This window comes from Planctomycetota bacterium (assembly GCA_033763975.1).
Lineage (GTDB): Bacteria > Planctomycetota > Phycisphaerae > Phycisphaerales > UBA1924 > RI-211.
The window spans coordinates 1-57,671 of sequence record JANRJM010000002.1 but is presented as its reverse complement, the minus strand read 5'-3'; the positions used below and the strand labels follow the sequence as shown (position 1 = coordinate 57,671).

The following is a 57,671-nucleotide window of genomic DNA, read 5'->3' as shown; positions in this document are numbered from 1 at the left end:
CGGACCGGTTCCGGGCGGCGGGCGACAGCGTGTTCGCGACGAAGGTGAACGACATCGACGACCTCTCTCTGCGGCTGCAGCGGCACCTGGCGGGGGACCGGGCGCGCCCGCTGCTGGAGGCCGACGAGCGCACGGTGATCGTGGCGCGCGACCTGACGCCCTCGCAGACGGCGTCGTTCGATCGCTCGCGGGTGGTGGGGTTCGCGACGGACCTGGGGGGGATGACAAGCCACACGGCGATCATCGCCAAGGCGCTGGAGATCCCCGCGGTGGTGGGGTGCAAGACGCTGCTTCGTGCGGCGGCGGACGGGATGCAGATCGTGCTCGACGGGGACGAGGGGCTGGTGATCCTGAACCCGGACGCGTCGACGCTGGAGAAGTACGGGCGGCTGATGGAGCAGCGGGCGCTGTTCCGGGTGTCGCTGGCGGTGCTTTCCGACCTGCCCAGCGTCACCACGGACGGGACGGCGGTGGAGATCCTGGGGAACATCGAGCTCCCCGACGAGGCGCAGAAGGTGCTGCAGCACGGGGGCGCCGGGATCGGGCTGTACCGGACGGAGTACCTGTTCCTCACGCGCTCGCGCGAGCCGACGGAGGAGGAGCACTTCGCGGCGTACGCGCGCTGCGTGGAGCTGTGCGCGGGGCGGAGCCTGACGATCCGCACGGTGGACCTGGGGGCGGACAAGTACACGCAGGCGATGGAGGAGATCCCCGAGCGCAACCCGTTTTTGGGCAACCGGAGCATCCGGTACTGCCTCAAGAACCCGGGGATGTTCAAGCGCCAGCTGCGCGCGATCCTGCGGGCGAGCGCGCTGGGCCCGCTGCAAGTGATGTTCCCGCTGATCTCGACGATCGCGGAGCTGCGCCAGGCGAAGTTCCTCGTGCACGAGGTGATGGAGGACCTGACGGAGGAGAACATCGCCTTCGACGCGGGGATCAAGCTCGGGATGATGGTGGAGGTGCCCAGCGCGGCGATCCAGGCGGACTCGTTCGCGCGCGAGGCGGACTTTTTCTCGATCGGAACGAACGACCTCGTGCAGTACACGCTGGCGGTGGACCGGATCAACGAGCGCGTGGCGCACCTGTACACCCCGACGCACCCGGCGGTGCTGCGCCTGATCCGGGACGTGTCGCGGACGGCGCGCCGGCACAAGGTGCCCGTGTCGTGCTGCGGGGAGACGGCCGGCGACCTGGAGTACGCGATGTTGCTGGTCGGGCTGGGGCTGCGTACCCTGTCGGTCAGCAGCTCATCGATCCCGTCGCTCAAGCGGTTCATCCGGTCGGTCAGTGTGCAGCAGTGCGAACGCGCGGCCCGGCAGGCCCTCGCGCTCGATTCAGCGGACCAGGTCGCGCGGCTGCTGCGTGATCGGGCCCGGACATTCGTTCCCGAGGCGTTCGACGGAAGGTCCGTCGAGTAGGCTTTGGGAGAACAGACCAGCGGCTCGCGCGACGGGCGCCGGGCCGGACAGACTCGATTCCGGCGTGTCTTCGCCGGCGGCTTTGATGGATGTGCGCGTCGCGCCTCGGAGGCGCGCCCGCATCCGACGGGGGCGGGCGGTGCGCGGGGGGACAGGTTTCCCGGCGCGGGCCGCTCCCGGGACCGGGCGCCGGCGTCCGGGGCCGTTCGAGCGCTGCTTCGGCCGATGGAATCTTCGTCGTGCGCGCCGGAGCGCCCGCGCCGGGCGTGCACGCGCCCGGGGGGGCGCAGAAAGCGGGGGGCGTGATGCCCGACACGACGAAGATGCTGATCAACTATGTCCCGGGCGAGGAATGCCGCGTCGCCATCGTGGAGGACGACAAGCTCGAGGAACTGCACGTCGAGCGGTTCGCGCAGGCCTCGCGGGTGGGGAACATCTACGCGGGCGTGGTGGTGAACGTGGAGCCGTCGATCCAGGCGGCGTTCGTTGATTTCGGGGTGGGCGAGAACGGGTTTTTGCACGTCACGGACCTGCACCCGCGCTACTTCCCGGGCGAGGACGACGAGACGACCGAGCGCGTGGGGTTCAAGACGCCCCGGCGCGAGCGGCCTCCGATCCAGGCGGCGCTGCGCCGGGGCGACGAGGTGATCGTGCAGGTGCTGAAGGAGGGCGTGGGCACGAAGGGCCCGGCGGTCACGAGCTACCTGTCGATCCCCGGGCGGTTCCTGGTGATGATGCCCGGGATGGACAAGGTGGGGGTGTCGCGCAAGGTGGAGGACGAGGACCAGCGCCGCGCGATGCGCGAGATCCTGGACCAGCTGGAGCTGCCCGAGGGGTTCGGGTTCATCCTGCGAACGGCGGGGATGGACCGGACGAAGGCGGAGCTCAAGCGCGACCTGGCGTACCTGCAGCGGCTGTGGAAGGACATGGAGAAGCGGGAGAAGGCGGGCCCGCGGGGCAAGCCGCGGCTGCTGTACAGCGAGAGCGACCTGCTGGTGCGGGCGCTGCGCGACCTGCTGACGACGGACATCAAGGAAGTGGTGGTCGATCACGAGTCGGCGCTTCGTCGGGCGGGGCGGTTCATGAAGATCGTGGCGCCGCGCGGGACGACGAAGCTGCTGCACGCGCCGGGGCCCACGCCCCTGTTCCACTCGTTCGGGATCGAGCAGCAGATCTCGCTGATCCATGCGCGCGAGGTGCCATTGCCGAGCGGGGGGCGGCTGGTGATCGACCAGACCGAGGCGCTGGTGGCGATCGACGTGAACAGCGGGAAGAGCCGCGAGAGCCGCAACAGCGAGGACAACGCGTTCCAGACGAACCTGGAGGCGGTGGACGAGATCTGCCGCCAGCTGCGTCTGCGCGACATGGGCGGGATCGTGATCAACGACCTGATCGACATGCGTGAGTCGCGTCATCGCAAGGAGATCGAGAACCGGTTCAAGGAGCGGCTGAAGCGCGACCGGGCGAAGTCGACGATCACGAGCATCTCGGAGTTCGGGATCCTGGAGATGACGCGTCAGCGGATGCGACCGAGCCACGAGAGCGTGCACTTCACGGACTGCCCGACGTGCCGCGGACGCGGGATGCTGCAGAAGCCCGACTCGGTGGCGTCGGACGCGCTGCGCGAGCTGTCGGCGGTGCTCGACGTGCCGCGGGTGCACAAGGTGGAGATGGTCGTGGCGCCGCGCGTGGCGGGGGAGCTGCTCTCGACGAAGCGGGCGCTGCTGGGGCGCGTCGAGCGGGCGCACGGGAAGCACGTGGACGTGCGCGTGAGCGAGGCGACGGCGGTCGATCGCGTGACGTTCTACGCGTACGACGCGCAGGGCGCGGACATCGACCTGGGCAACCTGCCCCAGCCGCGCCGGCCCAGGGACCTGCGCGAATGGGTCGACCCGACGCCCGCGGCGGACTGGGCGCTGACGGACGAAGAGTCTGTCGCGCCCCCCGAGCCCGAGCCCGACATCGAGGGCGACACGGGCGAGGACGGGCACCCGATCGAGTTCGATCTTCCCGAGGACGCGGCCCCGGCGGGCGAGGACGAGGGTGCGTCGGGCGAAGAGGGCGGTGGACGCCGTCGTCGGCGTCGTCGTCGGCGGGGCGGGCGCGGTGGAGATCGTGGTGGAGAGCGCGGGCCGGATCGAGCCGCGGAGGGCGCGACCGACGGGCGGGCGCCGCGTCCGCCGGCGATGCCGCCACGGGACGCGCGTGACGACGCGGGCGACGGGGCCGATGCGCCCGGCGAGCAGCGCGGCGGCGACCAGGCGATGACGCCCGGCGAGGCGCGTGCAGAAGGAGAAGGCGGGCGGCGTCGGCGCCGGCGTCGCCGGCGCGGCCGGGGCGGCGGCGGTGGCGGCGGGATGGAGGGCGATGTGCGGCGCGATCAGCCCGATCGCCCGGATCGCCCGGATCGCGGGGATCGCCCGGTGCGGGCCGATCTCTCGGCCGCGACGGGCGGGGAGTGGGGCGATGACGCGGAACTGCCCGCACGCCCGCTCGCGACGGGCGCGGGCGAGCAGCCCGAAGGGCCCGACGAGGACGTGCGCGACGACGCGGTGCCGCCGGACGGCGCGGGGCCGGTGATTGCTCGCGAGAGCGCGGGCGCGGGTGATCGTGGCGAGGATGCTGGTGCGCCCGACGCGGAAGACGAGGGCCCGCCGCACGCCGCGGACGACGCGGACGAGGACGAGGCACGGTCGGATGGCCCGCCGCTGGGCGAACCGGGCGCGCCGGGCGAGGCGGGGGAACCGGGCGAAGGGGGCGTTCGTCGTCGGCGGCGGCGTCGGCGCCGAGGGCGCGGCCGTGGTCAGGGCGACGGGTCCGGCCAGGGTCCCGCGGGCGGCCAGGGTCCCGCGGGCGGCCAGGGTCCCACCGGCGGGCAGGGCCCGTCGGGCGGGCAGGGCGGCGGGCCGGCGAGAGGGGACCGGGGCGGCGGGCGTGAGTCGGGGCGATCGGAGCGCCCGGCGTCGGCACCGCGGCCGGCACCGCCGAGTGTCAGACCCCCGGCATCGTCCAAGCCACCGGCGCCTCCCAAGCCACCGGCGGCGGGCAAGCCGGCGCCGGAGGCGGGCGGGCCGCCGAAGGTGCGAACGCTGTACGGCGCGACGCGCCGGAAGTTGAGCCCGGCGGAACTGAACAAGCGGCCCAAGCCGGAGTAGCGGTCGGGCGCTCAGGGCGCGGGGTGTTCGGGCTTCTCGCCGCGCAGCACGCGCCAGAGGTCCTTGACGACCCAGCTCATGTTGACGTGGGCCGCGGCGGTCGAGGCGGCCAGGTGCGGGAGCAGGGTGGCGTTGGGCAGCCCGAGGAGCGGGTAGTCCGGGCCGAAGGGCTCGGGGTCGTGCACGTCGATGATCGCGCGGGCGCCCGGGTGGGTGCGGAGGAAGTCGGCGAGCGCGGCGGCGTCGACCACGACGCCCCGGCTGGTGTTGAGCAGGATGGCGGTTGGGCGGACGGAGGCGAGGAAGTCGGCGTTGACGAGGCGCGCGTTGGCGGGGCGCGCGTCGACGTGGATGGTGAGGATGTCGGCCCGCCGCAGGAGTTCGTCGCGCGGGACGGGGACGGCCCCGTGGCGCTTGGGCGCCGGGACGCGGGCGATGTCGTGGAAGAGCACTTCCATGCCGAAGCCCGCGCCGATGCGCGCGACGCGCCGGCCGATGCGCCCCAGCCCCAGGATGCCCAGGACGAGCTCGTTGAACTGCGCGGGCGCTTCGTGCGCGCGGCGGAGGGCGTTCCAGCGATCGGTGGGGACGGGCCCGGCGAGCGTCGTGCGCGGGCGCAGCACGTCGGCGAGCAGCGCGAAGACGTACTCGGCGACGGCGGTGGAGTTGGCGTCGGGCGTGTGCACGACCTGCACGCCCCGGCGGCGGCATTCGGCGACGTCGATGCGGTCAAGACCCACGCCCGCCCGCGCGACGCAGCGCAGGCGCGGGGCCCCGTCGAGGAACGCGCCGTCGACGCGGGTGTAGGTGCGGACGATGACGGCGTCGGCCCGCGCGAGCAGCGCGGGGAAGCGGGCGTCGGAGAAGTGGCAGACCTCGAGGTCGCAGGACTCGCGCAGCCACGCCCCGGCGGCGGGATCAAGGTCCTCGCACTGGATCACGAAGGGTCGGGCGTGGTCGGGGGGCACGTGGGGGCATTGTTGGCACGCGGCGAGGCGGCAGGGACTGGGCACTGGGGACCGGGGCAAGGCAGGAAGGCCACAGGGCCGCAGGGCCGCAGGGCCGCAGGCCACAGGGCCGCAGGGCCGCAGAAGAGTCAGAGGATCACACGGGCGCGCGGAGCGTTCTTGCCGCCCTGCCTCGCCGTCTCGCTGTCTCGCTGCCTCGCTGTCCTGAGCAAGCACTGGTCACTGGTGCGGCGGCTGGTTCGGGTCGCCCTGCGCGACCTCGATGATCGCGCTCATGGAGCCGGCGGAGCGGGCGAGCAGCGGGTCCTTGCCGTAGGCGTGGATCTGGTCGCGCTTGAGTTCGGCGTGCTCCTTGTGCGTGGTGAGGAGGATGACGCGGCCGTGCTCGTCGACGGTCTGGGCGGCCTTGAAGGCCCGCTCCAGCGGGAATGCGAAGAGTTCGCCCAGCATGCGCATGACGTACTCGTACGTGTGATCGTCGTCGTCGAGGAGCACGACGTTCCACAGCGGGGGCTGCCTGGTGTCGGGGGCGTCTTTGGGGGCCGCCTTGGGCGGGGGCAGGGTGGCGACGCGTTCGTCGGAGGTTGTCATGCATCCTCCTGTCGGTGAGACTGTAGGGGACAGGGGCCGGGCCAGGGGCGGCGGCGGGACAAGGAGCACGGGATGCGCACTGCGTGGGCGGCGAGTTGGCTGACGGGGATTGCGGCGTTTGCGGGTGGCGGAGTGGTCTCGCTCGCGCAGCCCGCGGACGACGCAACGGCGTGGGTGCGTACGCACGCGCGCGAGGTGCGCACGGTGCACGCGGGCGCGGACCTCGCGGACCTGTCGTTCCTCAAGGACATGATCGGCGATGCGCGGATCGTGGGGCTGGGAGAGAGCACGCACGGCTCGCGCGAGCAGTTCCAGTTCAAGCACCGGGTGTTGGAGTATCTCGCAACCGAGATGGGGTTCACGGTGTTCTCGATCGAGGCGAGCGCTCCGGAGAGCTTCGCGGTGGACGAGTACGTCTCGAAGGGCGAGGGCGATCCGGAGGTGCTCGTCGGCGGGATGCTGTTCTGGACGTGGAACACCGAGGAGGTCGCGGCGATGGTCCGGTGGATGCGCGCGTTCAACGAGCGCGAGGGCGCCGTCGGCTCGGGGAAGCGCGTGCGGTTCACCGGGTTCGACATGCAGAGCCCGGGGTTGCCGCTCAAGATCCTGCGCGACGCGCTGGGCCCGGATGATCCGCTCGCGGGCGAACTCGAGTCGCTCCGGCGCACGGTGCGGGCCATCGGTGAGGGGCCCATGGGGGGCGTGTCGCCGTTCGCGGTGTCGACCGGGACCTTTCCCGCGAAGCAGGCCGCGGGAAAGTCCGTGACGCTGTCCGGGTGGATCCGCACGGAGGACGTGCGGGGACGTGTCGGGTTGTGGTGGCGGGCCGACAAGGCCGACGGGTCGGTGGGTGCGTTCGACAACATGCTGGACCGAGGGCCGACGGGGACGACGGCGTGGCAGCGCTTCGCGCTGACGCTCGACAACCCGCCCGATACGACGAACGTGAACTTCGGCGCGATCATGACGGGCAAGGGGCGCGCGTGGATCGATGATCTCCGCATCGAACTGGACGGCGTGGAGTGGAAGGGCCCGGGGTTCGACCTGTCCTTCGGCGCGCCCGCGATGGAGGGCTTCTCGTCGGGTCAGACGCGCACGTACGAAACCGCGTTCGACGCGGGCGTCGGCCACGACGCGCCGGGGAGCCTGCGGCTGGCGAGCACCGCGGTCGAGCCCGACGGCGTCACGCCCGAAGAGGCACTGGCGGCGGCGGCGCGGTTCGTGGCGTCGCTGCGCCTTGCGGACGAGCGATTCGCCGGTCGCGGGATGTCGCCCGCGCAACGCGCCTGGCTCGGGTTCAACGCGAACCTCCTGCGCCAGTGGGCGATGATGTACGCCGAGGCGAACGGGTACGCGGCACGGGATCGCGCGATGGCCGAGAACGTGCGGTGGATCCTCCAGGGCGATCCCGACGCAAAGATCGTGCTGTGGGCCCACAACGCGCACGTCTCGGCCATGCAGCCCAACATGGGCTGGCACCTGCGCGAGTGGTACGGGAAAGACTACGTGAGCGTGGGGTTCGGCACCGCGCGGGGCACGTACGCGGCGATCCGCCGGGGCGAAGGGCTGCACGCGGGGAATCCGCTGGAGGCGCCGCCCGAGCGGTCGATCGAGTCGGTGCTCGACGCCGCCGCCCCGCCGATCGCGATTCTTGACATCAGGCCCGCGCGCGGCGAGACGGAGTTCGCGACGGCGTGGCTGCGCGAACGCCGCCCGTTCCGGTTCGTCGGTGCGATAGCGACCGAGCAGCAGTTCGGCGACCTGCCGGCGGCGGAGGCGTTCGATCTCCTCGCGTGGGTGCGCGAGACGTCGAGCGCCGTGCAGTTGAAGGGGAGGCGATCACCGGGCGTCGAGCCCTGATTGCCCCCGCGACTGCGCGAACGCCTGCTCCGCGACGCGCAGCGCGCGGGCGAGGGCGGCGGCCTTGTTGACGGTTTCCTGGTATTCGGCGTCGGCGTCGGAATCCGCGACGATGCCGCCCGAGGCCTGCAGGTGGTAGGTCCACGCGTTCGGGGCGTGCGCCGCGCGGGCGGCCAGCGGGACGACGATGGTGCGCAGCGTCAGGGCGATGTCCATCTGCCCGTCGAGCCCGACGTAGCCCAGGCCCCCGCCGTAGGGCCCGCGCCGGACGGGCTCGAGTTCGTCGATGATCTGCATGGCGCGGACCTTGGGGGCGCCGCTGATGGTGCCGACGGGCAGCGCGGCGGCGAGGGCGTCCCAGCAGTCGAGCCCGTCGCGCAGCACGCCGGTGACGGTCGAGCTGATGTGCATGACGTGGCTGTAGCGTTCGACCTCCATCACGCGGGGCAGGTCGATGGTGCCCGGCTCCGCAACGCGCCCGACGTCGTTGCGCCCGAGATCAACGAGCATGATGTGCTCGGCGCGCTCCTTGGGGTCGGCGAGGAGTTCGGCCTCGAGGGCGGCGTCGGCCTGTGGCGTGTTCCCGCGCCGGCGCGTGCCCGCCAGCGGGCGGTTCGTGACGATGAGGCGCGCCGGGCCGGGCGATTGCGGGTTCTCCAGCGCGACGCGGCAGAGGATCTCCGGGCTGCTCGCGACCAGGATGCACGCGCGCCCCTGGAGGTAGACCATGTAGGGCGAGGGGTTCACCGCACGCAGCGCGCGGTAGACATCGAACGGGTCGGCGGTGCTCGTGCGCTCGAAGCGCTGACCCAGCACGACCTGGAAGATGTCGCCCGCGCGGATGTACTCGAGCGCGCGGGCGACCATCGCCCCGTGCTGCGCGCGGGTCATGGTGCTCTCGAGGGGCGGGGCGGCGTCGGGCGGGGGCATCTCGCCGGAGCGCAGCGGCTCGCTGTGACGCTCGAGCAGGGCGAGGCGGTCGTGCAGGCGGGCGAGCGCGTCGTCGTACGCCGCGGCGGGGTCGGCGTGGGGCGCGACCTCGGCGAGTTGCACGACGCAGACGAGCTTGTCCACGTGGTCGAAGACGACCACGCCGTCGTAGTACGCGAAGTCGAGGTCGGGGAGCGCGCGGTCGTCGCGCGGGGCGGCGGCGAAGGGGAGCTTGTCGGGCTCGGCGTAGCGCACGCTGTCGTACGCGGCGTAGCCGACCAGGCCGCCGAGGAAGCACGACGGCGCGCCGGGCGTGCGCACGAGGCGCCGGGCGCGGGCGAAGGCCTTCAGCGGCGCGAAGGGGTCGGGGGGCGTTGTCTGTTCGCTGGCCGAAGGCGACTGCGCGCCCGAAGGCGACTGCGCGCCGGGCGATGCAGGTGGCGCGCCGGGCGCGTGCTGCTCGATGGTGACGGCGCCCTCGCGCGCGATGAACGTGGTGCGCGGGCGGGCGCCGAGGATGGAGTAGCGGCCTTGGCGCTCGCCCCCTTCGACGGACTCGAGGAGGAACGACGGCGCGGTGCGGTCGTCGGGCGAGACGAGGCGGCGGTACGCGACCACCGGCGTGAGGTGGTCGGCGAGCAGGCGGATGCAGATGGGGATGCAGAGGGTGGCGTGGCCGCGTTCACGCGCGACAAGCGCGAGGAACTCCTCGCGTGAAGGGGTGGGCATGGGGAGTAGGGTAGAAGAGAGGTGAGGAGGTGAGGAGGTGAAGAGGTGAGGATGTGAGGGGGTGAAGTGCCCTCCGGCTCGCGAACTCGCAACCTCCCCCGTGGGCGGAGGATGATGCCGAATGCCGAACGCGGAACGCGGAACGCCTGCTCCTACTTGGTCTTCTCCCGCCACGCGGCGATGACGGCGGCTTCGCGCCCCTCGGGCAGCGCGGTGCGCAGGCGCGTCGGGTCGGACATCTTCGGCGGTTCCTTGCCCTCGGCGATGGCGGCGTCGCGCATTTCCTTCGTGACGCGGGTGCGGCGTTCGATCTCGCCGGGCCACCAGCCGAGGATCTCGGCGCACGTGTCGGCGGCGGGGCGCGTGGTGAGCCCGGCCTTCACCGCCTTGTCGATCGAGCGCCGGTGGAACCCGGCGTACTCGCCTTCCGGCGGGATCCAGATCGGCAGAATGCCCGGCCCCAGTTCCTGCGTCGCGAGGAAGTCGGCGGGGATCCAGACCTTCGTTGCACCCTCGCGGTGCATGCGACGCACGCTCTGCTCGCAGGCGTCGATGAGCGCGCCCCAGGTGGTGCCGCCGACCGGCCCGCAGACGTTGATCGGGCCGGTGACCTTCCGCTCGACGGCGTTCAGGATGAACGCGGCGAGGTCGCGGACGTCGATGAACTGCACGGGGTCGTCGGGCGATCCTGGGACGAGCATCTCGCCCCCCTGGCTGGTGCGCACGGGCCAGTAGCTGAAGCGGTCGGTGTCGTCGCGCACGCCGACGATGTACCCGGGGCGGACGTTGAGCGTGCGCCCGGGCATGGCGGCCTCGGCGGCCTGCTCGCACAGGGCCTTCAGCGGGCCGTAGTTCTCGAACTGCGCGCCCATGGTCTCGACGGTGGGGTCGGCGAGCGTGCCGAGCGGGGCGTCTTCGCCCATGCCGGGGGTGTCGTTCTTGGCGTAGACGGAGAGCGTGGAGACGAAGGCGTAGTGCGAAGCGGCGGGGGCGAGGAGTTCGGCGGAGGCCTTGACGATGCGGGGGACGTAGCCGCTGGTGTCGATGACGGCGTCCCACTTCGTGCCGGCTTTGACGGCGGCTTCGATCTGTTCGAGGCCCTTGGGGCCCTCGGGCTTGGGGTCTTCGGCGTGCTTGTTGGGGTCGCGGTTGCCGTAGAGCTTGGTGACGTCGTCGAAGGAGGTGCCCTTGGTCTTCTCGCGCTTGCCGCGGTTGAAGAGCGTGAGTTCGTGCCCGCGCTTGAGGGCGTCCTCGACGATGGCCGGGCCCAGGAAGCCCGTGCCCCCGAGGATGAGGATCCGCAGGCGCTTGCGCCGCTCGACGCCCGCGAGCAGGGTGGGGGTGAGCGCCAGGGCGGCGGACGAGGCGAGCGAGACCTTGATGAACTCACGGCGGGTGTGATGCATGACAGGGCTCGATGGGCGGAACGGGCGAATGGCCCGGACGCCGCCCCGTCCGCGCCGATGGGGCACGTGGATGCGCTTCCCCAGGGCGTCCGTCACGGAAATCGGCGCGGGGCCCGTACGCTCTGGCCATGGCACGACTTCCGCGGCTGCTGGGGGCGGTTGGGCAGGCGATTGTCCAGGGCGCGCTGGCATGGGTTGCGTGCGCGGCGTGGGCGCAGGGGGCTGCACCACCGGCGAGCCCGACGCCGGCGCCGGTGGTGAACCCGATCCCGCTGCCGCCTGTGCCCGGCGGGCAGGCGGCCCCGGCCGACGAGCCCGCGCAGGTGCGCATCGGGCGACGGGTCGACGCCACGCGCCGGGCGGCGACGGTGGGCGACGTGCTGGTGCTGGTGCGCGACGCGGGGTCGTACACGCGGGCGATCGGCGAGTGGTCGCCCACGGCGCGGTTCCCGGTGCTGATCGATGACGGGACGCTGGAGGGGATGGAGAACATCGCGCGGTTCGCGCGTGCGTTCCGCCCGGCGCGCGTGGTGCGGTGGAACGCCGCGGGAGACGCGGGCGGCACGTACGACGGGGCGTCGTTCGCGAAGACGACGATCGCGAGCGTGACCGACGGCGTGGCGCGGGCGTGGGATGTGCCCGAGGGCGCGCCGGGGAGCATGATCGGCGAGGACGCGCTGCTGGCGCATTGGCGGGGAATCGGGCACACGCCCCCGGGCATCGTGCTGATGAACGTGGAAGACCCGGCGTGGGCGGGCGGGCTGGCGTTGGCGGCGGGGCGCGGGCAGGCCGTGGGCTTCGTGCCGATGCGCCAGGGCTTCGACGCGACGATCGGCGCGCCCGAGACGGAGATCCTGCTCCGCGCGAGCGAGCGCGTCGCGGAGACGAGCGGGTGGTCGTGGCGGGGGCTGGGGGACGATCTCGAGGGCGTGACGATCGCGATGAACTCGCCCAATCGGTACGACACGGGCAAGGAACTGCTCGCGATGAGCGACCGGGTGGGGCGGCTGGGCCCGGCGGCGACGCCCGGGGCGCGCTGGGCGTGGGGCGGGCACGCGTTCGGCACGGCGCCGGTGTCGGTGTACCGGGCGATGTGCGCGCTGTTCTTGCAGCCGCAGGACGCGTGGCTGTTCGACGGCTACCCGAACGAGGGGGCGTGGGCGAAGTACGACTGCACGCAGGCGGCGGAGATCCTGCGCGAGGGGGGGCTGCGGGCCGAGGTGCTCGACTCGCCCCGCACGACGTCGTGGGACTGGCGCATCCGGGCAGCGCGCCCGGTGTCGGGCGGGCTGGTGATGGTGAACACCAAGGGCAACGACGATTTCTTCGAGGTGCACACCGGGCGGTGCCTGCCGGGCGATGTTCCCGTGCTCGATGTTCCCGCGGCGGCGGCGATCGTGCACTCGTGGTCGGCGACCGCCGCGGCCAACCGAGATCGGCTGGGCGGGCGCTGGCTGGAGCGGGGCGTGTTCGTCTACGCTGGGTCGGTGCACGAGCCCTACCTGGGCGGGTTCGTGCCGACGCCCGCGCTCGCGGGGCGGTTGCGGGCCGGGGCGCCGTTCGGCGTGGCGGCGCGGCTCGACGGCGCGCCGTGGTGGAAGATCACGATCCTGGGCGACCCGCTGTACACGCTGGGCCCGCCCGCGCCCCGCGGCGAGAGAGGGGCGCTCCCCGGCGAGGCCGACGTGCTCGGCACGCTGCGCGACGACCTGACGGGCGCGCGGTACGCGTCGGCGATCCGCGCCCTGATGCTCGCGGGGCGCGACGCGGACGTGGCACGCCTCGGCGCCACGCTGCTGGAGCAGAACCCCGACGCCATCTCGCCCGAGGTTGCGGAGTTGCTGGTGCTGCCCTTCTTCCGCGCGGGGTTCACGCAGTCGGTGTGGCGGGTGTTCGCGCGGATGAGCCCGACGCGCCAGCGCGACCCGATCCTGCGCGACGCGCTCTGGCTGAGCGCCACCCCGCTGCTGGAGGCGCGCCCCGAGGACGGGCTGCTGAGCGTGCTGAAGTCGAACGTGCGCGCCTTCCAGGGCGTGCGCGACGCCATGCTCTTGGCGCACGCGTGGGAGCGGGGCGTGGGCGTGAACGAGGCGATGAACGTGCTGCGCGACATCCGCGAGCGCCTGCCCAGCCAGGCCGAAAAAGACGAACTCGACCGGCTGCTCAGGGCACCCGCCGAGCAGTGGGGGCGGTAGGGGCGAATCGCCCGACTCGGCGGGCGGGTTACTCGCTGATGGTCGCGGGGTCCTTGCCCTCTTCCATGGCGAGGATCTTGCGGATGCGCCGGGCGTGGCGCCCGCCCTCGAAGCTCGTCGCGAGCCAGACGTCGGCGATCTTCTCGATGAGGCGCTGGCCCAGCAGGTCGGCCGAGAGGCACAGGACGTTGGCGTTGTTGTGGCTGCGGCTCAGTTGGGCGGTGATCTCGTCGTGCACGACGGCGGCGCGGACGCCCTTGATCTTGTTGGCGGCGATGGCCATGCCGATGCCCGTGCCGCAGACGAGGATGCCCACGTCCGCGCGCCCGTCGGCGACGGCGCGTCCGATCTGCCAGGCGCGCTCGGGGTAGTCGCAGGGCGTGCCGGAGCAGTCGCCGACGAGGTCGACCTGGTGTCCCTCGCGCGCGAGTTTCTCCTGCAGTTGACGCACGCTGGAATGGCCTCGATGGTCGGCGCCGAGCACGATCTTCACGGGGTGGCTCCTTCGGCCTGGTCCGACCGGCGAAGGTCGTCCAGGCGCCGCTCGAGAATCGCCCGCAGGCGACGGGCGGTCTCACGGTAGACCTCCGGCGGGCCGCCGATCGGGTCGGGCACGTCCCGGCCCTCGGGGTCGAGGAGGAACGCCTGCGGGCCCGGGTAGTCGCGCTCGAGTGCGCGCAGGTGCGACCGGGTCATGGTGAAGACGAGGTCGGCGTGCCGGGCCGCGTCGGCGGTCAGGGCGCGCGAGTGGTGGCGTGCGGGGTCGATGCCCATCTCTCGCAGCGCGTCGGCGGCCTCGGGGGTCATCGGCGCGCCGTCCTGGGCCGCCAGGCCCGCCGAGCGGACCACCGTCGGGATCGGCTGCTGCCCGGGCGGGAGCGGGGCGCGCTCCATCAGGAGGTGGCGCGCGATGGCCTCGGCCATCGGGCTGCGGCAGGTGTTGCCCGTGCAGACGAACAGGATCGTGCGTTCGAGCAGCCGGCGCACGCCCCGCTCGTCGTGCAGGCCCCCGCCCTCGTGCGTCCAACCGCCGTCGATCGTGAGGCGCACGGTGGTGGACCCGCGCCCGCTGGGGGAGGCGCCCTCGCGGACGATCGCGCCGACGCCCGCGTCGCGCGCACGCCGCTCGGCGTCGGCGTCGATGGTGCGTCCGTCGCCGAAGGACAGCCCGTCGGCCCGGACGGCGACCACGGGCCCGGCGACGTCGGCCAGCACGGAGCGGGCGGCCTCATGGTCGGGCACGCGTACACCGAAGGCGCCGGCGTCGTCGAGCGCGCCCGGCTCGACGCCCAGCGCGCGGCGCGCGTCGCGGGCGCGCGGGTCGGGGAGTTCGAGCACGAGGCGGAACGGCCCGGGGAACAGGCGCTGCACCGCGTGCCGGTGCAGCGGGCTCTGCGGGCGGAAGGTGTCGAGCACGCGGGCGACGTCCGGGGCGTGCCAGGTGAATGGCGCGGGCGAGGCGTCGGGGGCGTGGGCGCGGATGAGCGCCGCGAGGGACGCGAGCGGGCCCGGTGCGGCGCGCGACGCGATCGCGTAGGCGGTCTCGGTCGGGAAGATGGCGAGCCCGCCGCCCCCGAGCACCGTCGCGGCGTCGGCGGCGGTGTCGCGGCGTGCGACCTCGGGGGCGTTGCTCATCACGAGCATTGTCAGGGCGCGGCGGGGCGGGATCAACCGCGGGATGTCGGGCATGTTCGGAGCGTGATCGGTGCCGGGACGCTCGGGAACGGTCGGGCGCGGGCGCGGCGGGGGCTATCATGGATGGGGGTTCGGAAGCTCGGCAACAGGACGGGTGTTCTCGGCGAACAGAACTCGGTCGAGGACCGCTGCGGTCGCAGCGCGGGGACTTCGGGGCGGGCTGAACTTTTGGGAGTGGAAGCAATGCGGATCGCAGGCAGGCGGGCGCGCGCCGGGTTCAGCCTCATCGAGCTGCTCGTGGTGATCGCCATCATCGTGCTGGTCATCTCGCTGATCGTGCCCGCGCTGGGGCGCGTGCGCGACGCGTCGAAGAAGCAGGACACGCGCAACCTGGTCGCCCAGCTCACGCAGGCGATGCAGGCCTTCCAGCTCGACAAGAAGCGCCTGCCCGGGTACTTCTCGCAGGCGGAGATGGGCCTGGCCGACAACGCGACGCGCGGGTTCTCGCAGTCGCAGAACATCATGCTCGATCTCGGGGGCGGGATCGTCTCCACGACCGGGCCGGGCACGTCGCTCATCGGGCCCATGAACGACACGGCCCGCCAGGTGCGGGTCGACCCCAGCCTCATCGGCACGGGCGCGGAGTCGTCGTACTTCTCGCCCAGCGCGCGGTACTTCAAGAAGCAGAACCAGGTCGACGGGGGCGACCGCGCGGGCGTGCCCGAGCACGCGCTCATCCCCGAACTGGTCGACGCATTCGGCACGCCGATCCTGGTGTGGATGGCCGACAACATGGCCTCGGGCGGCGCGACGCAGTCGACGGACTTCGCGCGCGACGCGTGGGCGCTCAACCAGCGTCCGGCCCGGTTCTACTGGAACTCCAACGCCGCGTTCCTCACCAACGGCGTGTTCGTCGGCGACAAGCGCGTGGACCAGGGCAACGCGGCGAAGGGCAGCCTGCTCGCGTCAAACATCACGACGCGCTCGGAATCGCTCGTGGGCATGCTCGGCAACCCCACGACGCCGCTCCCGAACTCCAACCCGAACCCGCAGATCACCGACTACCTGCCGGCGGCCCCGCGCGGGTCGTTCGTCGTGCAGTCCGCGGGCGTCGACGGCGTGTACCTGAGCCGCGCCGACGCCGGCGGGAAGCTCGCGATCAACGGGACGCTGTACTACGGCCTGAACTTCAAGGCCGGCCCGCTCCCGGGCACCACGCACACCGACAGCAGCGGGAACGCGCGCTCGATCGATGTCGTCGAGCGCTTCGACGACGTGATCCAGGGCGGGTCGTGACCGCGCGCTGTTGACATCGACGCGGCGCGTCGGTGCTGCTAGAGTGTCGCATCGAGTTCGCGGGCCCGGTTTGACCGGGCCCTTTTTGTTTTTGTGCGCGTCGAAGGGGCGGGCGACGCCTGCGCGCCGCGCCACGCCCGGGTAGTGTGGTGTCGTGGGCGACGCGGGGACTCAGGGGGCAACACTCGTGCACGCGCGCCGGCGCGCCGCGATGTCGTTTCTGTGCGTCGGCGCCGGCATCGCGCTCGCGCACGCCGGGCTCGACGCGCCCTCGTGGGCCTGGCTCACCGGTTCGCTCGCGTGCGCGGCGGCGGCGGCCGTCCCCCGCGCGGCGGCGACACGGATCGGGCTGTGCCTGGCGCTCGTGCTGCTCGGGGGCGGGTGGTTCACCGTCCGCGTGCTCGAGCGCCCGATCGGCGCGCTCGACCCGCCCGCGGGCGGCGCGATCGTGACGCTCGCGGGCGTCGCGACGACGTCGGCGCGCGAACTTCCGCCGCCCGATGCGCCGCTGGCGCGATTTCGGTCGGAATCGCCCCGCTGGGTTTTTGATCTCGACGCCGACGCGCTGGTGTCCGACGCGGGCGATCGTGCGGCGCGGGGGCGCGTGCGGGTCCGCGCGGGCGGGCAGGAGAGGCCGGCGGTGCGCGCGGGCGATCGCGTGCGGCTGACGGGCGTGCTGCGTGCGATTCCCCCGCCCCGCAACCCGGGCGACGACGACGCGCGCCTGCTCGCCTCGCAGCGCGGGGTGCGCGCGACGCTCACGCTGACCGACGGCACGCTGGTGGAGCCCGACGCGGGGGGCCGCGGGTGGGCGGGCGCGGTGCGCTCCGCGTGGCTGCGCGCGCTCGACGGCGCGCGGACCCGCGCATCGGACGTCGTCGATCGTGCGTCGGGTGATTCTCCGCGCGCGCGGTTCCTGCTGCGCGGGCTGCTGCTGGGCGAGTACGACCCGGGCGAGCGCGAGGCCCGCGACGCGTTCGCGCGGGTGGGGCTCGCGCACGCGCTGTCGATCTCGGGGTTTCACCTCGCGGTGATGGCGGGCCTCACGCTGCTCTTTGTGCGCCTGACGGGCGAACGCGGGCGGCTGGAGCCGCTGCTCGTCGCGGGCGCGGTCGTCGGGTACGCGTGCCTGGTGCCGGCGTCGTCGCCGATCCTGCGGTCGGCGGCGATGGTGCTCGTGCTGCTGCTCGCCGAGTCGTTCGGACGGCGCTACGACCGGCTGACGATCCTGGGCTGGACGGCGGTCGCGCTGCTCGCGTGGCGCCCGATGGACCTGTGGTCGCTGGGCTTTCAGTTGAGCGTCGGGCTGACGGCGACGCTGCTCTGGCTGGGCGAGCGGTTCGACGCGTCGCTCTGGGGCGACACGCTGCGCGGCTTGTCGTCGCCCCGCGAACTGGGCGTGTGGGCGGTGGTGCGCGCGAAGGTGCGCCTGAGCGTGAGCGCGGGGGTGCTGTGCTGGCTCGTGTCGATGCCCGTGCTGATGCACGCGCTCGGGCTGGTGAGCCCGTCGGCGGTGCCGGCGACGGTGGTGCTGACGCCCCTGATCGTGCTGGTCCTGTGGGGCGGGTACGCGGCGCTGCTGGTGGGGGCCGCGGCGCCGGGGCTGGCGGGGTGGTCGTCGGGCGTGCTGGCGCGGCTGTGCGATCTGGTCGTCGCGGGGGTGGAAGTGCTCGACGCGCTGCCCGGGGCGAGCGTGCGCGTGCCGCCGACGAGTGCGGCGTGGGCCGCGGGCGCCACGCTGTTCGTGCTGGCGTTCGCGCGCTGGGGGAGCGTGCGCCGCGCGCGATGGTGGGTGGGGCTGGGGGCGGTGCTGTGCTGGCTGGGTGTTGAGTGGACGCTCGCCGACCGTCTGAACCCGCTGGGGCGTAGCGACGTGGTGCTGCGGATCGACATGCTCGACGTGGGCGACGGCACGAGCATGCTGGTGCGTTCTGGCGACGACGCGATGCTGTGGGACGTGGGCGGGCCGGTGCGGTCGGGGCTGCGGAGCGATCTGGGCCGCGCGTGCACCGCGCTGGGCGTGTCGCGCGTGCGGACGCTCGCGATGACGCACCCCGATGCGGACCATTACGCCCGCGCGGAGCAGGCCCCGGCGCTGGGCGTGCGGCGCGTGCTGGTGTCGGCGCGCTTCGCTTCCCAGGCCGCCACGCCCGGCTCGGGCGCGTCGGGCGCGCTCGCGGCGCTGCGCGAGGGCGGGGCCGAGGTCTTCGTGCTGCACGCGGGCGATACGTTCGCGATCGGCGCGGCACGGGTCACGGTCCTCTCGCCGCCCGCCGACGCGCCGTGGACGCAGGACAACGACCATTCGCTGGTGGCGGTGCTCGAAGCGCCGGTGCGTGGGGGCGTGCGGCGCGTGCTGCTGACGGGCGACATCATGGACGACGCGATCGCGCGGCTGCGGGGCGTGGTGCCCGGCCCGCTCGACGTGCTCGAGGTGCCGCACCACGGGTCGGCGCGGGAGGCGTCGATCGAGTTCGTGGGGGCGCTGTCGCCCCGCGTGGTGCTGCAGAGCACCGGGCCCCTGCGGGCGAACGACCCGCGCTGGGAGGCGGTGCGCGCGGGCGAGGGGCGCGTGTGGCTGTGCACGGCGGAGCGCGGGTGGTCGCGGGTGGACATCCACGCCGACGGACGGCTCACGTGGCGCACGCGGCGCGACTGAGATGCGCGCCCGCGGGCGTGACCGCGCGGGGGGATCAGGTGCCGACCTGGTCGAACTCGCGCGAGGGGGTCGCGGGCGAGGCATCGGGCCCGACGACCTCGGCGAGGCGGGCGGCCTGCCCGGGCGAGCGCGGCGCGATCCCGCGGCGGGAGAGGTGCTCGAGCCAGACACGCTCGTGCACGCGCCAGTAGTGCTCGAAGCTGCGTTCCATGGAGTATGGCCGCATGGAGAGATGGGCGGCCTCGCCCATGGTGCGCCGGGTGTCGGCGTTCTCGGCGAGGGCGACGATGCGGTCGATCCAGGCGCGGGGCGCGTCGGGGGAGAGGACGTAGCCCGTGACGCCGTCCTGCACGACCTCGCGCGGGCCGCCCTGATCGCTCACGATGACCGGCATGCCCGAGGACTGCGCCTCCATGACGACCTGGCCGAGCGTGTCGGTGACGGAGGGGAAGACGAAGAGGTCGCCGCTGGCGTAGAGGCGGCTGAGCTCCTCGGCGTGGCGGAAGCCCAGGAAGCGTGCGCGGCAGGGGCGGAGGGCCCGCTCCATCTCGGCGCGGTACGGGCCGTCGCCGATCACCACGAGCTCGGCGTTGACCCCCAGGTCGCGCAGGCGCCGGTCGGCGGCCTTCCAGACCTGGGTGAGCAGGGGGAGGTTCTTCTCGACGCTCACGCGGCCCACGTAGAGCACGCGCACGCAGCCCGCGGGCGAGCCCAGCGCCTGCATCGTGCGCTCGTCGCGGAAGCGCGGGTGGAACTGCTCGGTCATGATGCCCGGCTGGAGCGGGACGATGCGGCTCTCGGGGATGCCCAGGCGCTGGAGCGACGCGGAGTACTCGTGCGAGCGGGTGAAGACGGCGCCGAAGGGCGCGTAGAAGGTGCGCATCGCCTGGGCGCACATGTACCCGGCGGATTCGTCGAAGAGCGCCTCGACGTACGCGGGGAAGTCGGTGTGATAGACGCCCGCGACGGGCGTGCGGAGCATCTTGCTGGCGATGATGCCCGCGAGGCCGACGGGGCCGGGCGTCGAGACGTGGATGACGTCGGGCTGGAAGCGGTCGGCGATGCGGAGCAGGCGCACGAGCGGGGGCAGGGCGAGCTGCAACTGCGGGTAGCGGGGCATCTCGGTGGAGAAGACCGGGGGCACGTTGGTGATGTTGGGGGCGTTCTCCAGGGGCATGGTGGTGGAGGTGACGACCTGGAGCCGCCGCCCGGTGGCCTGGGCCCGGGCCGCCACGTTGCGGATGAAGCGCGACACGCCGTTGACGTCGCCGAGCGTGTCGGTGAAGAGCATGACCCGCATCGGGCGCTCGAGGACGCTGGTTCCGTCGCCCGGCTCGGCGCTCTCGTGCTCGACCTGCTCGACCAAGTCCCGCTCCTTGTTCTGGTGGAAGAGGCTGAAAAGATAGGGAAGCTGGCTCAGTTCGAGCATGGCGTAGGACGCGACATGATCGAAGATCCGCTTGTGGTCCTTCTCGCGCACCGCGCGGAGGGCGCCCGAGCCCAGCACGGCGTGGATGCCGGCGTAGAGATCGTCCGCGAACTCGGCCATGCGGTCGTGCTCGGAGAGCGCGCTCCCGCGCGAGATGCCCTCGGGCGAGAGGCGGGCCTTGAGGTCCGGGTAGTTCGCGAGCACGTCGCGGGCGCAGCTCGACAGGGCCTGCACGAGCGGGTCGGTGGGACGCCGCCGCCGGCGGACCTTGGACGCGAGCACGCTCAGGCCCAGTCGGATCTTGGAGGGACGGGGCGCGTCGATGCCGGCGAAGCGCAGCGCCCGGGCCGCGACCTCCTGCGACAGCGCCGACCGCCCCCCGAGGCGCCGGGCGCTGTAGTTCGCCGCGACGGTGGTGAGCTGGTGGGCGAGGAGCGAGGAGTGCCCGGCGGCCCCGCCCGCGTGCGAGCGCCCCGACATCACGGCGCGGAAGAACTCGCGCGGATCGGCGATGGTGCCCGAGGCGTCCACGCACTCGGGGCGGATGTTGGCCTCGCGCGCGTCGTCGAGGGTGACGCCCGTCCAGGCGCGCCCGACGTTGAGCAGGGCGTGGTCGTCGGAGCCGCCGGTGCGGGCCTTCTCCCAGATGCGGGCCCAGTGGGGCTCCAAGGAGTGCTTCTCGATGAGGCGGTGGACCTTGCCGGGCGTGAGCGACGCGAGGAACGCCTCGACGCCCGAGCGGTGCGTGCCGCTGTGCGCGCCGTTGAGCGTCTCGAACCCCTTGAAGAGCAGGGCGCAGCGCTCCAGGTGCCAGAGCGTGAGCTTGCGGTTCTGGATGTAGAGCGGGTGGGCGAGGGAGTGGGGGAGGTTCTTCTCGCGCAGCCAGGCGGCGAAGGCGTAGACGTCGTCGCGCAGGCCCAGCGTGCCGATCTGCTCGTGCAGGTCCGGGGTGAGCAGCCACACGAGCACGTGCAGCTTGCACCCGTCCTCGGGGAAGTGCACGGTGACTTCCTCGCCGACGACGACGCGCTCGAACCCGCGCTCGACAAGCTCGAGCGCGCCGGCGATCGTGTCGTGGTCGGTGAGGGTGACCAGGTCCATCCCCCGCGCCATGGCAAGGTCGTAGACCTTCTCGGGGGGTGAGTAGCACTCCGGGCAGCCGATCATGCCCGCGGCCGCGTTCACCGGCCCGCTCGAGGCGCTGGAGTGACAGTGCGCGTCGATGCGCGTCACCGGGCCCGCGTTGTGATCGACCGCCTGCACCATGCCTCACCTCCTGCGCGGCACGCACAGACCCCCACGCGCCGGGTCCTCGGCATCCTCCGAGCGCCCCGGTTGCTTGGTCCGTCCGCGGTAGAGATCGGTTGAAACCGTACGCCAACGTCAGCCGAACGCAAGCGCAAGTACCTATCTGTGCTCAACTTAGTGATTTCTTCGCAACACAGCAATACGGTCCACACGGTTCCCGAACGGTGTGTGAACCCCGGGATTACATATAGTTGCCCCATGACCAGGCACCTCGCCCTCTACCCGGGGTCGTTTGATCCCGTCACGTTCGGCCATCTCGACGTGGTGGCGCGCGGACGCCGCCTCTTCGACGAGATCGTCGTGGGCGTCGGGCGCAACCCGGGCAAGGACCCGCTGTTCAGCCTTGAAGAGCGCGTCGGCATGGTCGAGGGACTGGTGCGCGATCTGCTGGCCAGCGAGCCCGCGGGCGCCCCCGTGCAGGTGCGTCCCTTCGGCGGGCTGACGGTGGACTTTGCCCGCGAGATCGGCGCGACGGCGTTGCTGCGGGGCGTGCGGAACCTCAGCGACCTGCAGTACGAGGTGCAGCAGGCGGTGACGAACCGGGAGGTCGCGGGGCTGGAGACGGTGTTCATCGTCGCCGGGCAGAGCTTCGCGTACACGTCGTCGAGCCTGATCCGCCAGATCGCGGCGATGGGCGAGGACCTCGAGAAGTCGCTGTCGTCGATGTGCCCGCGGTCGGTGGTCGAGGCGCTCAAGCACAAGAAGGCCGCCCGACACCCGGGGCTCGAACGCCTCCGCGGGGGCGTGGTCTCCGACGGCTGACGCGGGAGAGTACCGTTGGGGCGCATGGACGTGCGGGTCGTGAGCATCGGCGCGATGGCGGCCCACCCGCTGCGGGGCGAGCGGGCGCCCGCGCGCACCGGGCACGCCACCACGACGCTCATCTCCCGGGGCGACCGGCGCATCCTGATCGACCCCGGGCTGCCCGCCCCGGCCCTGGTGGCGCGCCTGGGCGAACGCGCGGGCATCGGCCCCTCCGACATCACCGACGTCTTCCTCACCAGTTTTCACCCCGATGCGCGGCGGGGGCTCGAGGCCTTCGCCGACGCGGCGTGGTGGATCTCGGGCCAGGAGCGCGAGAGCGTCGGCGTCGCCCTCGCGTCGCGCCTGCGCCAGATGGCCTCGGGCGAGGGCGTCGAGGGCGCGGGCGAGCGTGACGAGGGCGTGATGGAGTTTCTGCGGCGTGAGGTCGCGCTCCTGCAGCGCTGCAAGGCGCCCGACGACGAGACACTCGGCGAGCGACTGTCGCTGTTCCCGCTCCCGGGCGTGACGCACGGCATGTGCGGGTTGCTCGTCGAGGGCGAGCGCCACGCGACGCTCGTGTGCGGCGACGCCGTGCCGACGATCGAGCACCTCGAGATGGGCAAGGTGCCCTCGCCGGCGGCGGACGTGGACGCGGCCCGGGCGAGCTTCGAGGAAGCCATCGAGGTCGCGGACCTGCTGATCCCCGGACGGGACAACATCGTGGTGAACCCCACGAAGAGGCCGTTCTGAGGAGAGGGCTTCCTCGCTGTACCCTTCCCGCATGACCTGCCCCCTCTGCGAGCGGCCGACGCGCGACGAGTCTTTCCGCATTGCGACGCTGGATCGCTGCGAGGTGGTGCTGGGCGAGAACCAGGGATGCCGCGGCTGGTGCGTGCTGGTGCTGCGCGAGCATGTCGAGCACCTGGACGAACTCTCGCTCGATGCGCAGCGCGAGGTCTTCGGCGAGGTGGCGCGCGTCGCGCGGGCGATCCGCGTCGTGTTCGCGGGCGCTGGTGCGGGGGGCGGCCCGCCCCGGATCAACTACGAGTGCCTCGGCAACCAGGTGGCGCACGTGCACTGGCACGTGATCCCGCGCCACGCGGACGACCCCGACCCGCGCAGCCCGGTGTGGGGGTGGGACGCGGCGCGGCTGCGGGGCGACATGGACGACGCGGCCCGGGCGGCGCTGGCGCTGCGCCTGCGCGTGGCGCTGGCGGGCGTGTAGGCGTCGCCTACGCGAGCGCGCGGTCGAGATCGGCGATGAGGTCGTCGGCGTCCTCGATGCCCACCGAGAGGCGCACGAGCCCGTCGGCGATTCCCAGGGCCTGGCGCGCGTCGGCGGGGATGCTGGCGTGGGTCATGATGGCGGGGTGCTCGATGAGGCTCTCGACCCCGCCCAGCGACTCGGCGAGCGAGAACAGGTGGACGCGTTCGAGCATGCGGCGCGAAGCGTCGAGCCCGCCCTTGACGACGCACGAGATCATCCCGCCGAACGCCCGCATCTGGCGCTTGGCGAGCGCGTGCTGCGGGTGGTTCTCGAGCCCCGGGTAGATGACGTGCTCGACGCGCGGGTGGGCCGCCAGCCAGCGGGCGATCGCCATCGCGTTCTCGCAGTGGCGCTGCATGCGCACGTGCAGCGTCTTGGTGCTGCGGAGCATGAGGAAGCAATCCATCGCGCCCGGCACGGCGCCGACGGCGTTCTGCGTGAACTTGAGGCGCGCCGCCAGGATCGGGTCGCTCGTGCACAGCGCCCCGGCGACGAGGTCGCTGTGCCCGCCGATGTACTTCGTGCACGAGTGCATCACGACGTGGGCCCCGTGCGCCAGCGGGTTCTGCAGGTAGGGCGACGCGAAGGTGTTGTCGACGAGCAGGACGGGCGTGTCCAGCGGCGTGCCCAGCGGCCCCAGCGCGGTGGCGCGCACGCCCCCCGCGGCGGACGACTGCTTCGCCCACTCGTCGACGATCCGGCGCAGGCCCGCGATGTCGATGACCTTGAGCATCGGGTTGCTGGGGGTTTCGAGCCACACCAGGCGCGTCTGGGGGCGCAGGGCGTGGCGGAACTGATCGGCGTTGGTCATGTCGACGCGGGTGGTCTCGAACCCGTGGTGGCGGAAGACCTTGTCGAGCTGGCGGAACGTGCCGCCGTAGACGTCGTCGGAGAGCACGACGTGGTCGCCCTGGCGGAACTGGTGCAGCACGCAGTCCATGGCGGCGAGCCCGCTGGAGAACGTGAACGCGTGCGCGGCGCCTTCCAACGCCGCGAGGTTGGCTTCGAGGGCGGCCCGGGTGGGGTTCTTGGAGCGCGCGTAGTCGTAGTCGTCCTTCACCACGCCCGGCGAGGACTGGACGTAAGTGGACGTCATGTACACGGGCGTCATGATCGCGCCGGTGGTGGGGTCCGGGGCCTGGCCCGCGTGGATGCAGGTCGTGCCGAAGCGGTGCGTGCCGGCGGGTTCGTGGGGCATCGTGAGGACTCCGTGAAGGTGCAGGGTAGAGCGCCCGGCGCGTCGGGGGCCCGGTGGCTTCGGCCCCGGGCGGGGGTACTGTCTACCCGGCGGCGTGCCGCGCACGCCGAGCCCACAGGAGCCCGACGCATGAAGACCGCCGCGATGGTTGCCGACGCGCCCAAGGGAACGCTGCATCTGCGGGACATCGAGCTGGGCGAGCTGCGCCCCGACCAGGTCGAGATCGCCGTCGAGCACTGCGGCATCTGCCACAGCGACCTGTCGATGCGCGACAACGAGTGGGGGATGACGGCGTACCCGTTCGTGCCCGGGCACGAGGTCGTCGGGCGCGTGGCGGCGGTGGGGAGCCAGGTGAAGACCGTCAGGCCCGGCCAGCGCGTCGGGCTCGGGTGGTTCGCGCAGAGCTGCATGCACTGCCGCCAGTGCATGACGGGCAATCACAACCTGTGCCCGACCGGCGAGCAGACGATCGTCGGGCGGATGGGCGGGTTCGCCTCGCGCGTGCGCTGCGGCGCGGAGTGGGCGATCGCGATTCCCGAGGGGCTGGACGCGGCGAGCGCCGGCCCGCTGTTCTGCGGCGGGATCACGGTCTTCAACCCCATCGTGCAGTTCGGCGTGAAGCCGACCGACCGGGTGGGCGTCGTCGGCATCGGCGGGCTCGGGCACCTCGCGCTGCAGTTCCTCAACAAGTGGGGGTGCGAGGTCGTCGCGTTCACCTCGACGGGCGCCAAGCAGAAGGAAGCGATGGACCTGGGCGCGCACCGCGCGGTCGACTCGCGCTCCGACGCGGACCTGGCCGCCAACAAGGGCACCATCGATTTCCTGCTCGTGACGGCGAACGTCACGCTCAACTGGCAGGCGTACCTCGACGTGCTCGCCCCGCGCGGACGCATGCACATGGTCGGGGCGGTGCTGGAGCCCATCCCCGTGCCCGCGTTCGCGCTCATCGCCGGGCAGAAGCAGATCAGCGGCACGCCCCTGGGCAGCCCCGCGACCACCGCGCAGATGCTCGAGTTCGCCGCCCGCCACAAGGTGCGCGTCGTGAACGAACGATTCAAGATGCGCGACGCGAACAAGGCGTTCGAGCACCTGCACGCCGGCAAGGCGCGCTACCGCCTGATCCTCGACAACGACCTGGGCTGATCGCGCGGGCGCCCGCCGCTACCGCCCGGGCCAGCCCTCGGGCATCCACGCCGGCAGGTCGGCGATCGACGCGCGGGCGGCGTCGCTGGTGGGCACGCCCCAGGCCTGGAAGAAGGGCCCGAGGTTGCGCCCGCACGCGCGGCTGAAGCGGACCATCCACTGGTCGCGCTTGTCCATCTCGCTGCGCGGGCGCTCGTCGCGGGGCAGCGCGCGGTACGCCGCGAAGACCGCTTTGAAGGTGTCCCACCCGAACGCGCGCTCGAGTTGCACGTACATGTGCAGCGCGAGGAACGGGTCGGCCTTCCATTTCTCGAACGGCGCGCCCGCCGCCAGGTGCTGCGCCAGCGCGGGCGGGGCGTCCACGCCCGGGTGCCCGCGGCTCGCGGCGGGGGGTGCGCAGATCGTGTCGATGGCGTGCAGGGCGAAGAGATTGCACGTCACCTCGCCCGTGCCCTCGAACGTCCAGTCGCCCTCCTGGTGGTTGTGCCCCAACTCGTGCAGCAGGCCCCACGAGCCCGCGCGCAGCGTGGCGAGGACCGTCATGTCGTCGACGGCGTCCAGGTGGGTCATGATGGGGTAGCCGCTGTGCATGTACCCGGCGCTGATCTGGATGTCGGGCACGAAGCGGTGGGGGCGGGGCGGGTCGAGCGGGATCGTCGCGAGCGTGGCGTGGGCGTCGGAGATGGCGTCCCAGAAGGCCATGAGCGCCTCGGGATCGTCGATCGCGCGCAGCGCGGCGCTCGGCACGCTGAGGATGACCTTCGACGATTCGAGTTCGCCCCACGGGGCGTCCCACGCGCCCGGGCGCTCGCGCAGCGCCTCCCACTCGGCGGGCGTGGTCTGGCCCCGCACGAAGCGCGGAGCGGCGACCGCGCCCACGATCTCGATGTCGAGCGTTTTCCCGCCGCGTCCCGGCGTTTCGATGTAGACCAGCCCGCCGAATGCGCTCGCGACGCGGGTCGACGGGCCCGTCAGCGCAAAGACCCGCGAGATGTCGGGCACGCGACGCCACGCGTCGTGGTGCCACAGGTGGTCGGTGTGACAACCGATGCGCACGCGCACGCCGGGCGCGGGCGTCGAGACGCCGACACGCACCACGTCGCCCGGGGCGGCGTACAGGCCCGTCGAGTGCCACCCCGGCACGTCCGTGCTGATCCGCACCGTGCGCTGCACACGCGGGGTAGTCGCCGGCACCTCGCCCGGGAAGTGTGCCGCGGCGGGGTGGGCCCGCACCTGCTCGGGGCGGCTCTGCTTCTCCAACTCCACCTGCAGCGCCAGCAGCACCCGCTCCAGCGATTGCGAGGCCTTCAGCGGCGAGCCCTGCGTCGGCACCAGCGCCTGCGTGCGGCCTTCCAGCAGACGCCGGGTGCGCGCCAGCACCGCGTGGTTCGGGGGCACGACGCGCACCGCCGCCGTCAGCGCGTGGGCCGCCTGCGTGTCGGGCTTGGCCTGGTCCGGGGCGTGCGGGGCGTTGGATGCGGCGTGCTCGAAGGCGTCGAGCGCGCGGAGGGCGTGCAGGGCGGGCGCGAGCGGCGCGTCGTCGACGCGAAAGCCGTCCGGCGCGGTGCGATCGAGCGTGCCGTCGCCCCAGGCGATGCCGATGTGCTCGAAGAGGTCATTTCCCGGGTGCTCGCGGATGGCCTTGTCCGGGTTCAGTTGCAGCCAGCCCCAGCCGAGCCCCGAGGCCAGCACCCCGCCGCCCCCCGCGATGAAGCGTCGGACGCGGTCGCGCTGCGCCGCGGAGAGCGCGTGCGTCGGCACGCACAGCACATCGACGCCCGCGAGCGCGCCGGGCCCGCGATCCCAATCGGCGGGCAGGGCGACGGCATCGACACCCAGGCGCGCCAGCGCCTCGGCCAGCGGCGGGTTCAGGATCACGCCCACCTTTGGCGCCGCCTGCGGCACGCCCGCCCACGCGATCGCGTTGCGCATCAGCGTGCCGGTGTCGCCCACGCCCAGGGCGCTCGCGTCGAGGCAGCCCGTGTGCCCGAACGCGACCACGCGCCCGGGCCCCGCGCGGGCCGCGACCACGACCGGCATCGACACGCCCTTGCCCTCCGCGCCGGTGACGACCGCGAACGCCCCCGGGCCGAAGACGACGAGCGGCCCGGGCACCCCCGGGGCGGCGATCGAGCGCACTCCCTTTCGCAGCGCGGCGGTGTCGGCCTCCTGCGTCGTGGGGCGGTGGGCGGCCAGCGCGGGCGTCTCGCCCGATGGCTGGGCCGCGCCCGCACCGCCGGGCAGCGCGGCGAGGACGGCGCAGAGCACGCGAGCGGCGGACAGCATGACGGACCCCCCCTGCGCGCCGTTCGCGGGCTGGCGCGGCCGGCGCTCACTTCCCGCGCGCGGACATGAACTCGAGCACGTCGATCTTGCTCACGATGCCCACGATGCGCCCGGAGTCGACCACGACGCCCACCTGGTCGGTCTCGAAGATCCGGAAAAGTTCCTCGATGCGGGCCTTGGGGTAGATCAGCCCGCCGATGGGGTGGGCGATCGCCTTGGCGGGGGCGCTGCTGTCGATCTTCCCGCCGTGCAGCCCGCGCAGCACATCGACCTCGTGCACCATCGAGACGGGGTGTCCGGCGGCGTCCAGGATCGGCACCTGCGACACGCCGTGCGTCTTGAAGAGGTCGATGATCTGCCCGACGGGCGTGCTGTCGGAGGCGGTGATGACTTTCTGAGGCGGGCGCGAGGCGAGGATCTCCTCGACGAGCCCGAGGTCGTAGTCACCCCCCATGAAGCCGTAGTCCTTCATCCACGAGTCCTGCAGGAACTTGGTGATGTAGCGCGTGCCGCTGTCGCACAGGATCGTGACGATGGTCTTGCCGGGGCCCAGTTGCTTGGCGAGCTTGACCGCGACGTGGACGTTGCTGCCGGAGGACCCGCCGCAGAACAGGCCTTCCTCGCGCACGAGGCGCCGGGCCATCGTGAAGGACTCCTTGTCGGAGACCTGGTGGAACTCGTCGACGACGGAATAGTCCATGGCCTGGCAGAGGATGTCCTCGCCGACGCCCTCGACCTTGTAGACGTGCGGTGTGGGCATGGTCTTGGTGTAGAAGTAGTGGTAGTGGATGGAGCCGATGGGGTCGACGCCGACGACGCGGACGTGCGGGGCGGTCTTCTTGAGGAAGCGCCCCACGCCGCTGACCGTGCCACCGGTGCCCGCCCCGGCGACGAAGACGTCGAACTTGCCGGCGGTGTCGCGCCACAGCTCGGGCCCGGTCGAGAGCTCGTGCGCGTCGATGTTGCGGGGGTTGTGGTACTGGTTCAGGTAGAACGCGTTGGGCGTCTCGCGCGCGATGCGCTTGGCCGTCTCCACGTAGTGCTGCGGGCTGTCGCCGGGCACATCGGTGGGCGTGATGACCACCTCGGCCCCGAAGCTCTTGAGCATGTTGACCTTCTCGATGCTCATCTTGTCGGGCATGGTGAAGACGCAGCGGTAGCCCTTGACGGCGGCCCACATCGCCACGCCCTGCCCGGTGTTCCCGCTCGTGTTCTCGACGATCGTGCCCCCCGGGCGGATCAGCCCCTGCCGCTCCGCCTCGTTCAGCACGTGCACCGCCATCCGGTCCTTCACCGAGCCGGTCGGGTTCATGTACTCGCACTTCACGAGCACCGTCGCGTCGTTCGGCCCGACGACCTTGTTCAGGCGGACGAGCGGGGTGTTGCCCACGGCGGCGAGAATGTCGGGGTGGATCGTCATGGGGAGAGGGTATCGCCCCGACCCGCCGGGCGGCCTCGCGCGCCGGCGTCGCTACTCCTCCCCGTCCTGGGGCGGCGGGGCGTGCTCGGCCTCGGTCCCCCACCGGCTCACCTCGGGCGGCGGCGCGAACTCCCACGTCACCTTGCTCGCCCCCAGCATCGTCCCGCTCGCGAACGCGAGGTCGATCTGCGCGATCTGGTAGTCGGCCAGGGCCCGCACCTCCGAGAGTTGCGCGTCGGCCAGGCGAGCCGCGGCGTCGAGCACGTCGGTGCTCGTCGAGCTCCCCACGTCGAACTGGCGTTGCTCGCTCTGCAGCGCCCGGGTGTTCAAGATCACCGACTGGCGCGACGCGAGGATGCGCTGCCACCCGGCGTCGATCGAGTCGGCCGCGTTGAGCACCTCCTCGCGGATGGCGCGCTCGCGCGCCTCGCGCGTGCCCAGGCGCGAGAGGCGCGAGAGGATCGCCTGGCGGATGCGCGACTTGGCGCCCTCGTTGCCCAGGGGGATCTCCGCCGCCAGCCCGATCTCCCAGTCTTCGAAGTCGTTGTCGCCGAGCGTGCGGAAGGTGTCCTGCGTGCTGCCGCCCAGACCGTTGATGCGGTAGGTGTAGTCGAGCGTCACGAGCGGGAGGGCCTGGTTGCGGGCGAAGTCGATGCGGACCGCGTCGGCCGCGAGCTGGAGCTCGAGCTCGAGCATCTCCATGCGGTTGTCGAGCGCCGCGCCGACGAGCACCGGGCGATCCAGCAGGTACTCTACGGGGTCCGGGGGCGTCGCGGGCACCACCAGCGTGGGCGACTCGAGCTCCAGCCCCGGGCGGTTGATGATCCGCTTGAGCTCGCGCTGGCGCAGCAGCACCGTGTTCTGCGCCACGATGATCGCCTCGAGCCGATCGGCCACGCCCGCCTGCGCCCGCACCACCTCGATGTCGGCCAGCGCCCCCGCGCGCACACGCCGCTCGGCACGCCCCAACTGCTCCTGCGCCAGCTCGAACTGCTGCTGCGACACCTCCAGCTCGCGCCGGGCCTGGTAGAGGCGCCAGTACGCCCGGTCGCTCGCGGCCAGTTGGCGGATGACCTCCAGCTTCGTCCGCGCTTCGGAGACCTGCGTCTCGTAGCCCAGGATGCGGAGCTGGGCCGTGTTCGCCCGGCGCCCCGCGTTGCGCAGCAGCGGGTGGCTGACGGAGAACTGCAGGTCCGAGGTGTACGCCGGGTTGAGCGTCGAGAAGGCGTTGTCGTTCTCGTTGCGCGTCACGGGCAGGTCCACGCTCACCGTCCCGCCCGTGCGCGTCGGGATGCGGACCCCGGGCACGAACGTGCGGGTGCGGCTCTGGGCCGAGGCGAGCGTCGACGCCGTCGGCGAGTCGAGTTCGTTCCACGTCGTCCGCAGCGTGAAGGCGCTCTCGAAGCGGGCGTCCTCCTCGCTCACCCGCTCCCGCGCGATCGTCGGGTCGATCAGCGCCACCTTGAGATCGAGATTGTGCTCGATCGTCGAGGCGCGGCATTCCTCGATGCCCAGCTCCATCTGCTCGCGCCCCGCGAACCGCTCGCGGATCTCGGCGGCGCGGCCCTGCTCGTCGGCGGCGTCACGCGCCGGCGCCCGCTGGCCCTCCAGGGGCGTCTCGCGGATGCTCCGGAGGCGTTCGAGCGCCACGCGCCGGGCGTAGTCGTCCTCGTGACGCGTGAAGGGGTTCGGCCCGCACGACCCGAGCCACCCCGTCGCCACCACGAGCGACGCGACCACCACCACGCCCGACGTTCGTCCCCGCATGCAGCCCCCCGACGCACCCGCTCGACCCCGCGCTCGCCCGAACGACACACCCATCGCCGCGCCACCGCGGCCGTGATCTCTCGACCCCCCGCGCTACTCGTGCCGGAGGGCGTCGATGGGATCGAGGCGTGCGGCCTTCACCGCCGGGAACATCCCGAAGATCACGCCCGTACCCGCCGAGAACCCGATCGCGAGCACCACGGCCCACGCGGGGATCTCCGCCCCCTTCACCGCGTCCGCGCCCGACATCCGCATCGCCAGCACCAGCGTCTGCCCGATCCCCAGCCCGATGCCGCCCCCCACCAGGCACAGCGTCACCGCCTCGACCAGGAACTGCAGCAGCACGACCTCGGGGCGCGCGCCCACGGCCTTGCGCAGGCCGATCTCCCGCGTCCGCTCGCTCACCGACACCAGCATGATGTTCATGATCCCGATGCCGCCCACGAGCAGCGAGATGCCCACCAGCCCGCCCACCGCGCCGGTCATCGCCGCCGCGATCGTGCCGAACTGGCTGCGCGCCTGCTCGATCGATTCCACGCCGAACGTGTCCGGGTCCTCGGGCTCGAGCCCGCGCACCCGGCGCATGAAGAATCGTACCTCGGCCTTGGCGTCGTCGAACATCTCGGGCGTGTGCGTCTGCGCCACGACGTACATCCCCGGCTCGGGGCGCATCATCAGCCCCGTCGCGAACGGGATGTAGATCTCCGTCAGCGCCTCGTCGCCCCCGAACATCGGCGAGAGGCTCTTGGTCTCCACCACGCCGACGATCAGGAACCGGCGCCCCTCGATGAGCACGAAGTCGCCCGTCGGGTCGGTGTCGAGCCCGAGCTCCTCGATGCCCTTGTCGTTCACGAGGCACACCTGGCGTCGTTCGTCCTCGTCGATCCGCATGAACGGGCGGCCCTGGGTCACGAACCGCTGCTCGATCTCGTGCCACTCCGGGCGGATGCCCTGCACGAGCACGCCCTGACGCACGCGTTCGCCCGCCTGCACCGTCGGGTTGAGCTGCATGATCGGCGTCAGGCGCATGAGCGACGGGCAGTTGGCGAGCAGCCCGTCCACCTGCTCGACGGTGAGGCGGATCTGGCGGAAACTGAACCGCTCGCGCGCCTCGGGGGGCCGCCGCGGGAAGATCCACACCTTGTTCGCGCCGATCGTCGCGAACTGGTCGAGCACGAACTGCTTGAGGCCCACCATCGCCGCGACGGTGATGACCACCGCGACGACGGCGATGATGATGCCCAGCGTCGTGAGGAACGTGCGGACCTTGTTCGACCACATCTGGCCCAGGGCCAGCAGCACGGTCTGCGTAAGCAGGCGGACGAGGATCACGGGGCGCCCTCCGCCGTCGCCGTCACGCCCGCGTCTCCCGCCCCGGACGCGGCCCGCTGCGCCACCTCGAGCGACCGCCGCACGTAGTCCTGGTGGATCGGGTCTTCTCCGGTCGGGTGGTCCGAGATGATCCGCCCGTCGCGCAGGCGCACGATCCGCAGGGCGTGCCCCGCGACGTCCTCCTCGTGCGTCACGAGCACGATGGTCTGCCCCTCGGCGTGCAGGTTGCGGAAGAGCGCGATGATCTCCTCGCTCGTCGTGCTGTCGAGGTTGCCCGTGGGCTCGTCGGCGAGCAGGATGCTCGGCTCGTTCACCAGCGCCCGCGCGATCGCGACGCGCTGGCGCTGCCCGCCCGAGAGCTGGTTCGGGCGGTGCGTCATGCGCTCGCCCAGCCCAACGCGCCGGAGCACGTCGCGCGCCCGTCGCCCGGCGCCCAGCCAGTTGCGCCGCGAGTACACCAGCGGGAGCATCACGTTCTTGAGCGCGGTGGCGCGGGGCAGCAGTTCGAAGCTCTGGAAGACGAACCCGATCTCCTCGTTGCGCACGCGCGCGAGCTGGGCGGCCCGCATCTTCTCGGTCTTGCGCCCGTTGAGCTCGTACTCGCCCTTGGTGGGCTGGTCGAGGCAGCCCAGGATGTTCATGAGCGTGCTCTTGCCCGAGCCGCTGGAGCCCATGATCGCCACGAACTCGTTGCGCCGGATGACCAGGTCCACGCCGCGCAGCGCGTGCACCCGCTCGCTCCCGACGCGGTAGACCTTGTGCAGGTCGCGCAACCGGATGGTGACGTCCGTGCTCATCCGGCGCCCTGCGGTTGTGTCGAGGCGGTGGCGTCGGCCGGGGTCGCCGTCGCGGGGGTGGGGGCCTTCTGCTCGACGACCAGCTGGTCGTGGCGCAGCCCGACGAGCGCCTTGAACGGGCCCACGATGACGGGCGTGCCCGCGTCGAGCCCCGCGAGGACCACCGTGTGCGTGAGGTCGCTGGCCCCGACCTGCACGGGCACCGGCTGGGCCTTCCCGTCCTTCATGATGTACACGACCCGCGCGAACTTCGTGCTCGCGTCGATGTTGGCGTTCCCCTCCACGACGCGGGACGGGAGGTCCTCGCGCGCCCGGTCCAGCACGCCCTGGCTCGGCACCTTCACCACGTCGCGGAACGTCTCGACCTCGATGTCGGCGTTCGCCGTCAGCCCCGAGCGCAGCAGCACGCCCTCGGGCAGGTCCACGAGGATCTCGGCCTCGAAGTACGCCGTCCCGTCGCGGTCCAGCAGACGCTTGAGACCGACCTTCTCGACGGTGCCCGTGAACGCGCGCTCGGGGTAGGCGTTGACGAAGATCCGCGCCTTCTGCCCCTCCACTACCGGGGCGATGTTCGCCTCGTCGATGCGTGCCGTCAGCACCATGACCCCCAGGTCGGCGATCTCCATGATGACCGACCCGGGGTTGTTCAGCGTGCCGACAACCACCGTCTCGCCGACCTCGGCGTTGAGCGTCGTGATGACCCCGTCGAAGGGGGCCGTGATGACGGTGTTGTCCAGGTCCTTCTCGGCGCGGACGATGTTCGCCCGCGCGATCTCGATGGCGTGCTCGGCGACGCGCAGCCCGCTCTCGGCGCGGCGAAGCTCCGCCCGGGCCGTGTCCAGCTCGCTCTGCGCGATGTCCTTGGTGGCGAAGAGCTCGACCCGCCGGTCGTACTCCGTCCGCGCGTTGGCCTCGGCCGCCCGCGCGCCCTCGAGGCGCGCCTCCTCGCTGCGGAGCTGCGCCTTGGCGGAGTCCAGCAGCGCGGCGAGGTCGCGCGCGTCCAGCCGCACCACCACGTCGCCCTTGCGGACCTGCTGGTTCTCGCGGAAGGGCAGGGCGATGATGCGGGCCGACACCTGCGCGGAGATCTCGACCACCACGCGGGGCTCCACCTGCCCCGGGGCCGACACCGTCCGGACCAGGTCCCCGCGCTCCGCCTGCACCGCCCGCACCTCGGTGGGCTTGAGGTCCGGACGCACCATCTTCATGAGTTCGTCAAGCTTGCCCGACGACTGCAGGTAATACCCGCTCCCCACGCACCCGACGACCAGGAGCAGGAACACGATCAGCAGCCACTTCCACACGCGGGCAGCCTCCCCGGATGGGCATCCCGCCCACTCGCAGTCTTCCCTTGGGACTTTCCCCGCGGCACTTTCGCCCCGGGTTCGCGGGCCGCGCACCCGCCCGTTGCACTCGAGTGCTCACGCCCCCGCGATCGTACGCAGAGCGAGCGGCCCGGTTACGCCGGAACTCGCCCGGGAATCCGCGAGCGATCACTCCGCGAGCAGGCGGAACACGCCCCGTCGCGCAAGGACCTCCAGCCCCGAGACGCCCTGCGCCCGCAGCGCGGCCCGGGGCGTGCCCAGGCTGTCCGCCACGATGTCGAGCACCTCGCCCAGCGTGCGCTCCCCGTCGACCTGCGTGAGAACGCGCAGCACGCTCGCCGCCGCGTTGAGAGGCAGTTGCAACGACGACACGTGGCGCACGATCGCGGAGGCGACCTCGAGCCCGCCGTCCCCCGCCGCCCGCCAGCGCTGCTCGACCTCGACACTGTCCAGCAGCGTCGCCCGCCGCTCGAGCAGCGCGGCCGCCGGGTGTTCGGCGAGGAACGCCTCGTTGTCGAAGACGGCCTCGATGACGCGGCCCGCGCCGGGGCGCCGGAAGTCCGGCGTCGTCCGTTCCAGTCGCGTCCAGTTCGCCCCGCGCCGGCGGCGCACGAAGAACACCCCCATCGTGATGTACGCCGCCCCGAGCCGCTCGTAGTACCGCAGCCACTCGGCGCGCGGGATGGCGCCCAGCGGGCTGTCGGGGAACTCCAGGCGGAACTTCATCGTGCACTCGTCCGGGGTGTGCGTGTCGTACGCCACCACCCACACGTCGCACCCGTGCCCGTCGAGCCAGGCGCGGGGTTTGTCGACCCACGTCTCGGGCGTCGGGTGGTGCCAGCTCGCCATCATGCACATCCAGCCCCCGTCGTCGAGATGCGACGGACCTTCCCGCGCGATGCGCTCCACCAGGGCGTCGCCCTCCGTCCGCCCCGCGACGGCCGTCAGGTCCGACGGCGGAACGATCAGGAACGGCGGGTTCGCGACGATGAGGTCGAACATCTCGCCCGCGACGGGCTCGAACAGGCTCCCCTGGCGCAGCGCGATGTTCGCGCGGTCGTTCAGTTTCGCCGTCAGCGCCGCCGCCGACAGCGCGCGGGGGTTGATGTCGGTGCCCAGCACCTGCCCCGCGTGCGCCGCCGCCGCCAGGCTCTGCACGCCTTGCCCCACGCCCAGGTCGAGCACCCGGCGCGCGGGGCGCCGGACGGTGAGCCCCAGCAGGAGCTGCGCCGAGGGCCCGGCGCCGAGCACATGATCCGGGCGCATCGGGCGCTTGTCGATCAGCGCGTTGAAGTCGCGCGTGACGAGCCCCTCGTCCATCGGCAGGATCGAGATGCCCGCCCGGTACCGCGCGCCGTCGCGCTCGAGCACGCCCAGCGACAGCAGCAGGTCGCGGTCCCGGGTGGGAAAAACCCGACCCAGCGCCTCCGCCGTCTCCGCCCGCGCCAGCATGAACAGGCGCGTCGCGATGTGCCCGGGCTCGTCGCCCGGCACGGCCTCCAGCGCCGCGTCCATGTCCAGCGCGTTCATCATCACCGCGGCACGGTCGATCCGCGTCGCCTTCTCCAGGTCGTACGGCGCCGCGAGCAGCGCTCCACGAACCCCCGACAGGTCCGCCCCCAAGATGTCCGCGAAAGGTGCCAGCGCCATGAGGCACGATCGTAGCGAACCTCGCTACCCCGCCCGCGACGCTTGCCCGTCGCCTGTTCGCCCCGAGGCCGCGATGTACCCGCGCCGGAGCAGCTCCGTCACAATTCTGGGCGCGTGCGGGCCGCCGTCGTCGCCGAACACGTCGTGCAGCACCCGTCGCGCGGTCCGCTCCCCGTCGAACGCCCCCAGCACGCGGCGGACGGGCGCTTCCATCGCCATGCTGAACCGCAGCCCGCGCGCGTGCTCGGTGATCACCATCCCGCGCTCTTCCTCGCGCTCGCGCCGGTCGCACGCGGGCTCGTACACGTGGTCCAGCACGCTCTCGTCCGCGAGCGATCGCACGAACGTCTCGGCCCTGAACACCGCCTCCACCTGCGCGCCCGCCGGCTCGTCGCCGGGCGTCAGGCGCTGCGTGTCGGCGCGGAACCACGTCCGCCCGCTCCGCCGACGCAGGAACACGAAGCCCATGGTGAGGTGGCGCTCGCGCGCGTGCAGGTGTTCGCGCCAGCGCCGGAGGCTCTCGACGTCCGCCGATTCATCGCGCACGTCCGGGTCGCGCGCATCGGCGAACCACCGCTCCTGCACGCCCGCCGTCGTGCTCGTCCGCAGGCGTACCACCCACGCGTCGCACGCCCCGCCTTCCAGCAGCGCGCGCATCTCGCCGGACCAGTCGTCCGCCCTCTCGTGCTCCCAGTTGCACAGCACCGCCGCGAACCCGCCCTCGCGCAGCGCCGACGGGAGCCCCTCGAGCAGCGCCCGCGTGAAGTCATCGCCGCTTCCCGCGGCACCGCCCTCGTGCACCGAACGCGTCCCGCTGAACACGAACGGCGCGTTGCACGTCACCAGGTCGAACGTCTCGCCCGCCACCGGCTGCAGCAGCGCACCCGCCCGGAACTCCGCCCCCGTCAGCCCGTTCAGCGCCCCGCCCACCCGCGCCAGGTGCACCGCCCGCCGGTTGATGTCGCTCCCCACGCTCACCGCGCAGTGGCGCGCCGACGTGAACGCGCACATCCCCTGCCCGCACCCGACGTCCAGCGCCCGCTCGCCCGGCACCCGGGGCGTCATCCGCAGCAGCGCCTTGGTGTTCGGCCCCACGCCGTACACCGTGTCGCGCCCCTCCTCGCCCTGCGCGGCGTCGTGCAGGTACAACAGCCCGTCCCACGCGTCCGCACGCGCGAGCGCGCGGAGCACGCCGCCTTTCCGGCGTGCCAGCCCCGTCCGGATCAGCAGCGACCGCTCCGACTCCGACGCCGCCTCCGCGTCCAACTCCCCCCCGCGCGCCAGCAGCCCCGCCACCCCGGGCGCCCGCGCCCCATCCACCAGCGCCGTGCGTACCGCCTCCCCCACGCGGCGCAATGCCTCCGCGTCCGGCGGTGTCAGGCAACACGCGGCGTCATCGGGCACTCATCGAATGTAGCACGCCCCGCGCCCGCCGCCACTAATCCTCGGGCTTCTCCCCGTCCGGCGCCATCTTCACGATCACCGGGTCGAACCGCGCGACAGCCTCCACCAGGTCGCGCTGCATCGACATCACCCGCTCGATGTCCTTGTACGCGCCCGGCGCCTCGTCGCCCCCGGCCGAGAGCAGCGTCACGCCGCGCTTCGCCAACTCGCCCCGGACCGCCGAGAACCGGTACCGCTCGCGCGCCTTCGTGCGCGACAGCCGCCGCCCCGCGCCGTGGCTCGCCGAGTGCAGCGACGCCTCGCTCCCCTTGCCCACCACAACGAACCCCGGCGCCGCCATCGACCCGGGGATCACGCCCATGACGCCCGCGCCCGCCGGCGTCGCGCCCTTGCGATGCACGATCACGTCTTCCTCGCGCGCCACCCCGTCGGCCCCCACGATGCGGTGCGTCTCCTTCCACGCGAAGTTGTGGTGGTTCTCCACCTCCGCCAGCACGTCCACGCCCAGGTGCGCCACGATCCCGCGATGAATGCACGCGTGGTTCGCCGCCGCGTACTCGCCCATCAGGCTCATCGCCGCCCAGTACTCCTGCCCGGCCTGGCTCGCCAGGTCCAGCCATGCCAGGCGCCCCACCTCGCCCTCGAGCTCCGGGTGCAGGTTCCGCGCCAGCGCCGAATAGTGGTTGCACACCTGCGCGCCCGTGCCGCGCGAGCCCGAGTGGCTCAGCAGCGCCACGTACTCGCCCGGCGCAAGGTCCCACCGCGCGTGCGAGCCGCCCAGCCACGTCTGCGCCACGCCCCGCGGCCCGCCCTCGAACACCGTGAGCCGCCCGAACTCCACGAAGTGATTCCCCGACCCGCTCGTGCCGAGCTGCTTGCGCGCCCGGTCCTTCATGCCCTTGGTGATGTGCGACACGCCCCAATCGAGATCCAGCACCGGGTGCTCGTGCGGGATCTCGAACTCTGATCCCACCCCGAACCGCGTCCGCTCCTCGATCGCCCCCGCCAACTGCTCGCGCCGACGCTCCTTCTCGAAGTGCGCCACCGGCAGGTCGAGCACCGTCAGCTTCATGCGGCACGCGATGTCCACGCCCACCGCGTACGGGATCACCACGCCGCGCGTCGCCAGCACGCCCCCGATCGGCAGCCCATACCCTACATGCGCATCCGGCATCAACGCCCCCGCGGCCGCCACCGGCAGGCCGCACGCGCGCAGCAGCTGGTCCAGCGACGCCCGGTCGAAGTCTTCGCCGACCGAACCCCACAGGTTGTACGACGCGCGCCGGCTGGTCATTCTCAATTATCATGTCAGATCCGTTGATGGTCAAGACTACTTGCGAAAAACGTCGTGTAACGGGGTTGTCATCAAGATGCTATCGTTGATCAAATGTCCGAGTGCGTTCATGAACTGGAGGCAGCATGCAGACTTCTGGAAAGTACTGTCCATACTGTGGTAAAATAGTTCTAGGCCAATTGTCCCGCGAACATATAGTGCCACGATGCATTATTAAATACTGTCCCCAGATACAAATATGCAAGACATGTAATGATCGATGCGGACATGAAGTTGACTCTCTTCTCCGAAAGCACCCTATCATCTGCTTTGAAGCAGCAAAACACGGAAGTGTCCCGCCGCGTGCTCGCGATAAAATACCAGCGGCTGCAGTCGTAGATGCGGAACCCGCGCATGCAGATAGCGGTACGCGAGTAGAGGGATACCTAGATATGGTCTCAGAATCCGTATATGATTTTCGATTCAATCTGCATCCAAAGTCGGGGTCTCAGGGCGGGTCGAGATGGATTCTACCCCCGGCGGATTCAACCACACTCCCCGCCGGCGTTGAGGTGCTGTGGCCTGCAAGAATCTGCCTTGTAGAGTTTAAAGCGCCGTCCCCTTCGGAACTAAATCTGGAACGTCCTTTTGCCAAAATATCTCTTGGCATGCTCTGGCTATGTTTCGGTGAGCAGCTGCGAGAGTGTCCGTCGCTCGCTGCTCTCCGATCTGTTCTTTGGGACGTTCACTGGCGCGAATCGACGAGTGCCCCAAGTCGAGATGTGCCAGCAATCCCGAGAAGGTGGATATGCCGATGGGTGGAAAGGCCGATTGTACCTCGCGAACGATCTCGTCCTGTATTGTTTCAGTACTCGCTGAGCGCAAGGAACTGCCTTCGATTCTCGCTCACGCTGTTCGAGAGGTTTACACTTCTTTTCGACATCCCGGCGTTTGGGTGGTCCTTGTGTGAATTGAAACGGATTTCAAGCAAATGATGACGTATGTCCGCGGCGCTCCCTAAGGGCGTGAGAAAGGGTGCGTCAAGTGCAGCTTCTCGCTCAGGAACGCACCGACCTGGTCGAGCGCGATGCGCTGCTGGCTCCCCGTGTCACGATCGCGCAGCGTCACCGTCTGGTTCGTCAGCGTTTCGCCGTCGATCGTGAGGCAGAACGGGCAGCCCGCCTCGTCCATGCGGGCGTAGCGCTTGCCGATGCTCTGCTTGGCGTCGGTCTCGATGAACCCGTCGCGGCCGAACTTCGCGAACAACTCGTCGTACAGCCGCTCCGCCACCTCCGGCATCCCGTCCTTGTTCACCAGCGGGAAGACCGCCGCCTTGATCGGCGCGATCCGCGGGTGCAGTTTCAGCAGTTCCGGGCTGGGGCGGCTCGGGTCCACGCTGTACGCCTCGCACAGCAGCGCGAGCACGCCCCGGTCCAGCCCCGCCGCGGGCTCGATGCAGTGCGGCAGATACCGCTCGCCCCGGCGTGACCCGTTGGGCAGCAGCTCGCCCCGCTCCTGGTCGAAGTACTCGAGCTTCGCGCCCGAGTGCTTGGCGTGCTGCGTGAGGTCGTAGTTGCCCCGGTGCGCGATCCCCTCGAGCTCGCCGAACCCCGGCGCGGTGAACGGGAAGCGATACTCCACGTCGCTCGTCCCGCACGAATAGTGCGAGAGTTCGTCCTTCGCGTGCTCGCGCAGGATCAGGTTGTCGCCCCCGAGCCCGATCGACTTCCACCACTCCATGCGGAAATCACGCCAGAACGCGTACCACGCCTGGCTCTCGTCGGGATGGCAGAAGAACTCGAGCTCCGCCTGCTCAAACTCGCGCGAGCGGAACGTGAAGTTGCGGGGAGTGACCTCGTTGCGGAAACTCGTCCCCGTGTTGCCGATGCCGAACGGGATCTTCACGCGCGACGAGTCGATCACGTTCTTGAACTGCACGAAGATGCCTTGTGCGGTCTCGGGGCGGAGGTAGGCCTTGTCGTCCTCGCTCGCCGTCGCGCCGACATACGTCGAGAACATGAGATTGAACTGACGGGGTTCGGTCAGGTGGCCGGCTTTTCCCGTGAACGGCGAGGGCATGGACGCGGATCGAGCCTTCAGCGCCGCCATCGGCACCGCGACGACGACCGCGGCCAGTTCCTTCTTATGCTGGTCGTCGATGAGAGCCATCCCCCACGCCGCGATCTTCTCGCGATCGGCGCCCATCCCGCCGATGAACCGCAATGGCTTGAGCAGCTTGTTCTTCGCGTCGCTCGACAACTGGTCGTACACCTCGCCCACGTTGCCGACAAACGTCCGCGCGGGCAAGAGTTGGTCCGCCAGCGCTGCATCAACAATGTCGTAATACGTCTGGATGGATATCGACGCGTGCGACTGCTCGCGCGCGTACACGCCGATCAGATGATCCGCCCGAAACCGCTGCTTCGTCTCTTTATCATCCACCATCGGGTCATTGAACCCGCCCACGTGCCCGCTCGCCTCCCACACCTTGGGGTGCTGGATGATCCGCGTCTCCACCGGCACGCAGCGCACGCGTTCGCCGTCGGGGCCCTTCTTGCCCCAGCACGGGTTCATGATCATGTCCTGCCACCACGCGTCGCGCAGGTTCTTCTTCATCTGCGCGCCCAGCGGGCCGTAATCCCAGAACCCGTTGATCCCGCCGTAGATGTCGCTGGCCTGGAAGATGAAGCCGCGGCGTTTGCACAGCGCCATGATGGCGTCCATGCTCTTGGCGCCCGTGGCGGGGGCGGCGCCGCTCGCCGGGTCGGATTTCGGCCGCCCGGGGGTGGCCTGACCGGGGGCGAGTTGTTCGGGCGCGGGCTGGGCGGCGTTGGGTTGCTCGGACATGCGGACTCCTCTGAAGGAGCGGATGGTAGGGGCGGGCCGCATCCGCGCGCGCCGCCCACCGGTAGACTCTCGGGGGCCGCCAGAACCGTCGGATCGCAGCGCGCGCTGCGCGCCCCGTCGGGACAACCCCCGACGCATCGAAAAAGGAGGACGCAGCATGCGCACCGGCATTGAAGCATCGGGATTGCGGCGTGTTCGCGCCGTGGGCATCATCACCGCCGCGGTGCTCGCCGTCGTCGCGCTCGGGGCCTGCTCGGCCACGCCGCGCACCCGCGACACGCAGACGCTGTCGATGACGACCACGCGTGCCCCGGTCGAAGGGCGTTCCACCTTCTACATGCCCGCCGAGATCCCCGGGCACCCCGTGGTCATGGTGCCCTTCTCGATCACGAGCGAGCACGGCTGGTTCGACGCGGACGACCAGTTCAGCGATCCCTCCGCCACGCGCGCCTCGAGCCGGTAGTACACACGGGTCGACCTCGATCAGCACGGCGTGAACCGCGTCCGCTGGCACAACGTCGTCTTCCGTAACCTCACGACCGACGCCGAGCACGCCCTGCTCGACTCGCGCGCCGTGATCTCCGGGTTCTCGATGCTGGTGGAACGCCCGACCGCCGGGCACCGCGACGCTACGCCGCAGCCGCCCGCGCTCGCCCTGCTCTTCGTCGTCACCACGCGCGACACGAACCGCAACGGCGTGCTCGACGCCGGCGACCTCCAGTCGCTCATCCTCACCGGCCCCACGGGCGAGAACCCCCGCGTCATCACGCCCGACGGCACCGTCATGACCAACGTGCAGTTCTACGCCCCGGCGCGCAAGCTCCTGATCGAGCTCCGCCGCGACACCGACGACGACGGCGTCGTGAACTACGACGACGAGCCCGCGCAGTACATCTGCGACGTCCCGGGCGGCACCGCCCGGCCCCTTATCTCCTCCGACACCGCTTCCCGCGTTCGCGCCCTGCTGAAGTAAGGCCCCGCCCTCGCCCGCCGGCGACGCGCCGCCCGCGTCCCCAGATTCTGCAACCCCCCTTGCACCCCGTGGTACAACCACGCCAGAGGGACCAAGGGGTGATACCGATGCGCACGCTGTTTCTCGGGTTGACCGTTCTTTTCGCGGGGCTCGCACACGCCCAGACGCCCTGCCCCACCGGCTTCGTCAACGACTCGGGTTTCATCGGCGCGGGCGAAGTGGCGCCGATGTCGACCGTCGCCCCGCGCACGGACGCCTCGGTCCGCTGGGACCCCGACGGCCCGGGCCCGCAGCCCGAACTCCTCGTCGTCGCCGGGTCCTTCGGCTCGATGGACGGCGTGCCCGCCCGCGGCGTCGCCGCCTGGGACGGACGCACCTGGCGCGCCCTGGGCGCCGGCCTGGGCACCGGCATCGGCACCACCGACGGCGTCTTCGCCCTCGCCGTCCACAACGGCGACCTCTACGCCGGCGGACGCTTTACGGTGAACAACGACTCGCAGCACGTCCTCCAGGTCGCCCGTTACGACGGCACGTCGTGGTCGACCGTCGGGGCTCTGTTCGGCGGGTCCGCGATCACGTCCCTCGCCTCGCACGACGGCACCCTGTACGCCGGCGGCGACTTCACCGTCAGCGGGCAGCAGGGCGCCGACTTCGCGCGGCTCTCCGGCTCCGCCTGGCTCACCACCTCGTTCTCCACCGTCGGCCCCGGCGCGAGCAACTCGCGCGTCGAGGCCATGACCATCTACAACGGCTCGCTCGTCGTCGCCGGGTCGTTCCCCTACCGCGTTGCGACGTTCAACGGCATCGGTTTCAACCCGCTCCCGCCCCCCGTCTCCTGCCCGTTCCAGTGCAACGGCAGCATCACCGCGCTCCTCGCCGAGGGCGAAGACCTCTACGTCGCCGGCGACTTCCGACTCTTCCAGACCAACGAGCAGCCCGGCGTCATGAAGTTCGACGGCGCCACCTGGACGCCGCTCCAGACCACGCTGCCCGCCTCCGCACGCTCCATCGCCCGCTACCAGGGCTTCCTGTACCTCTTCACGGGCAGTTCCAATGCCAACGCCGCCATCCTCCGCCGCAGCGGCAACGAGTGGTTCCCCGTCGGCCCCGCACGCTGGTACGGGCCCGCCATCCTCACGATCCGCGCCCTGGGCGAGTACAACGGCCAGCTCATCCTGGGCGGCAACTTCGGCCCCGCCGACCTCAACAACCAGCAGAACTTCCGCTACGTTCGGGCCATCGCCCAGTTCGACGGCACCGATGTCGTCCCCCTCTCCCGCGGCGTCAACGCCCGCGTCACCTCCATGATCGCCTGGGACAACGGCTCCGTGCTCGGCGTCGGCCGCTTCCCCAGCGCGGGCAGTCAGCCCGCTGGCTACATCGGCCTCCGATCAGAAGACGGCTTCTGGACCCCCTTCGCGCCGGGCCTCAACGCTCAGGCCTGGGCCGTCTGCCGCTTCCAGAACGGCTTCGCCGTCGGCGGGCAGTTTGATCTCGCCGGCGCCGTCGACGCCAACAAGGTCGCGTACTGGGACGGCCAGGGCTGGAACGCGCTGGGCGAGGGGCTCGAATCGCCCCCCGTTTGGCTCGGCGTAGTGAACGGCGAGCTCTGGGCCGCCACCGCCGAGACGCTCTCCACCGGCTTCTTCAACGGGCTCTTCGCGTGGAACGGCACGTCGTGGCGCAGCCTCCCCATCCCGACGTGGAGCGGACGCATCGTCCTGGTGAACGGCGAGGCCTTCACCAGCGGCGTCGACCAGTTCCAGATCCCGCGCGTCTACAAGTGGGACGGGGCGGCGTTCCAGGCGATGCCCCTTCCCCAGGCCGTCACGCGGGCGAGCGTCCTAGGTGTCTTCCGCGACACGCTGTACGCCGCGGGCGGGAGCTTGGTGTACGCCTGGAGCGCCGGGGGCTGGGAGCTCGTCGCGAACATGCCCACCAACGTGACCGGCACGGTCGGGCCCGCCCTCGCCGCCAACGACGATTTCATGTACATCGCCGCCGACCTCAACAACGGCATGTTCCAGCAGGTCTACTCCTGGGACGGGCGCGCCTGGGCCGCCCACGGGCTCATGCCGATCAACCCGCGCGTCTCCTGGGGCCTGCAATCCATCAGCGCCCGCCCACCATCGCTCCTGGCCACCGACGCGGGCGTGCTCGTCGGCGGCGCGTTCCTGTACACCGATCAGAACTACGCCCAGCCCCAGTCGTTCATCGCGCACCTCGACACCTCGGCCCGCATCCGCACCACCAGCGCGCCCGAACCCATCGTCTTCCGCGGGCAGGGCGAGTCCGTCACCCTCGACTGGCAGTTCGAGGGCGTCGCCACCAGCGTCCGTTGGCTGAAGGACGGCGTGCAGCTCGTCGACGGCCCGCTCGCGGGCGTCGGCGTCATCAGCGGCGCCGCCACCCGCACCCTCACCATCACGGGCCTCGGCCCCAACGCCGCCGGCAGCTACCTCTCCTACGCCCGCCAGACCTGCTTCGAGACCCAACTCTCGCCCATCATGCTGGTCGTCCCGCCCGACTGCATGACCGATTACAACGGCGACGGCGTCTCCGACCAGTTCGACCTGCTCTACCTCGAACAGGTCGTCGGCGGCGCCGACAACCCCATCGGCCTGGACCCGGACTTCAACCGCGACGGCAACGTCGACGCCTTCGACCTCGAGACCCTCGCGCGCGTCATCGCCGGCGAACCGTGCCCGGTGTGACGCCCGCGCGGGGACGCTGCTAGCCTGTCCGCGCCATCGATCCCGCGCTCTTCACCTTCGTTCTGCTCCTGAGCGCCGCCGGCGCGGGGCTTCTCGGCTCGCTCACAGGCCTGGGCGGGGGCGTGGTCCTCGTGCCCCTGCTGGTGCTCGTCTTCGGGGTCGATCTCAAGTACGCCGTGGGCGCCTCGCTCATCGTGGTCATCGCCACCAGTTCCGGCGCCGCCGCCGCGTTCATGCGCGAGGGCTTCACCAACCTCCGCGTCGCGATGCTCCTGCAGGTCGCGACGGTGCTGGGGGCGATCGCCGGCGCCGCCATCGCCGGCGTGCTCCCGCGCGCGGGCGTCGCGATCATCTTCGCCCTCGTCGCCATGTACTCCGCGTGGGGCGCGATCCGCACGCCCCCGCCCCCGGTCGATCTCAGCCTGCCGCCCGACCCCCTCTCCCGCCGCCTGGGCTTGGAGTCCACGTACCCCGGGCCCGCGGGGCCGATCGCCTACCGCGCGTGCCGCGTGCCTCTCGGCTTCGGCATCATGATCCTCGCCGGCATGCTCTCCGCCGTCGTGGGCATCGGCGGGGGCGTGCTCAAGGTCCTCGCCATGGACCGCGCGATGCGCCTGCCGTACAAGGTGTCGACCACCACGAGCAACTTCATGATCGGCGTCACCGCCGCGGCGTCCGCGGGCATCTACTTTCAGCGGGGCCAGATCGAGCCCGCCCTGTGCGCTCCCGTCGCGCTGGGCGCGCTCGCCGGTGCGCTCGCCGGCGCACGCGTGCTTCCCCGGATCCACGTCCGCACGCTGCGGTTCATCTTCGCGGGCATCGTGACGCTCGCGGGCGTCGAGATGCTCCGCCGCGCCCTCACGGGGGGCTTCGCATGACCCGTCCGCCGCGCTCCACGTCGCTCCCGCCCGACCCCGCGCCCCCGCCGAACCCCGCGCCGCAGCGCCGGCTGGAAGCCCGCCTCGCGAACATCCTCACCGTCGCCACGCTCCTGGCCGCGTCGATCCTGCTCATCGGCGCGCTGCTGCACCTCACGCGCCCCGACGCCGCCCGGCCCTCCTACGCGGCCTTCACGCCCGCGTCGCCCTCGACGCTGCGCGATCTCTTCGCGGGCCTCTCGCGCCTCGACCCCCGCGCGATCATGCAACTGGGCGTCGTGCTGCTGGTGCTGACGCCCGTCGCGCGCGTCATCACCGCGCTCGTGTCGTTCGCGCTGCGGCGCGATCGGCTCTACGTCGTGGTCTCGCTCATCGTGCTGGGCGCCCTGCTCGCCGGGCTGCTGGGCGTGCGCGTCTAGTCGCGGAACCGGCGCACGCACAGCGTGTTGTTCTGCCCGCCGAAGCCGAAGCTGTTCGAGAGGCACACGTCGACCCCGCCCGCCGGGCCCAGGTCGCGCGCGGCGTTCGCCACGTAGTCCAGGTCGCACTCGGGGTCGGGCGCGTGCAGGTTCATCGTCCCGGGGATCCACCCCGTGCGGATCGCCTGCACGCACGTGATCAACTCCACCGCGCCCGCCGCCTGGATCAGGTGCCCGAACTGGCTCTTCACGCTGCTGAACGGCACCGCTCCGGCGAGCGGGCCGAAGAGCGACTTCACCGCGATCGTCTCGATCCGATCGTTCTCCTGCGTCCCCGTCCCGTGCGCCGAGACATAGTGCACCTGCGGCCGCCCGTCCTCGCCCGGCTCGCGCGGGTTGATCCCCGCCTGGCGGCATGCCTGCACCATCGCCGACACCGCCCCCTTCCCGTCCGGCTGGATGTCCGTGATGCGGAACGCGTCCGCCGACGACCCGTACCCCGCGATCTCCGCCAGCGGCGTCGCGCCCCGCGCCCGCGCGTGCGACAGCTCCTCCAGCACCAGCATCCCGCACCCTTCGCCCATCACGAACCCGTCGCGATCCGCCGAGAACGGGCGCGACGCGTGCATCGGGTCGTCCCGACGCGTCGACATCGCCGTCAGCCGGATGAACCCCGTCATCCCCAGCGGGTGGATCATGCTGTGCGTGCCCCCGCCCAGCATCACGTCCGCGTCGCCACGACGGATGATCTCGAACGCCTCGCCCACCGCCTGCGTGCTCGCCGCGCACGCCGTCATGCAGTTGAAGCTCGGCCCGCGGATCGGGAACTCCATCGCTAGGTGCGCCAGCGTCGCGTTGGGCTCCTGCTCCAGCTCGGTCCGCGCGCGCATCAGGCGCAGGGCGGCCCGGGCCCAGCCCGCGTCCGACAGCGCCCGCGTCGCCGGGTCGTACGCCGCCAGGTTCGTCGCGACGAAGTTCCCGAAGTCCAGCGACCCCTCGCCCGCGCCAAGGTACATGCCCACCCGCCGGGGCGACACGTCGCGCAGCCCGCTCTGGCGCCACGCCTGCGCCGCCGCCGCCAGCGCGAACATCGTCGAACGCCCCGAGCCCGCGTGCGCGGACGCGTCCGCCAGGTGGGCGTCCAGCGAGAACCCCTTCACCTCCGCGGCGAAGTTCGTCGCGAAGGTCGAGGCGTCGAACCGCGTCACCGGCCCGAACGCCGCCTCGCCCGCCAGCAGCCGGCGCCACACCCCCTCGACCTCGTGCCCGAGAGGCGTGACCCATCCCATCCCCGTGATGACGACCCGTCGCGTGCGCACGTTCATGGCGGAAGCGTTGGAGGGCTAGTTCTCAAAGTCGTGCGTCGAGCCCGCGTCGTCGAAATCATCGCCCTCGCCCAGGCCCTTTTCGGCCCGGATCTTGTCGATGTTCACCACCCGCACCAGCCCGTCCTTCAGGCGCCGGTCGCCGAAGTTGATGATCAGCCCGAGTTCGAAGTCCGCCGCCTTGAGCTGCGCCCGCAGCGCCAGCCGCTCCGGCGTGCCGACCATCCCCGCCACGCCCATCACCGTCACGATGAACCGGTTCTCGACGTACAGGTCCGTCGTGATCTCTCCGATCGGCTTGTCCTTGTAGCGCACGGGGATCTTCCGCCCCGTCTCGTGCTTCACGCCCAAGGCGTCGAGCTCCACCTTCAGCGCGTTCGCGTACACCTCGCGCGGGAACCCCGGCCCCAGCGCCCGATGCACCTCGATCGCCGCTCCGATAACCTTCCGCGACGCCTCGGTCGTCGTTGGGTCCAGTTCCGACAGCGGCACGCCGCGCCGCTCGCGCGGGCCCCCGCCATACCCGCCGCCGTGCCCGCCCGGCCCGCCCGGCCCGCCCCGGGGCGGTCTGCCCCCGTACGGCCGGTAATCATCGCGCTGATTGTCGTTCGACATGTTTGCTCCGCTCCCTGTGCCGTCCGCCGGAAATGGCGTTCGCGACGCCCGTCCGCAGCCGCCCGCCATCGTAAGCCGCCCGCACCGCCCGGGCCCATGATTCCCAGAAGGTTTACCGGGCCCGCCGCAGCACCAACGCCGCGTTCTGACCGCCCATGGACGCGGTGGTGACCAGCAGGTGGCGCACTTCCGCGGCCCGGGCCGCGTCGGCCCCGCACCGCGCGTCGGGCGCGGGTGTTCCCGCGTGCAGGCGCGCCGGCAGGCGCTGCTCCCGCACGCACATCGCGCCCACCGCCGCCTGCACCGCCCCGTGCCCCGCGAACAGGTCGCCGATCGCCGGCGTCAGCGTCACCAGCGGGATCTCCGCCAGGCGCGCCCCGAACACCGCGCGCAGCGCGCCCAGTTCGCGGGCGTCCACGGCGGGCGCGCCCAGGCCCTGCGGCACGATCGCGTCGATCTCGCCCGGGCCGATCCCCGCGTCGGCCAACGCCGCCTCGATCGCGAACGCCAGCCCCTCGTTGCACGCGTCCTGCGTCGGCGCGGGCAGGGGCGCGAAGAGCGGGGGCCCGCTGTGCGCCGCCCCGAACCCCGCCACTTCCGCGTACACCCGCGCCCCGCGCGCCGTCGCCGTCTCCAGCGATTCCAGCACCACGATCGCGCCGCCCTCGCCCAGCAGCGAGCCCGCCGAGCCGGGGTCAAACGGCCTCACCACCCGCGAGCCGTCGGTTTCTTCGCCCGTCGGCGCCAGGCGCTCCGCGAACGTCAGGCGGCACAGGCCCATCAGCATCAGCTTCGCCTCGGCCCCGCCGCAGTAGCACCCGTCCGCCGCGTGGCGTTCGATCACCCGCGTTCCTTCGCCGATGCACAGCAGCCCGCTCGCCTCGGCGCACGTCAGCGTGTTGCTGGGCCCCTCCGCGCCGTGGATGATCGTCACGTGGCACGCCAGCATGTTGGGCAGGTACTTCAGCATCCACAGCGGGGGCAGGTTGTTCATCCCGCCCGAGCCCTCGTGCCCGCCCCACGCCCGCATGTCGAACCCCGCGTGGTCGGCCGGCCCGTCGCCCACCGCCGTCGCCAGCGCCATCGTCAGTTCCAGCGTCTCGGCCGAGATCAGCCCCGACCCGATCTGGCACCCGAACCGCTCGGGCGGGTACGTCGGCGCCCCCGTGCCGTCGCCGGTGCCACGCGTCACCAGCCCGGCGTCTTCAACCGCCGCCTTCGCCGCGGCCACGGCGATCTCGGTGTCGCGCGCCATCACCTTCACCGCCTTGCGGTAGTGCTTGGGCACGTGGTCCTTGGCCGAAAAGTTCGGGATCTCGCCCCCCAGGCGCGACGCGAACCCCGACGGATCGGTCCGCGTCATCGGGCCCAGCGCGCTGCGCCCGCCCACCAGCCCCTCCCACAGCGCGGGCATCCCCATCCCCAGAGGCGTGACGGCTCCCAACCCGGTAATGACAACGCGGCGGCGCATAGTCGCAACTCTATGGGCCGCTCACGCCCCGTCCGCGTCACCCCTCCCCGCGCGGGGCTGGACGCCGCCCCGGGATCGGAGATACTGCGCACATGCGCCTCCTCCCCCGCGCCGTCCTGCTGCTCGCCACGCTCCTGGGCGTGCTCCTCTGCCCCGCGGCCCGTGCGCAGGAAGACGAGCCCGACCCCGCGCCCGCCGAGGTCCACCGGGTCGACCCGCCCGACTCGCGCGTCGGGCGTGAACTCGCCTGGGTGCTCCGTGTCATCAACGGCGACGCGCCCCTGGGCGACCCCGCCGCCAAGTTCTCGCCCCGGTTCATCGAGGTCTTCGGCGTCGGCGACATCACCGAGGCCCTCACGACCATGCGCGCCGGCGTCTTCCGCGACAACCCGGTCGACCTCGTCGAGGTCTACGAAGAAGGCGACGCCGAGGCCCTCAACGGCATCATCAACGGCCGCGAGACCAACCTCTTCCTCAGCGTCTTCATCGTGCTCGACGAAGCCTCCGGGCTCATCGCGGGCCTGCAGTTCAACCAGGCCGGGTACTCGTGCGCCGCGGGCGACTGGGATTCCTACGCCGGCGAGTTCGGCCGCCTCCGCGGCAGCGTCTCCTTCGGGTGCTACGAGCTCGTGCCCGAGGCGCCCCGCGATCCGGCCGACGGCGGTGGGGGGGAGGGCGCGATCCTCCCGAACCGCCTCGTGAACGTGTACGAGATCCGCGAGCGCGACCCGCTGCACGTCAGCGGGGCCGCACGCCTCTGGACGCTCGCGTCGCTCGCCCGGCGCGTGCACGACCCGGCCTTCTCGCTCGACCAGCCCGTGACGCTCCGCGCCGAGTGGATGAGCGTGCCCGGCTCGCCCACCCGCGAGCAAGGCCCCGGCGCCGTGCTCCCGCTGCGCGAACTCGCCACGCGGGCCTTCGCCGGCAACGACAGCACCGCCCTCGACCACGTGCTGCACACCCTGGGGCGAGACGCCGTCGCCGACGTGGTGCGCGAGGTCTGCAAGGACCTGGGCCCGTCGTTCCCGGTGCTCTCGACGCGCGAGTACCTGGCGCTCAAGCTCGCGCCCGACGCCGACGAACTGACCCGCTACGCCGAGAACGACCCGCTCGTGCGCGCCGAACTGCTGCGCGATCTCAAGGCCGAGCCCGACTGGAACGCGCTGGGCGCGTGGGAGAAGCCCGCCGAGACCGAGCGCGTGGGGTGGATCGCGAGCGTCGAGGACCAATGCCGCCTGATGGCGGCGATCCACGACGCCGAACGCCGCCCGGGGGGCGAATCGCTCGCGCCGCTGTGGCGAAACCCGGGCGACGTGCCGCTCGACGAGCAGACCTGGACCGACGTGCGGGCCGTCGCGGGGCGCGAGCCGGGCGTGCTCTCGTTCGCGTGGCTCCTCCGCCGCAGCGACGACCGCTGGTACGTCATGGCCCTCACCTGGGTCGACGCCGAAGGCGGCACCGACGAGGGGCGCCTGCTCGACCTCGCCCGCGCGGGCATCCGCATCCTCGAAGCCCACGGCGTGCAGAAGCCCGACCAGCCCGCCGACCAGCCCGCCGACGCGCCAGCCCAGCCCCAGCCCGGCACGTGATCGCCGCCCGGCACCTAAACGCCGCTCAGCCGTCGGGCGTGTCGAGCAGCGCGCGCAGCCGCTCCGCCAGCGGCTCGGGCAGCCGATCCGCCCACGCGCGGTCGATGAGCCCGACGCCGATCAGGTCGCGCAGGTGCGTGCGGTCCTTGTCCCGGTACGCCGTGAGCTTGATCCGCACCAGCGCGTGCAGGTTCAGCACGCGCAGCTCGCCCATGTCGGACGCGTCCTCCACGTCCGGGTTCGCCGCCGCCTCGCCCGCGCGCACGAACTCGTTCGCGAACACCAGGTGCACGCCCTGTCGCGGGCTCGACTGGGGCGAGTCGAGGAACAGGTCCATCCCCGCCGCGTGCCGGTAGACGAACCCCGCTCCCTCCAGCACAGCGCGGCATCGCTCCAGGTCCGCTCGCCGGATCAGCACGTCCACGTCCTGCGTCGTCCGCGCGGCGCCGCCGTCCACCGTCGCCACCCACGCCGCGACCGCGTGCCCGCCCACCACCGCGTGCGGCACGCCCCCGGCACGCAGCGCCCGCGAGACCCGCAGCAGCCGTTGACGCACCTGTTCCACGGCGTTCACCATCCGTTCCAGGACGCCCGTGCGGCTCGAGGGCGAGTGTGTCACCCCCGATCCTAGCGTCCGCCCCCGCTCGCGCGTGCCCGAGGCGCCCCATCCCGCCACGCGTTCGCTACGCTACCCGCGTGCCCGACGACCCCATCATCTCGTGCCGCGAGATCGTCAAGCGCTTCGACGGGCGCACCGTCCTCTCGGGCGTCACGCTGGACGTGCTCCCGGGCGAGACGATGGTCATCATGGGCGGGTCGGGCTCGGGCAAGTCCACGCTGCTCCGCCTCATCATCGGCTCGCTCCGCCCGGATTCCGGCGACGTCCGCCTCTTCGGCTCGTCGATCTGCGGGCTCACGCGCGACGACTTCGACGACGTCCGCAAGCGCTTCGGCATCCTCTTCCAGTCCGGCGCGCTCTTCAACTCCATGACCCTCTACGAGAACGTCGCCCTCCCCATCCGCGAGCACACCGACCTCGACCCCGCCATCATCGACATCCAGGTCAAGATCAAGCTCGAGCTCGTCGGCCTCCTCGAGCACGCCGACAAGTACCCCTCCCAGATCTCCGGCGGCATGAAGAAACGCGCCGGCCTCGCCCGCGCCCTCGCCCTCGACCCCGAGATCCTCTTCTACGACGAGCCCTCCGCCGGCCTGGACCCCGTCACCAGCGCCCAGATCGACCACCTCATGATGGACCTGAGCAAAAAGCTCGGCGTCACCAGCGTCGTCGTCACCCACGAGATGGACAGCGCCTTCACCATCGCCGACCGCATGGCCATGCTCGACAAGGGGCGCATGCTCACCGTCCAGAGCCGCGAGTGGTACGACACGCTCCGCAAGGCGACCGACGAGCAGGCCGCCGCCCTGCCCACCGATCAGCGCCTCATCCGCCAGTTCCTGCGGGGCGACCCCGAGGGCCCGATCACCGACCGCAAGGACCAGGGCCTGCTGGAGCGCACCCTCCTGGGCGACGACACCCGCGTCGCCAGCATGCCCAGCCTGACGCCCACCCGCTAGCCGACACGCGCCGCGCAACCCGCCCGCCCCGCCGCGTATTCTGCGCCCATGCAGAACGCCCGCAACAACGTCCTCGCCGGCGTCTTCGTCCTCATGGGCGTCGTCCTCGCCGTCTGGGTCAGTTTCCTCCTCTCCGACCGCTCCCCCTTCGACTCGGTCATGCCCCTGTCCGTGCGCTTCCCCGTCGAGACCGGCGCGGTCGGCCTCAAACGCGGCAGCGAGGTCCGCCTCGGCGGCCAGCCCGTCGGACGCGTCCTCGACGTCGGCTTCGCCCGCGACGACCAGGGCACGCCCACCAGCGTCGACGTGCGCGTCGAAGTGCGCGACGACCTCATGCTCTACGCCAACACCCGCGTGTACCTCGAGAAGCCCCTGCTGGGCTCCATCTCCGCCATCAACATCTCCAGCGTCGGCACGCCCACCAACCCCGCCAGCGGCGCGCCCGTCCCGCGCCTGGCCCCGGGTGATGTCATCCCCGGCGCCACCGCCCCCCCGGGCTTCTTGGCCGACGCGGGCTTCGGCCCCGAGCAGTCGGCCCAGCTCCGCGCCGCCATCAAGTCCATCGACGAGACCATGCAGCGCGTCGCGTCGATCGTCGAGAACACCGGGCCCAAGGTCGAGTCCGGCGCGACCGACGCCGCCGCCCTGCTCGCCGAGCTCCGCGTCAAGCTCGACGAATGGACCGTGCGCATCGACGCCACCGCCGCCAACGTCGAGCGGGCCTCGGCGCGCCTCGACCCGCTGCTCGAGAAGGCCGACCTGGGCCTCGACGACGCGCGGGGCGTCATCGCCTCCGTCCGTTCGCTCATCGAGGACAACCGCGCCCGCATCGACCAGACGGTCAAGAACCTCGAGGAGGCCACCGGCAAGTTCAACCAGGAGACCATCGACGCGGTGAACGTCGCGCTGCGCGACGGGCGCGACGCGCTGGGCGTCTTCTCCGAGGCCGTGGGCCGCGTGAGCGCGGTCGTCGGCGAGCAGACCCCCAACCTGCGCCGCACGCTCGCGAACCTTCGTCTGATGTCCGACCAGCTCAAGCTCACGGCCATCGAAGTCCGCTCGCAGCCATGGCGCCTTCTCCAGCAGCCCTCGACCAAGGAACTCGAGAGCCAGGTGATCTACGACGCGACGCGCTCGTACGCCGAGGCCGCCAGCGACCTGCGGGCCGCGGGCGAGGCGCTGGAGGCCGCCGCCGCCGCCCAGCGCGCCGGGGCCGCCACCGCCGCGGACTTCGAGGCGCTCAGCGCCAGCCTCGCCGAGTCGATCGCCCGCTACCGCCAGGCCGAGCAGTACCTGCTCGACAAGTTGGTCGAGGTCCAGGTCGGGAAGTGAGCCAACGCGTGCAGCGCCGCCACCACTACGAGCAGGCCTTCGAGAACTATCTGCGCGCCCGGCGCATCCCGTACGTCGCCGTCGACGAGGCCCGCAAGGCGCTCCTCCCGGGCGACCGCTTCCCCGCCCTCCGCCACGACGGGCACGCCCTCAAGAGTTTCGACGTTGTGATCTACGGCGAGGGCGCCAACCTCCTCGTCGAGGTCAAGGGACGCCGCATCATGCCCCGGCGTTCCGCCCGCGCGTCCGCCGGGGCCGCCCGGCTCGAGAACTGGGTCACCCTCGACGACGTCGAGTCCCTCTCGCGCTGGGAGATGCTCTTCGGCCCGTCGTTCGAGGGCGTCTTTCTCTTCGTCTACTGGTGCGACGAACTCCCCCCCGACGCGCTCTTCGACGAGATCTTCGAGCACGCCGGGCGCTGGTACTCGCTCCGCTGCGTCCGCCTCGCCGACTACAAGGCCCGCATGCGCGTCCGCAGCCCGCGCTGGCGCACGGTGCACCTGGCGCCCGCCGATTTCTCGACCGTGGGCGCGCCCCTCGCGCCGATCGCGCCCCACGCGCTTCCCGCGGGCCGCCGCGTCGGTCGGACTCTGGCCGGGTTCCTCGCCGAATCGCCCCCGCCCCTGCCCGCGCTCGATCAGTTGCTCCCGGCCGGGCCTTCGGAGCAACCGCGGGGCGTCCGCCCGTCGTAGCATGTACTTATGACCACGCGCCTTTCCCGCTTCGCCGCCCGGAGCGTCGCCGCCGTCGGCACGATGCTCGTCACCGCCGTGTGCTGGGCCCAGGAGGCCGCGCCCAGCGCGCCCGTCCCGCCCACGCCCTCCAAGCCCGACGACCCGCCCGCGATCATGAGCTTCCTCATCCTGATCGCAACCGGCGCGCTCATCATCGGCGCCAACGCCATGGCCACCAAGCGCGGCCACCAGGACTAGCCCCGAGGTTCCCGCCCCGCTCCCGCCGCACACGTCCCCCCACGACCCCGCGGAGGACCGCTCCATGTCCACACCCGCTCCCGCCGATCACGCCCCGCCCGTCGCCCGCCCCCGCCGCGACGTGCGCGTCCCGCTCATCTGCCTGAACGTCGCGCTCGTGGTGCTGCTCGCGGTGCTGTCGCTCCCCGGCCCGGCCGCGGCGCAGAACTCCTCGCAGCCCGTCATCGGGCGCGCCCGGGGCGAATACACGATGGTCGCGGGACGCAGCAACGCCGGGGGCTCGTCGGTCATTTACGTCCTGGACACGACCAACCAGGAAGTCGTCGCCCTCCGCTGGGACCAGTCGCGCACGAGCCTCACCAGCCTGGGCTATCGCAACTTCGCCGCCGACACCCGCACCACCCCGGGACGCTGACCCATGCACGCGACCCACCAGGAACGTCAACCCCGCCACTCGACGCTCGTCGTCGTCGCGGCGGTCCTCGCGCTGCTCGTGCTCGTGCAGGCCCTCCGCCCGCGCGACGCCGAGCCCGTCGCGCTGGGCGAGATGGTCAGCCGCGCCGGCGCCATGACCGCCCTCACCGCCGACGCCGGCAACGAGGACGTCCTCGTCGTGCTCGACGAACGCTCCGAGATGCTGCTCATCTACCGCACCGACACGCGCAACGGCGTGCAGCAGCTCTCGCGCCTCCCGCTCCAGACCCTCTTCACGGAGGCCCGCGCCCGCGCACTCGGCCGCCCGTAGCGTCGCCCGCATCCCCATGTCCATCTTCCCGCTCCCGCAGTTCGAGGCCGACCTCACCGAAGCCCTCTCCGCCGAGGACAAGGCCACCTACGACGCCCTCAAGGCGCCCAAGACGCTCGTCGTCCGCTTCGGCTCCATGAAGCTCGTCGGCGAGTTCCCCTACCAGGGCACCGTCAAGCCCGGCTGCGGGAGCAAGCTCGTCGTCCGCACGTTCCGCGGCACCGAGCTCGGCGAGATGCTCACCAGCACCTGCCCCAACAGCGGGTGCTCCAAGAGCGTCTCGCGCAAGGAGATGCTCCAGTACATCGACAACTCCGGCGGACGCGACTACCCCTTCTTCACTGACGGCAAGGTCCTCCGCATCGCCACCACGCAGGACCTGGAAGCCCAGTCCCGCTTGGAGCAGTCGCGCCACGCCATGCGCCTCCACGCGCGCAGCATCGCCGAACGCCTGCGCCTGCACTGCAAGATCGTCGACGTCGAGCCCATCCTGGGCAACGAGACCGTCACCGTCTTCTACCTCTCCGAAGAACGCATCGAGCTCCGCGACCTCACGCGCGAACTCTCCCTCGCCTTCCGCACGCGCGTCGAGCTCCGCCACGTCGGCGCGCGCGACGAGGCCCGCCTCACCGCCGACTACGAGAAGTGCGGGCAGTACTGCTGCTGCAAGAACTTCCTCAAGGTGCTCAAGCCCGTCTCGATGAAGTCCGCCAAAGTCCAGAAGGCCACGCTCGACCCCGTCAAGATCTCCGGGCGCTGCGGGCGCCTCATGTGCTGCCTCCGCTACGAAGACGAGACCTACGACGATCTCCGCAAGCGCCTGCCGCGCAAGAAGTCCCGCGTGGGCACCCCCGAGGGCGACGGCCTGGTCATCGACTCGCAGATCCTCACCCAACTGGTGCTCGTCGAGCTCGACGATGTCGGCACCGACGGCAAGATCCGCCAGGTCGCCGTCCCCGTCGAGAATCTCACCCCGCCCACCAACCAGGCCGCCCCGCCCCGCCCCGCGTTCGACCCCGCCCCGCCGCCCCGTGCGCGCGGGCGCGCCCCCGGCGCCCCGCCCGCCAG

The 57,671-nt window shown here is 71.8% G+C and carries 45 protein-coding genes (1 of these 45 running past the window's edge); 23 read left to right on the top strand and 22 right to left on the bottom strand.

The genetic code is table 11. The features are described from left to right. Positions 1–1,418, top strand: the 3' portion of a protein-coding gene (gene ptsP / locus SFY69_01575; GenBank protein ID MDX2130725.1) for a phosphoenolpyruvate--protein phosphotransferase. 526 nt of this gene lie to the left of the window's left edge; only the last 1,418 of its 1,944 coding nucleotides appear in the window; its start codon lies beyond the left edge, outside the window; the stop codon is at positions 1,416–1,418. 305 nt (positions 1,419–1,723) lie between these two features. Continuing rightward, positions 1,724–4,573, top strand: a complete 2,850-nt coding sequence (locus tag SFY69_01570) for an Rne/Rng family ribonuclease (GenBank protein MDX2130724.1) — start codon at positions 1,724–1,726, stop codon at positions 4,571–4,573. An 11-nt stretch (positions 4,574–4,584) separates the two neighbouring features. On the opposite strand, the gene SFY69_01565 is transcribed toward SFY69_01570, so the two are convergent. Further along, complete coding sequence (locus SFY69_01565) at positions 4,585–5,541, bottom strand: NAD(P)-dependent oxidoreductase (GenBank protein MDX2130723.1); 957 nt, start codon at positions 5,539–5,541, stop codon at positions 4,585–4,587. Positions 5,542–5,760: 219 nt separating this feature from the next. Further along, positions 5,761–6,132: an ATP-dependent Clp protease adaptor ClpS gene (locus SFY69_01560; protein MDX2130722.1), complete on the bottom strand. Its 372-nt coding sequence runs from the start codon at positions 6,130–6,132 to the stop codon at positions 5,761–5,763. 72 nt (positions 6,133–6,204) lie between these two features. Between SFY69_01560 and SFY69_01555 the strand changes: the two genes are divergently transcribed. After that, positions 6,205–7,992, top strand: coding sequence for an erythromycin esterase family protein (locus tag SFY69_01555; GenBank protein MDX2130721.1), 1,788 nt, complete (start codon positions 6,205–6,207; stop codon positions 7,990–7,992). Here SFY69_01555 and SFY69_01550 read toward each other — a convergent pair. Next, the gene (locus SFY69_01550) at positions 7,972–9,651 is read right to left on the bottom strand and encodes a chorismate-binding protein (GenBank protein MDX2130720.1); all 1,680 of its coding nucleotides are present in this window, start codon (positions 9,649–9,651) and stop codon (positions 7,972–7,974) included. The genes SFY69_01555 and SFY69_01550 overlap by 21 nt on opposite strands. Before the next feature lie 152 nt (positions 9,652–9,803). Beyond that, positions 9,804–11,057: an NAD-dependent epimerase/dehydratase family protein gene (locus SFY69_01545; protein MDX2130719.1), complete on the bottom strand. Its 1,254-nt coding sequence runs from the start codon at positions 11,055–11,057 to the stop codon at positions 9,804–9,806. Between the two features lie 128 nt (positions 11,058–11,185). On the opposite strand from SFY69_01545, the gene SFY69_01540 reads away from it, so the two are divergent. After that, on the top strand, positions 11,186–13,252 hold the full coding sequence (locus SFY69_01540; GenBank protein ID MDX2130718.1) for a hypothetical protein: 2,067 nt from the start codon (positions 11,186–11,188) through the stop codon (positions 13,250–13,252). A gap of 28 nt (positions 13,253–13,280) precedes the next feature. Here SFY69_01540 and rpiB read toward each other — a convergent pair whose 3' ends face one another. Together rpiB and SFY69_01530 are read right to left on the bottom strand one after the other, a co-directional pair. Beyond that, positions 13,281–13,745, bottom strand: coding sequence for a ribose 5-phosphate isomerase B (rpiB, locus tag SFY69_01535; protein MDX2130717.1), 465 nt, complete (start codon positions 13,743–13,745; stop codon positions 13,281–13,283). Then, positions 13,742–14,941 carry a Sua5/YciO/YrdC/YwlC family protein gene (locus SFY69_01530; protein ID MDX2130716.1) on the bottom strand — a complete coding sequence of 400 codons (1,200 nt, stop codon included), beginning with the start codon at positions 14,939–14,941 and terminating at the stop codon, positions 13,742–13,744. Before SFY69_01530 ends, rpiB begins: the two co-directional genes overlap by 4 nt. A 189-nt stretch (positions 14,942–15,130) precedes the next feature. Here SFY69_01530 and SFY69_01525 point away from each other — a divergent pair, with 189 nt between their 5' ends. Beyond that, positions 15,131–16,183 carry a prepilin-type N-terminal cleavage/methylation domain-containing protein gene (locus SFY69_01525; GenBank protein MDX2130715.1) on the top strand — a complete coding sequence of 351 codons (1,053 nt, stop codon included), beginning with the start codon at positions 15,131–15,133 and terminating at the stop codon, positions 16,181–16,183. 211 nt (positions 16,184–16,394) lie between these two features. Beyond that, positions 16,395–18,842 (top strand): ComEC/Rec2 family competence protein, encoded by a 2,448-nt coding sequence (locus SFY69_01520; GenBank protein MDX2130714.1) that lies wholly within the window; start codon positions 16,395–16,397, stop codon positions 18,840–18,842. A gap of 34 nt (positions 18,843–18,876) precedes the next feature. On the opposite strand, the gene SFY69_01515 is transcribed toward SFY69_01520, so the two are convergent. After that, positions 18,877–21,537 (bottom strand): glycosyltransferase, encoded by a 2,661-nt coding sequence (locus SFY69_01515; GenBank protein ID MDX2130713.1) that lies wholly within the window; start codon positions 21,535–21,537, stop codon positions 18,877–18,879. 240 nt (positions 21,538–21,777) lie between these two features. On the opposite strand from SFY69_01515, the gene coaD reads away from it, so the two are divergent. From coaD to SFY69_01500, 3 genes are read left to right on the top strand one after another with little or no spacing between them, the layout of a single operon-like run. Next, the gene (gene coaD, locus SFY69_01510; GenBank protein ID MDX2130712.1) at positions 21,778–22,341 is read left to right on the top strand and encodes a pantetheine-phosphate adenylyltransferase; all 564 of its coding nucleotides are present in this window, start codon (positions 21,778–21,780) and stop codon (positions 22,339–22,341) included. A 24-nt stretch (positions 22,342–22,365) separates the two neighbouring features. Then, positions 22,366–23,073 carry an MBL fold metallo-hydrolase gene (locus SFY69_01505; protein MDX2130711.1) on the top strand — a complete coding sequence of 236 codons (708 nt, stop codon included), beginning with the start codon at positions 22,366–22,368 and terminating at the stop codon, positions 23,071–23,073. A 31-nt stretch (positions 23,074–23,104) separates the two neighbouring features. Beyond that, positions 23,105–23,548 carry an HIT family protein gene (locus tag SFY69_01500; protein MDX2130710.1) on the top strand — a complete coding sequence of 148 codons (444 nt, stop codon included), beginning with the start codon at positions 23,105–23,107 and terminating at the stop codon, positions 23,546–23,548. Between the two features lie 7 nt (positions 23,549–23,555). Here the strand turns inward: SFY69_01500 and SFY69_01495 are convergent, their stop codons facing one another. Next, positions 23,556–24,788, bottom strand: coding sequence for a cystathionine gamma-synthase (locus SFY69_01495; GenBank protein ID MDX2130709.1), 1,233 nt, complete (start codon positions 24,786–24,788; stop codon positions 23,556–23,558). A gap of 129 nt (positions 24,789–24,917) precedes the next feature. On the opposite strand from SFY69_01495, the gene SFY69_01490 reads away from it, so the two are divergent. Then, positions 24,918–25,931, top strand: a complete 1,014-nt coding sequence (locus SFY69_01490; protein MDX2130708.1) for an NAD(P)-dependent alcohol dehydrogenase — start codon at positions 24,918–24,920, stop codon at positions 25,929–25,931. A gap of 18 nt (positions 25,932–25,949) precedes the next feature. On the opposite strand, the gene SFY69_01485 is transcribed toward SFY69_01490, so the two are convergent. The 10 genes from SFY69_01485 to SFY69_01440 form a co-directional block, all read right to left on the bottom strand. Beyond that, the gene (locus tag SFY69_01485) at positions 25,950–28,217 is read right to left on the bottom strand and encodes a M60 family metallopeptidase (protein MDX2130707.1); all 2,268 of its coding nucleotides are present in this window, start codon (positions 28,215–28,217) and stop codon (positions 25,950–25,952) included. A gap of 46 nt (positions 28,218–28,263) precedes the next feature. Then, entirely contained in the window at positions 28,264–29,637 is a 1,374-nt protein-coding gene (locus SFY69_01480) for a pyridoxal-phosphate dependent enzyme (GenBank protein ID MDX2130706.1), read from the bottom strand. A 51-nt stretch (positions 29,638–29,688) separates the two neighbouring features. Continuing rightward, positions 29,689–31,404, bottom strand: coding sequence for a TolC family protein (locus tag SFY69_01475; GenBank protein ID MDX2130705.1), 1,716 nt, complete (start codon positions 31,402–31,404; stop codon positions 29,689–29,691). Between the two features lie 93 nt (positions 31,405–31,497). Next, positions 31,498–32,736, bottom strand: a complete 1,239-nt coding sequence (locus SFY69_01470; GenBank protein ID MDX2130704.1) for an ABC transporter permease — start codon at positions 32,734–32,736, stop codon at positions 31,498–31,500. After that, positions 32,733–33,533 carry an ABC transporter ATP-binding protein gene (locus tag SFY69_01465; GenBank protein MDX2130703.1) on the bottom strand — a complete coding sequence of 267 codons (801 nt, stop codon included), beginning with the start codon at positions 33,531–33,533 and terminating at the stop codon, positions 32,733–32,735. The genes SFY69_01470 and SFY69_01465 overlap by 4 nt, the downstream gene beginning before the upstream one ends. Further along, positions 33,530–34,837: an efflux RND transporter periplasmic adaptor subunit gene (locus SFY69_01460; protein ID MDX2130702.1), complete on the bottom strand. Its 1,308-nt coding sequence runs from the start codon at positions 34,835–34,837 to the stop codon at positions 33,530–33,532. Before SFY69_01460 ends, SFY69_01465 begins: the two co-directional genes overlap by 4 nt. A gap of 189 nt (positions 34,838–35,026) precedes the next feature. Next, complete coding sequence (locus SFY69_01455) at positions 35,027–36,508, bottom strand: methyltransferase (protein ID MDX2130701.1); 1,482 nt, start codon at positions 36,506–36,508, stop codon at positions 35,027–35,029. A 24-nt stretch (positions 36,509–36,532) separates the two neighbouring features. After that, on the bottom strand, positions 36,533–37,855 hold the full coding sequence (locus SFY69_01450) for a methyltransferase (protein MDX2130700.1): 1,323 nt from the start codon (positions 37,853–37,855) through the stop codon (positions 36,533–36,535). A gap of 91 nt (positions 37,856–37,946) precedes the next feature. Beyond that, on the bottom strand, positions 37,947–39,206 hold the full coding sequence (locus SFY69_01445; protein ID MDX2130699.1) for an RtcB family protein: 1,260 nt from the start codon (positions 39,204–39,206) through the stop codon (positions 37,947–37,949). A 996-nt stretch (positions 39,207–40,202) separates the two neighbouring features. Beyond that, positions 40,203–41,909 carry a glycine--tRNA ligase gene (locus tag SFY69_01440; protein ID MDX2130698.1) on the bottom strand — a complete coding sequence of 569 codons (1,707 nt, stop codon included), beginning with the start codon at positions 41,907–41,909 and terminating at the stop codon, positions 40,203–40,205. A 280-nt stretch (positions 41,910–42,189) separates the two neighbouring features. Between SFY69_01440 and SFY69_01435 the strand changes: the two genes are divergently transcribed. The 5 genes from SFY69_01435 to SFY69_01415 all read left to right on the top strand — a co-directional run bounded on the left by SFY69_01435 (position 42,190) and on the right by SFY69_01415 (position 47,016). Beyond that, on the top strand, positions 42,190–42,495 hold the full coding sequence (locus tag SFY69_01435) for a hypothetical protein (protein ID MDX2130697.1): 306 nt from the start codon (positions 42,190–42,192) through the stop codon (positions 42,493–42,495). A 30-nt stretch (positions 42,496–42,525) separates the two neighbouring features. After that, on the top strand, positions 42,526–43,005 hold the full coding sequence (locus tag SFY69_01430; GenBank protein ID MDX2130696.1) for an EF-hand domain-containing protein: 480 nt from the start codon (positions 42,526–42,528) through the stop codon (positions 43,003–43,005). Between the two features lie 107 nt (positions 43,006–43,112). After that, complete coding sequence (locus SFY69_01425; protein MDX2130695.1) at positions 43,113–45,719, top strand: hypothetical protein; 2,607 nt, start codon at positions 43,113–43,115, stop codon at positions 45,717–45,719. 35 nt (positions 45,720–45,754) lie between these two features. Then, positions 45,755–46,597, top strand: coding sequence for a sulfite exporter TauE/SafE family protein (locus SFY69_01420; GenBank protein ID MDX2130694.1), 843 nt, complete (start codon positions 45,755–45,757; stop codon positions 46,595–46,597). Then, on the top strand, positions 46,594–47,016 hold the full coding sequence (locus tag SFY69_01415) for a DUF1634 domain-containing protein (GenBank protein MDX2130693.1): 423 nt from the start codon (positions 46,594–46,596) through the stop codon (positions 47,014–47,016). The genes SFY69_01420 and SFY69_01415 overlap by 4 nt, the downstream gene beginning before the upstream one ends. Here the strand turns inward: SFY69_01415 and SFY69_01410 are convergent. The 3 genes from SFY69_01410 to SFY69_01400 form a co-directional block, all read right to left on the bottom strand. Continuing rightward, a complete protein-coding gene (locus SFY69_01410) occupies positions 47,013–48,341 on the bottom strand; it encodes a beta-ketoacyl-[acyl-carrier-protein] synthase family protein (GenBank protein MDX2130692.1) in 1,329 nt (442 codons plus the stop codon). The genes SFY69_01415 and SFY69_01410 overlap by 4 nt on opposite strands. 18 nt (positions 48,342–48,359) lie before the next feature. Then, on the bottom strand, positions 48,360–48,956 hold the full coding sequence (locus tag SFY69_01405; GenBank protein ID MDX2130691.1) for a GxxExxY protein: 597 nt from the start codon (positions 48,954–48,956) through the stop codon (positions 48,360–48,362). A gap of 112 nt (positions 48,957–49,068) precedes the next feature. Next, entirely contained in the window at positions 49,069–50,427 is a 1,359-nt protein-coding gene (locus SFY69_01400; protein ID MDX2130690.1) for a beta-ketoacyl synthase N-terminal-like domain-containing protein, read from the bottom strand. 92 nt (positions 50,428–50,519) lie between these two features. Between SFY69_01400 and SFY69_01395 the strand changes: the two genes are divergently transcribed. Further along, positions 50,520–52,016 (top strand): serine hydrolase, encoded by a 1,497-nt coding sequence (locus tag SFY69_01395; protein ID MDX2130689.1) that lies wholly within the window; start codon positions 50,520–50,522, stop codon positions 52,014–52,016. A 25-nt stretch (positions 52,017–52,041) separates the two neighbouring features. Here SFY69_01395 and SFY69_01390 read toward each other — a convergent pair whose 3' ends face one another. Further along, a complete protein-coding gene (locus SFY69_01390) occupies positions 52,042–52,635 on the bottom strand; it encodes a nucleotidyltransferase family protein (protein ID MDX2130688.1) in 594 nt (197 codons plus the stop codon). Between the two features lie 77 nt (positions 52,636–52,712). On the opposite strand from SFY69_01390, the gene SFY69_01385 reads away from it, so the two are divergent. The 7 genes from SFY69_01385 to ricT all read left to right on the top strand — a co-directional run. After that, positions 52,713–53,594 (top strand): ABC transporter ATP-binding protein, encoded by an 882-nt coding sequence (locus SFY69_01385; GenBank protein ID MDX2130687.1) that lies wholly within the window; start codon positions 52,713–52,715, stop codon positions 53,592–53,594. Positions 53,595–53,642: 48 nt separating this feature from the next. Continuing rightward, on the top strand, positions 53,643–54,926 hold the full coding sequence (locus SFY69_01380; protein ID MDX2130686.1) for a hypothetical protein: 1,284 nt from the start codon (positions 53,643–53,645) through the stop codon (positions 54,924–54,926). Next, positions 54,923–55,618, top strand: coding sequence for an HYExAFE family protein (locus tag SFY69_01375; protein MDX2130685.1), 696 nt, complete (start codon positions 54,923–54,925; stop codon positions 55,616–55,618). The genes SFY69_01380 and SFY69_01375 overlap by 4 nt, the downstream gene beginning before the upstream one ends. 9 nt (positions 55,619–55,627) lie before the next feature. Beyond that, positions 55,628–55,858, top strand: a complete 231-nt coding sequence (locus tag SFY69_01370) for a hypothetical protein (GenBank protein ID MDX2130684.1) — start codon at positions 55,628–55,630, stop codon at positions 55,856–55,858. 64 nt (positions 55,859–55,922) lie between these two features. Continuing rightward, positions 55,923–56,273 carry a hypothetical protein gene (locus SFY69_01365; protein MDX2130683.1) on the top strand — a complete coding sequence of 117 codons (351 nt, stop codon included), beginning with the start codon at positions 55,923–55,925 and terminating at the stop codon, positions 56,271–56,273. A gap of 3 nt (positions 56,274–56,276) precedes the next feature. Beyond that, positions 56,277–56,603, top strand: coding sequence for a hypothetical protein (locus tag SFY69_01360; GenBank protein ID MDX2130682.1), 327 nt, complete (start codon positions 56,277–56,279; stop codon positions 56,601–56,603). 16 nt (positions 56,604–56,619) lie between these two features. Then, positions 56,620–57,671, top strand: a 1,052-nt coding sequence (gene ricT / locus SFY69_01355) for a regulatory iron-sulfur-containing complex subunit RicT (protein MDX2130681.1), incomplete at its 3' end; no start/stop codon positions are given.

Excerpts from the sequence above, each read along its gene's own strand:
- SFY69_01435 (MDX2130697.1), top strand. The coding sequence starts at position 42,190 with ATGCGCACCGGCATTGAAGCATCGGGATTGCGGCGTGTTCGCGCCGTG.
- SFY69_01540 (MDX2130718.1), top strand. The coding sequence starts at position 11,186 with ATGGCACGACTTCCGCGGCTGCTGGGGGCGGTTGGGCAGGCGATTGTC.
- SFY69_01545 (MDX2130719.1), bottom strand. The coding sequence starts at position 11,057 with ATGCATCACACCCGCCGTGAGTTCATCAAGGTCTCGCTCGCCTCGTCC.
- coaD (MDX2130712.1), top strand. The coding sequence starts at position 21,778 with ATGACCAGGCACCTCGCCCTCTACCCGGGGTCGTTTGATCCCGTCACG.
- SFY69_01465 (MDX2130703.1), bottom strand. The coding sequence starts at position 33,533 with ATGAGCACGGACGTCACCATCCGGTTGCGCGACCTGCACAAGGTCTAC.
- SFY69_01525 (MDX2130715.1), top strand. The coding sequence starts at position 15,131 with ATGCGGATCGCAGGCAGGCGGGCGCGCGCCGGGTTCAGCCTCATCGAG.
- SFY69_01555 (MDX2130721.1), top strand. The coding sequence starts at position 6,205 with ATGCGCACTGCGTGGGCGGCGAGTTGGCTGACGGGGATTGCGGCGTTT.
- SFY69_01520 (MDX2130714.1), top strand. The coding sequence starts at position 16,395 with ATGTCGTTTCTGTGCGTCGGCGCCGGCATCGCGCTCGCGCACGCCGGG.
- SFY69_01530 (MDX2130716.1), bottom strand. The coding sequence starts at position 14,941 with ATGCCCGACATCCCGCGGTTGATCCCGCCCCGCCGCGCCCTGACAATG.
- SFY69_01415 (MDX2130693.1), top strand. The coding sequence starts at position 46,594 with ATGACCCGTCCGCCGCGCTCCACGTCGCTCCCGCCCGACCCCGCGCCC.
- SFY69_01570 (MDX2130724.1), top strand. The coding sequence starts at position 1,724 with ATGCCCGACACGACGAAGATGCTGATCAACTATGTCCCGGGCGAGGAA.
- SFY69_01425 (MDX2130695.1), top strand. The coding sequence starts at position 43,113 with ATGCGCACGCTGTTTCTCGGGTTGACCGTTCTTTTCGCGGGGCTCGCA.
- SFY69_01515 (MDX2130713.1), bottom strand. The coding sequence starts at position 21,537 with ATGGTGCAGGCGGTCGATCACAACGCGGGCCCGGTGACGCGCATCGAC.
- SFY69_01550 (MDX2130720.1), bottom strand. The coding sequence starts at position 9,651 with ATGCCCACCCCTTCACGCGAGGAGTTCCTCGCGCTTGTCGCGCGTGAA.
- SFY69_01485 (MDX2130707.1), bottom strand. The coding sequence starts at position 28,217 with ATGCTGTCCGCCGCTCGCGTGCTCTGCGCCGTCCTCGCCGCGCTGCCC.
- SFY69_01370 (MDX2130684.1), top strand. The coding sequence starts at position 55,628 with ATGACCACGCGCCTTTCCCGCTTCGCCGCCCGGAGCGTCGCCGCCGTC.
- SFY69_01400 (MDX2130690.1), bottom strand. The coding sequence starts at position 50,427 with ATGCGCCGCCGCGTTGTCATTACCGGGTTGGGAGCCGTCACGCCTCTG.
- SFY69_01440 (MDX2130698.1), bottom strand. The coding sequence starts at position 41,909 with ATGGACGCCATCATGGCGCTGTGCAAACGCCGCGGCTTCATCTTCCAG.
- SFY69_01395 (MDX2130689.1), top strand. The coding sequence starts at position 50,520 with ATGCGCCTCCTCCCCCGCGCCGTCCTGCTGCTCGCCACGCTCCTGGGC.
- SFY69_01490 (MDX2130708.1), top strand. The coding sequence starts at position 24,918 with ATGAAGACCGCCGCGATGGTTGCCGACGCGCCCAAGGGAACGCTGCAT.
- SFY69_01500 (MDX2130710.1), top strand. The coding sequence starts at position 23,105 with ATGACCTGCCCCCTCTGCGAGCGGCCGACGCGCGACGAGTCTTTCCGC.
- SFY69_01360 (MDX2130682.1), top strand. The coding sequence starts at position 56,277 with ATGCACGCGACCCACCAGGAACGTCAACCCCGCCACTCGACGCTCGTC.
- SFY69_01445 (MDX2130699.1), bottom strand. The coding sequence starts at position 39,206 with ATGACCAGCCGGCGCGCGTCGTACAACCTGTGGGGTTCGGTCGGCGAA.
- SFY69_01380 (MDX2130686.1), top strand. The coding sequence starts at position 53,643 with ATGCAGAACGCCCGCAACAACGTCCTCGCCGGCGTCTTCGTCCTCATG.
- SFY69_01405 (MDX2130691.1), bottom strand. The coding sequence starts at position 48,956 with ATGTCGAACGACAATCAGCGCGATGATTACCGGCCGTACGGGGGCAGA.
- SFY69_01475 (MDX2130705.1), bottom strand. The coding sequence starts at position 31,404 with ATGCGGGGACGAACGTCGGGCGTGGTGGTGGTCGCGTCGCTCGTGGTG.
- SFY69_01455 (MDX2130701.1), bottom strand. The coding sequence starts at position 36,508 with ATGGCGCTGGCACCTTTCGCGGACATCTTGGGGGCGGACCTGTCGGGG.
- SFY69_01410 (MDX2130692.1), bottom strand. The coding sequence starts at position 48,341 with ATGAACGTGCGCACGCGACGGGTCGTCATCACGGGGATGGGATGGGTC.
- SFY69_01495 (MDX2130709.1), bottom strand. The coding sequence starts at position 24,788 with ATGCCCCACGAACCCGCCGGCACGCACCGCTTCGGCACGACCTGCATC.
- SFY69_01560 (MDX2130722.1), bottom strand. The coding sequence starts at position 6,132 with ATGACAACCTCCGACGAACGCGTCGCCACCCTGCCCCCGCCCAAGGCG.
- SFY69_01505 (MDX2130711.1), top strand. The coding sequence starts at position 22,366 with ATGGACGTGCGGGTCGTGAGCATCGGCGCGATGGCGGCCCACCCGCTG.
- SFY69_01480 (MDX2130706.1), bottom strand. The coding sequence starts at position 29,637 with ATGACGATCCACCCCGACATTCTCGCCGCCGTGGGCAACACCCCGCTC.
- SFY69_01365 (MDX2130683.1), top strand. The coding sequence starts at position 55,923 with ATGTCCACACCCGCTCCCGCCGATCACGCCCCGCCCGTCGCCCGCCCC.